Raw genomic sequence first — 56,881 nt, 5'->3', positions numbered from 1 at the left:
CCGGCATCCAGTGCTGCACCAACGTGTGCCTGGACGGCAAGTGCGGTGGCTCCCAGTGCCTCGACATCGGCGGCTCCTGCTCCGTCAACGAGCAGTGCTGCACCAAGACGTGCACCAACGGCACGTGCGCCCCGATTCCGAGCGACACCACCTCCGCGTGCAAGGTGGTGGGCCAGGGCTGCGGCGTGGATGGTGATTGCTGCTCCAAGAATTGCCAGGCCGGCATCTGCGCCCGTTCCTACTCCTGCCAGGCGTATGGCGACATCTGCACCACCAACGCGGAGTGCTGTGGCAACGCGTGCTCGGCGACCGCCGGGGGCGTGGGCCGGTGCCAGATGATCACCGGCGGTGGCGGTGGCGGCTGCATCCAGGACGGCAACCCGTGCAGCGGCGGCTCCGGCTGCTGCTCTCGCACCTGCGTGGACCTGGGCTACGGCGCCACGGTCTGCCAGCCGGTGGGAGGTTGCAAACTCACCGGAAACTTCTGCACGCAGGACAGCGACTGCTGCGGCGGTGGCAAGCTGCCCGATGGCGGCGTGATCAACCCCAACGGGACCGTGAAGTGTGTGTCCGGCCGTTGCGACAACGGGCAGTCCTGCAACGGCGTGGGCAACATCTGCGGTGCTGGCACGCTGCCGGACGGTGGCTCCGTGGACATCAACGCGTCCCAGAACTGCTGTGACGGCAAGAAGGAGGTGTGCCGGGTGGACTCGGCCGGCGTGCCGCGGTGCTTCGGCGGCGGTACCGGGCCGAGCGGCGACTGCCCCACTGGCTACACGGGTGAAGCGCCCTGCTGCATCGCGCAGAGCAACACCTGCCAGTTCTCCGAGCAGTGCTGCGATGGCGCCCTGTGCCTCCCGGCGGGGGATGGAACTGGCCGGCTGTCCTGCCAGAAGCCGACGTGCGCCCCGGTGGGCACGCCCTGTGACACCGCGGGTGTGACGTGCTGCGCGGGTACCGAGTGTCTGGCGACCTCCGAGCTGACCCGGGCGTGCCAGGTGCGCGATACCTCGCCTCCCACGGATGGTGGAACCCCTCCGGACGCGGGCACGGGCGGTACGTGCCAGGCCAACGGCACCACGTGCTCCTCCGGGTCGCAGTGCTGCTCGAGCATCTGCGCGTCCGGCAAGTGCGAGGCGCCCGCGGCGTGCCAGCCCCAGAACGGGGCGTGCACCTCCGGCTCGGACTGCTGCTCCGGCCTGCGCTGCGACGTCCCGCTGGGCTCCCCTACCGGCACCTGCCAGTCGGGGGCCACCTGCTCGTCCAGCGGCCAGGCATGCACGGGGAGCGGCTCGTGCTGCGCTGGCCTGGCCTGTCGCACCTCGGGCGGGGCGTCGTGTGATGGGACGTCGGCCTGCGTCTGCCAGATCGTCATCAACTAACTTGGCCAGGGAGTCGACGCGGAGCGCGGGACAGGTTTTGATACGGGTGCTTTGAGTTCCCCCAGTCCCAGCTCCGCGTCGCAGCCCGCTCGTTCGTCCCCGCCCGCCCAGCCCGCGGGCGTGGCCGCGCGCACGGATCCCGAATCTCCGGGGGTCGTCGCGCGCCACCGCCCCCACCGCATCATCGCGGTGGGAGGCGGCAAGGGTGGCATCGGCAAGTCGCTCGTCTCCGCCAACCTCGGTGTCGCGCTGGCCACGCGAGGCCAACGCGTGCTGCTGGTGGATGCGGACCTGGGCGGCGCCAACCTCCACACCTGTCTGGGCGTGGCCCAACCCACGGCCACCCTGTCGGACTTCATGCTGCGCCCCAAGGCCCGGCTGGAGGACGTCATCGTGCCCACCGGCGTGGCCAACCTGTCGCTGATCGCCGGCGCGCTGGACGTGCTGGACGCCGCCAACATCAAGTACGCCCAGAAGCAGCGGCTGCTGCGCAGCCTGCAGACCCAGTCGGTGGACTACCTCATCATCGACCTGGGCGCCGGCTCCAGCTTCAACACGCTCGACTTCTTCATCATCGCGGACCACGGCGTGCTGGTGCTGCTGCCCGAGCCGACCTCGGTGGAGAACGCCTACCGCTTCATCAAGGCCGCCTTCTACCGGAGGCTCCAGCAGGTGGAGTCGCAGTACGGCATCGAGCGCCTGGTGGAGAAGGCCCTGTCCACCCGCGAGGGAGCCGCGCGCACGCCTCATCAAATCATCCAGCACGTGCGGCAGCAGAACGCCGCGCTCGCCGAGCGGCTGGAGAAGGAGCTGGCCGCCTTCCGCGTGAAGCTGGTGCTCAACCAGGCGCGTTCCGACGGGGACCTGAACGTGGGCGCCGCGGTGGTCTCCGCGTGGAAGAAGTTCTTCGGCCTGGAGATGGATGACCTGGGGGCCATCCGCTACGACGACGAGGCCTGGCGCGCGGTGCGCAAGCGCCGGCCCATCGTCCTGGAGAAGCCCGAGTCTCCCGCCGCCATGGGTATCCAGCGCATCGCCGATCGCCTGTTGGCGCTCGACGGGGTGACGGAGTGATGTCCGCCATGAAGCACTTCGAGCAACAGTCCTATTACGAGCTCCTGGAGGTGGCAGTCACCGCCTCGGAAGATCAGATCCTCGACGCCTACGCGCGCGCGATGGAGACGTACTCACCCGACTCCATCGCCGTGTACACGCTGGCGGATCCGGAGCAGCTCGAGGCCCTGCGCGAACGGCTCACCCAGGCCATGGAAGTGCTCTGCGCGCTGGAGCGGCGCATCGAGTACGACCGGAAGATCGGCGTGACGCGTTCGCCCGAGGAGCTGGCCCGTCTGCGCGCCGAGTCCCTCAAGCGCGCGGCGGAGACCGCTACCGACACCGCACCGGCCAACGGGGCAGGGGAGGCGCCGGTCACGCAGGCCGCCGCCCCGGCGGAGCCCGTGGCCGAGGTGAAGCCGGAGGTCCAGGCCCGTCCCGCCACCGAGGAAGAGGAGCTGCCCGAGGCGGAGGTGGTGAGCGGGGAGGTGGTGGCCGAGGCGGAGCCGGTGGTCGCGTCCGAGCCCGTGGCCGAAGTGGAGCCGGTGGCCGCGTCCGAGCCCGTGGCCGAAGTGGAGCCGGTGGCCGCGTCCGAGCCGGTGGCCGCCGAGGCGAAGCCCACCATCCAGAATCCGCCCGCCGAGCCGCCCGTCGCGGTAACCCCGCCGGAGCCGAAGCCAGGGCCGGGGCCCGTTGCCGCTTCCGCCGTTCCGGAGGACGAGGTCCCCGCGGCGGATCCATCCGAGCCCACCGCCGCCCCGGCCGCGAGCACCCCACCGTCCGCCGGGCCCACTCCGGCCGCCCTCCCGCTGGTGCCCCTGGCCGCGAAGCCGGGCCACCTGCACCGGTCGCTCACGCCCGCGCCCATCTCGGGGCTCAAGCCGGCCATCCATGCCCGGCCCATGGCTTCGACGGCGCGTCACGGCTCGACCGTGCCGCCCCCGTTGCCGCCGCGCAATGGGCTCCGGGCTCCCGTGCGTCCGGAGGCCGAGTCCGCCCGTCCCGCGCCGCCTCCTTCCGCCACCCGTCCCAACGGCCAGCAGCTCGGCGAGGCCCCCGTGCTGGCGGAGGCCTCGGCCATCGCCAACGCCGAGTCGGCGCTCGCCCTCGTCTCGGCCAAGGCGCGCGACTCGCGTACCCGCCTCAAGACGGTGGTGGACATCCCCTCGGATGCCGAGTTCAACGGCGAGCTGCTGCGCCGGGTGCGCGAGAGCCGCAACCTGTCGCTCCCGATGCTCGCGGACCGCACGCGCATCTCGTCCCGCCACGTGGAGAACATCGAGGCGGACCGCTATGACATCCTGCCCGCCTCCGTCTATCTGCGCGGCATGTTGATGAGCATCGCTCGCGAGCTGGGCCTGGATCCGCTCCGGGTGTCGAAGAGCTACATGGGGCTCGTCGCATCCGGTGAGAAAAAGGCGCGCTGAGCCTTTCCGGGACGCTCAGGCGTCCCCCAGGTGTCCATGGGCTGTCTGCGAAGTTGACACCCTGGGGGGGCCTGCTTAGAAAGGTCCAGGATGACTGAAGAAGAAAAGATCAAGGCCATGCGGCTGGCCCGCGCGATTGCCTCGGATATCTCGCTCTACAACGAGCAGAAGATCATCAAGGGCATCGAGCAGGACAACCTCTTCGAGGTCCTCAAGGAGGAGCTCGAGGAGGGCCGGGAGCTCTACAAGAGCCGCGTCAGCCAGGAGATCTTCCAGAAGATGAATTTCTTCGAGCGGGCCATCAACGACATCGTGTTGCGCTCCAAGGCGCACGTGAAGTCGAAGATCTGGTGACCGCCGAGGCGCGAGAGCTCCGTGCCCCGCCCGAGTCCCGTGGCGAGCGGCTGGATCAGGTTCTCGCGCGAGCTTTTTCCGATCTGACGCGCTCGCGCATCCAGGGTCTCATCGAGGCCGGGCATGCGCGGATCGACGGCAAGTCCGCCAAGGTGGCCCAGCGGCTGCGCGGCGGCGAGCTGCTCACCCTCCAGATTCCCGCGCCCGTGGCGGCGGTGCCGGTGGCCGAGGAGCTGCCGCTCGCGGTGCTGCACGAGGATCGGGATCTCGTCGTGGTGGACAAGGCGGCGGGGATGGTGGTGCACCCGGGAGCGGGTCATGCCTCGGGGACGCTGGTGAACGCGCTGCTGCACCGGGTGAAGGATCTGGCCGGAGTGGGCGGCGAGCTGCGTCCGGGGATCGTCCACCGGTTGGACAAGGACACCACGGGCTGCCTGGTGGTGGCCAAGCACGAGTCGGCCCTGGTGGCGCTGCAGAAGTCCTTCAAGACGCGGGTGGTGGAGAAGACGTACCTGGCGCTCGTGCACGGGACGCCCAAGGCGGCCGAGGCGCGCATCGAGACGCTGTATGGCCGCCACCCGGTGCACCGCCAGCGCTTCACCGGCAAGGTGAAGGAGGGCAAGCCCGCCATCACCGAGTACCGCGTGCTCGAGGCCTTCGAGGACGCCGCGCTGGTGGAGGTGGATCTGCTCACCGGCCGGACGCATCAAATCCGCGTGCACCTGTCGGAGGCGGGCCATCCGCTGCTGTGTGACGGCGTGTACGGCGCGAGCCGCAAGGCGAAGGGGAGGGCGGCGGAGGCGGAGGAGGTGCTGGGCCGCCAGGCGCTGCACGCGTGGAAGCTGTCCTTTCCGCACCCGCGCACGGGCAAGGTGCTGCACGTGGAGGCGCCGCTGCCCGCGGACTTCACCGCCGCGCTGAAGCTGCTGCGCGCGAGTGGTGCGCCCCCGGCTCCACCCAAGGCCCGGGCCAGGAAGAAGTAGGCCCGGCCCAGGGTTCTCCTGGACGCGAGGGGCGGGGCGCGGTTATTCCCCTCCCTGTCTGGCGGGCTCATTGGGGAGCACGCCGGGCCCGGACGAGGTGCGCCGTACCCGGTCACGACAAGACGACGCCTGAGAAGGAGTGTGCGTCATGGCGTGGATCCTGCTCGTGGTGGCCGGGTTGCTCGAGGTGTGCTGGGCCATCGGACTCAAGTACACCGAGGGCTTCACCCGGCCAATCCCTACCGTGCTGACGGTGGGGGCGATCATCGCCAGCATGGTGTTGCTGGGGGTGGCGGCGAAGACCCTGCCCATCGGTACCGCCTATGCCGTCTGGGTGGGCATCGGGGCGCTGGGCGCGGCGGTGCTGGGCATCTTCCTGTTCCACGAGCCCGTCACCCCCGCGCGTGCCTTCTTCCTCGTCCTTCTGCTGACGTCCATCGTCGGCCTGAAGCTCACGAGCGGCGGGGCGTGATTACACGCCTCCGAGCGTCATCGACTGCTGGCGCCGGCTCAGCACCTTCACCGGCTGGATGGCCATGACGCGCATGAAGACCTGGAGCAGCTCCGGGTCGAACTTGTGGCGCATCTCCGTCCACATCAGCATCAGCGCCACCTCGGGGCCGTACGCGTCGCGGTAGGGCCGCCTCGACGTCAGCGCGTCGTAGGCGTCGCAGATGGCGAGGATCTTCGCGTACACCCCGAGGTTCGTCTTCGGGATGATCATCTCGATGTTGCCCCGGCCGTCGCGCACCGCCGTGCCGAAGTCCGCCTTGTGCTCGAACGTCGTCACCACGCGCAGCAGCGTCGAGCGTGTGAAGCCCTTCTCCATCAGGATGTTGCGGATGGAGATGAGCGGCGCCTTCTGGATGAGCGCCTTCTCCTCGGAGCTCAGCGCGCCCTTCTTGGTGGACAGCTCCTCGGGCAGCGTCGCCATGCCCGCGTCGTGGAAGAGCGCCGTGTAGCCCAGATCCCGCAGCTGGGCCTTGGTCAGCCCCAGCTCCATGCCGAACACGACGCTCATCAGGCACACGTTCACCTGATGGTAGACGAGGTAGTCCACCTCGCTCTTCTTCAACGTGGTCATCCCCAGGAAGTGCGTCTTCTGCTCGTAGGAGATGTCCACGAAGTCCTGGACGATCCGCAGCGCCTTCGCCGTGTTCATCGGCTTGCCGGCCTGCACCGACTCCAGGTACTTCGTCAGGAAGAACACCGCGCGCGAGTACACCGTCATCGCGTACTTCTTGCGGTCCACCTTCTGAGCATCCGGGTTGGCCAGCTCGTCCCGGTTGAGCTTCTCCTTCAGCTTGGAGAAGCGGGTGACCTTCATGTTGAGCAGCTTGCGGCCCGCCAGCCCTTCCTCGTCCACCGACGCGGACTGGTCCTTGCTGAAGATCCAGATGAAGTTCTTCAGGTCCGGCACCGTGACGAGCTTGTTCAGCGAGATGCCGCCCACGTCCTTGGCCCGCATCTCCCCCAGCAGGTAGCGCTGGTTGTCGATGGAGTTCAGGTCCACCTTCACCAGCATGTTGTTGAGGTAGAAGGAGTCCTTGACGCCCACCAGCTCCAGCCGGCCTTCCTTGGAGATGATCTGGTTGACGATGTCCTGCAGCTGGAGCAGCGGCTTCTCGAAGACCGAGTTCTCCGGGTCGTACATCTTCACCGAGCGGATCAGCATGTACAGGCCCGACACGAGCCCGCGCGCGAGCGTCTGCAGCTTCTCCGAGTAGCCGCGGCCGAACTCGCCGAGGTTCTCTTCCTGGGCCTGGGTGACTTTCAACGGGGTGTCCATCATGGCGTTCAGGCCTCCTCGGTGGTGGACGTCTCGCCGAACAGCGTCTTCTTCGTCTGGTACATGGCCTTGCGCGCGGCGTTGAGCACCTCGACGGGCTGGTTCTTGTCCTCCACCACGCCCTGCAAGGCCTTGTACGAGGGGATGGAGCACGCGCCCGCCAGCCCGGCGATGGCCAGCAGCTTGTCCTCCAGCACCTTCTTCTTGTTGAGCAGCGTGGGCTTCACGGCGATCAGCTGCAGCAGCATCGAGATGGCCCCCGGCAGGCCCGTGGAGCCCAGCGCCGTGTAGATGGCCGTGCGCTCCTCGATGCTCTTCTTCTCGAAGTCCGGGTGCTTCATCCACTTCACCAGGTCCACGTAGGCCTTGTCCCGGTCGAACTCGGGCAGCAGCCGGGCCGCCAGCATGCGCACCTGGGCGGCGGGATCGTTGAACGCCTCGAGGATGAGCTTGCGCGCCTCGGCGGTGCGGCCCCGGGCGATGATGTTCATCACCTCCAGCTTCACCGCGAGGTTCTTGTTGAGCATCACCAGGCCGAACATCTTCACCCGGTCCGGGTGGTTGCTCTTCTCCAGGACGTAGACCATGTCGCGCACGGTCTGCGGCCGATCGGACTCCAACCGCTGCACGAAGGGCTGCGGATTCTCCTGCGCGAAGCGCGCCAGCACGTCACACACCAGCAGGCGGTTCTCGGGGATTTCGATCGTCTCCAGCGCGTTGAGCATCGTGAAGATGGTGGAGGCATCCAGCACCTGCAGGTAGCGGGTGATGTCCACCGGCTGCTTGGGGCGCGTGCTCTTGAGCATCTCCGCCACGCGCATCACGCGCTGCTCCTCGCCCATCTTCAGGACGAAGTGCTCCAGCAGCGAGCCGATGCTGCTCCCGGGCGAGCGCTGCGCCATGGAGCGCATCTTCAGGACGATCTGGTTGATGGTGCCGTAGTCATCCTGGATGAGCATGGCGTCCAGCAGCTGCACGAAGACCTCCTCGAGCAGCGCCGTGTCGTCCACGCCTCCTTCGATCACCTGGAAGATGGCGCTCATCAGCTTGGGGAAGAGCCGGGCGTTCTCCTCCTCGGAGATCTCCCGCTGGAGCCGGGCCTTGAGGTCGTCCGAGGCGTAGTTGCCGGCCACCACCAGGCCGCGCATCTGCTCCACGCCGTCCAGCTTGGAGTCCAGGTCCTCCGCGTTCAAGCGGGCGAAGCGCAGGTAGTCGTCCGAGTTCGTCTTGAGGCGCGAGTAGAGGTAGCCGACCACCTTGTCGACCTCGACCTCGATCTCCTGCTCGGAGACCTCGTCCATCTTGAAGCCTTCGACGACGACGTACTCGACGTGCTCCAGGCCGGAGCGCCACAACTGGGCGAGCACGTCCTCGGCGCCGCGCTCGGGCTCGGACAGGGCGATGAGCGTGAACGTCACCAGCTCCGCGACGGTGAGGCCTGGCCGGAAGATGAGCTGGCGGATGCCGTCCCGGAAGAACTTGTAGGGCAGCGGCGTGTCCTCGGAGAAGGTGGGCTCGCCGTGCAGCATGAAGTTCTGCTGCTCCACCTTGAGGGACAGCGGGCCGTGCTTGTCCGTGTACGCGGCGAGCGCTTCCGTGGCGCGGGAGAGGAACTCGGGGAAGCGGGCCTCGTTGTGCCGGTACATGCCGATCTGCTTGATGCCCTTGAGCAGATGGAAGGTGAAGTTGCGCGCCGCCTCCAGCTTCTCCTCGACGGCCGGGTCCGTCGGGGGGGCCTGGGAGGCTTTACTGGCGGTCTGTGCCTGGGGGGCCATGACGTCCTTGGATGGGCGAGCGGGGGGGTGGGGGAAGTTCAGTCTACCCCGTTTCTTCCCGATTCGCCTCCCCGGAAAACGTCAGGAACCTGGAGGGTTTGCCCGCTGCTGTGTCCAGTAGGGGTTACTCAGCGTGTAGGGTCTGTGCACCCCTCCTCCACCAGGAGGGTGGGGCCATGGCGGAGGCGCCGGGGGGCGCCCACACTGTGGGAGCGTGGTGGCGGCGGTTTGCGGACGGGGCTTGGAGGAACACGCGGATGGGGCGTAGGAGAGAAGAGCCATGACGACCGCCGGAAACATCATGCGGAGCAGGGCTCTGCTGGTCAGCGAGAGCCTGCGCTACACCCCGGGAGACGTGCAGGGCCACCGTGTCGTCTCGATGTGGGGGGACGGTTTCATCGGGGTGGCCGCGGCGCTGAATGCCTCGGAGTACGTTGTTCTGCTGCTGCCGGGAGTCGCGCTGCTGCGCGAGCGCAAGCCGGACACGAGCGTGGGGGAGGCCCTGTTCTGCGAGGCCCAGGTGCAGCGGGGTACGGCGGTGCTCACCATCAACGTCGCGTGGCGCGAGTCGGCGGCCACGCCCCAGCAGTGGCGTGACACCTTCGCGGAAGACCTGGACCTCGAGCGGCAGTCAGCGGTGTTCCGGGACAAGCTGGAGTTCGTGGATGTGCCGGAGGCGTTCCGGCACCTGCCGGATCGCGTCGTGCGCCGCTACGTGCCGAAGTCGAACCCCGCGCGGCTGTTCCAGGACGTGTGGCTGGGCGCGTCGCGCATCAACTTCGAGCTCATGGCCTCGGTGGACAACCCGAACGAGGCGGCGCCGCGGGGACTGGATCCGCTTGTCGAGCAGGCCGAGGTCTTCGTGGATCGGGAGCTCATCCGCTCCTGGCCGGGCGTCGAGGCGGGGCCGATGAAGGCGCCGTGAAGCGAGCGCGGGAAGGAGGCCCGTGGGGGGTTACTCCTCCTCGCGCTTCCTGCCACGGCTCAGCCGTTCTTCGCCCGCCTGTCTTTCCCGTGCGAGATCGTCAACCAGGGTGAACGGGTAGATGGCCCGGTGGTTCACGTTCTTCCAATGAGCGGCCACATGGTGCTTGCCGCCGATGGTGATGAAGGCGTGCCTTGGCGGTTCGGAGAGGGCCGTGAGCCAGGCCTCGGCCTGCTCACGCGTGTCGAATGAGGCCACCACGGGAGGAAGACCTTTTTCCAGGCGGAGTTCGAGGAACTCGGCCACGACCGGAGTGGGAACGAAGGGCCAATCCCTGTCTTCGCGAGTTGCAAATACCACGTGGTATTCATTACCAATCAACACCCTGGCCTTGTAGGGCGGAACGGGCTGCTGCTCCAACCAGCGCTCTGCTTCCTCGAGTGTCTCGAACGAGGCGATGACGGGAGGAAGCGTACTGCTTCGCCAGTAGGCCAGGTAGTCCTCGAGCCCCTCGTGCTGGCCAGAAGCCTCGATGAAGATGAGTGCGTCACTGGCGCCCCTCAGTGTTTCCTTCTCTTCGGCTGATTGCGCCTGGGTCCGCAGTTGCTCAAGGTAATGAACCACGTCGGCGAAGGAGAGTGATCGCACATGACCTGGCTGCAGGTTCTTTCGGAAATCCTCGAACCGGTACAGTTGTCCACTGGTGGAGAGAAACGACGATGCACCGCCAGCGATTTCCAGGAGCTTCCTTTCCTCGTTGGAGCGGCTGTTGCGCCGGTATTCGAGGAGCAGGAGAACCGCGTCGCCAAGGGGGTTGTCGGAGCTCACTGAAATACCTCCGCGAGGTGGGGAGCGGCGGGAGCATTGGGCGACGTCAGGAGAAAGGCGGGTGCCAGTATCAGGATTCCCCCGCTGCTCATGACGACGTAGAAGACCACGCCCGTGATGATGACCGTGGCACCCACTGCGATTTCTTCCTTGTGGCGCTTCAGCCAATCGACAGCTTCGCCAGTAGCTCGAAACTCCAGGACCTCTGCTGCCTGCCGCTTGAGTCTTCTACGGCAGTTGTCGCTCTCCTTGCGACACTCATCCGTGCAATACGCCTTCAGGGCGGCTCGAGTACTTCTGTAACTGGCAATGTAGTGCTCGGCATGAGGTGGAAGAGGGCTTTCATTGCACCTCGCCATGCAATGCTCCCATACTTCAAAGCAGGCACTGTCAATCAGGTCGTCATTCTTGGGAGCACTCGTCCGCTTGATGACGCTGCCAATACCTACCGTTTCAGACTGGTACTGATACTGCTTCAGATCAAAGTCCCCGAGCGGCCTCCAGTCGTGCGTCACCCGCCCGTCTGGCGTCTCCTGGAGAACGAGCACGAACCTGCCCAGGTCGTGTGGCCCGGTGGGACTCCGGGCCGTCGTCACAGGCTTCGTCACGGTGCAGGAGACGAGGAGAAGACCGAGGCTCGACGCCGCGAGTTTCCGAAGGAACGCGCTGATGCTCATGTCGCACGCATGTAGGGCAAGGACTGATTCATGTCCAAGGGAAACGGGTGAAGGTCCGTGCCCCTCATGCGGTGTGCGCTACTTCGCGGGCCGGGCCTGCGCACCGCTCTCGCCCTTGAGACCCGTGAGGAGCAGCAGGACGGTGAGGACGGCGAAGAAGCCGAGGCCCCACAGGTTGGACTCCTGCAGGAAGCGCGAGAACGGTGTGTCGCCGAGCATTCCGGGAATGTCGATGGCGCGCGTCCAGGCTCCGTCGCTGGCGATCTCCAGGAAGGCGATGAGCACGCCCGCGATGGCCCCTCCAGCGATGTAGCCCGAGGAGAGCAGGGTGCCGGGGGAGAACTCGGCCTCGGCGGCGGTGCCTCCGCGCACCTTGTCCACCGCGTAGCGCACCATGCCGCCCACGAAGATGGGCGCACTGCTGGAGATGGGCAGATACACGCCCACCGCGAACGGCAACGACGACACGCCGCACAGCTCCAGCATCAGCGCGATGAAGACGCCCACCAGCACCAGGTCCCACGGCAGCTTCTGCGTGAGGATGCCATCGATGATGAGCGCGAAGAGCTGCGCCTTGGGCGCGGGGTAGCGCGTGAGCGGAACGCCCTCATAGTTGGTGATGCGGCCGCCGATGCCCGGGTCCACCACGTAGTGGATGGCTCCCGCCTCATCCACCAGGTACGTGCCCGTGGGCACCGGCGTCTCCGCGCCCCGCACGTAGCCCACGCGCCAGGTGCGCTCGGGGCCCGGCGTCACCGTGCCGAGCTCCGACACCTTCACCGTCTGTCCCGATGCCAGCCGCACCTCCGTGGCCGCCACCCGCTCCACCGGCTGCGCGGTCCAGCTCCGCAGCTCGGGTGCGCCGCCCGGTCCCTGCGCCACCTCGAGGCCCTGCTTCCACAAGGGGCCCTTCAGCTCGGCCAGTTTCACTCCCCTCGCCGCCAGCGCCTGCTCCGACACGCCCCACGGATACGTGTGCTGCGTGCGCGTCTCGTCGCCCACCACGCTCACCGTCTGGCCCGGGTGCGTCTCGGGGATGATGGTGGTGGCGCCCCGGTTGAGCACCACCAGCACCAGTCCGATGAGCAGCGAGCTGGTGAGCACGCCCACGAAGAGGGCGATTTGCTGCCGCCGCGGCGTTCCGCCCACCAGGTAGGCCGTCTTCAGGTCCTGCGCCGTGGTGCCTCCGTTGGAGGCCGCGATGCCCACGATGGCCGCCGTGGTGAGCGCCATGAAGCGGTCCTCGGCACTCGTCCATCCCAGCAGCAGGTACACGAGGCACGTCAGCAGCAGCGTGGCCACCACCATGCCGGAGATGGGGTTGGACGAGGAGCCGATCTCTCCCGTGATTCGCGCGCTCACCGTCACGAAGAAGAAGCCGCACACCACGATGAGCAGCGCCGACACGAGGTTGACCTGCAGCGGTGGCGCCAGCCAGATGGCCAGGACGAGCAGCGCGCTGCCCGCCAGCACCACGGTGATGGGCAGGTCCTGCTCGGTGCGCAGCAGCACGGGCCCCGCCTCCTTGCGCCGCGAGGCCAGGAAGGTGTCCAGTCCGCGCCGGAAGGCGTTGAGGATGGTGGGCAGCGAGCGGATGAGGCTGACGAGCCCTCCGGTGGCCACCGCGCCCGCGCCGATGTACAGCACGTATGCGTCCCGTATCGTGTCCGGGTCCATGTCCCGGATGAGCGTGCCGTCCGGCCGCAGCAACGGTTGCTCGAGCCCGCTGCCGAAGAAGGTGATGAGCGGAATCAGGATGAGGTAGCTGAGCACGCCCCCCGCGAAGGTGATGGACGCCACCTTGGGTCCGATGATGTAGCCCACGCCGAGCAGCTCCGGGCTCACCTCCATGGACACGGAGCCGCCCGCGTAGCCCGCCCTCTGCGCCACCCCGGCCGCCGTCGTCTTCACCCAGCTCAGCGCCGTGCCCACCACCTCCTTGAAGAGGTGCAGGCCCGCGTAGGCGAACTTGTAGAGCCCTCCCACCCCGAAGCCGAGCACCACCGTGCGGGCGTTCGTCCCGCCCTCCTCGCCCACCACGAGCACGTCCGCCGCGGCGGTGCCCTCGGGGTAGGTGAGCTTTCCGTGCTCGTGGACGATGAGGCCCTCGCGCAGCGGAATCATCATCAGCACGCCCAGCACGCCGCCCAGCGATGCCACCAGGAAGGCATGCATGAGATCGATGTCGTAGCCCAGCAACAGCAGCGCGGGCAGTGCCGCGGCGATCCCGAAGGCGAGCGACTCGCCGGCCGAGCCCACCGTCTGGACGATGGTGTTCTCCAGGATGTTGGAGCGGCCGAACGCCCGGAAGATGGCGATGGACAGCACCGCTATCGGAATGGATGCCGACACCGTCAGGCCCACCTTCACCGCCAGGTACACCGACGAGGCCCCGAAGACGATGCCCAGCACCGAGCCGAGCGCCAGTCCGCGCAGGGTCAGTTCCGGCCGCGACTCGTTGGCCGGCACGTAGGGGGTGTGCGCCAGGGGCGTGGCCGCCTGGGCGACAGGGACGCGATCCTCGGAGATCGGCGGTTGGCCGTGGGACAAAGGGGGCGCTCCTCGCTGCGAGGGAAGCGGCCCTTCTAGCAGACGGGCGAGCCCGTGGATCGCCGCTCGCTCCGCATATGCGGCCTGATGTGCGGCCCTGGAAACACGAAGGCGCCCCCACCGCGAACGGTGGAGACGCCCCGGGTGCTTGCCCCTCGGGGCTCCGCTGGCACTACTGCATGGACGCGGCGGTGTCTGGATCCACCTCGGCCATCAGCGCGGCCAGCTCGGCCTTGAGCTTGTCCTTGGCGCGGATCTCCAACTGGCGGGCGCGCTCGCGCGAGAAGCCGAAGTGCTCGCCCAGCTCCTTGAGCGTCATGGGGCGCTCGTTCATCACGCGCTGCTCGATGATGAAGCGCTCGCGCGGATCCAGCCGCATCAGCGCCGTGCGCACCCGGGCGTTGATGAGGCCCGCCTCCTCCTTGTCCGCGAACTCATCGTCCTGCGGCGCGCTCGCGCTCACCACGAAGTCCACGTGGCTGTTGCCCCCGTCCTCGCCCATCGGCGCGTCCAGCGACAAGTCCCGCCCGCCCATGCGCTGCTCCATCTCGCGCACCTCGCCGGGCTTCACGTGCAGCCGCTTGGCGATCTCATCCACGTTCACCACCGAGCCGTCCGCGTCGCCCAGCTTCTCCAGCTCGCGGCGCGTGCGCGCCAGGCTGAAGAACAGCTTGCGCTGGGCCTGCGTGGTCCCGAGCTTCACCAGCGACCAGCTCTTGAGGATGTAGTTCTGGATGTACGCGCGGATCCACCACACCGCGTAGGAGATGAGGCGGATGCCCTTGTCCGGATCGAACTTCTGCACCGCCTTCATCAGGCCGATGTTCCCCTCCTGGATGAGGTCGGACATCTTGATGCCGTAGGAGCGGTACTCGTAGGCCACCTTCACCACGAAGCGCAGGTTGGAGGTCACCAGCCGGTGGCCCGCGGCGAGGTCGCCCTTGATGAAGCGGCGGGCCAGGGCCTGCTCCTCTTCTACCGAGAGCAGGGCGTACTGGTTGATCTCCGAGAGGTACATGGCCAGCGAGCCCGAGTTGGACGACTGCTCAGTAGAGAGCTGCATGGTTTCTCCCGAGTGACCCCGTATCGGGGCCGGTGAGAAGTAGTTTGGAACCGCGTGACAACCCGATGCAGGGTGGCTAGAGCAACGTGTGTGCCATGGCCTCACGCGGGAATTCGCCAGTCGCAACGCATACTTGGCCGATGCGAGCGCCCGACGGTGGACGGAAGCCCGTAAGCGTTACAGCGCCGGGCTTGGCCCACCGATCAATAGGGGCAGTAAAGAATGCGCCTCGATTCTCAAATGGCCTCCAGGACCCCCGTCCGCAATTGAACTGTGGGGCAGGCGAGACGGGGGCCTGTCATCGCCCCCTTCGTCCCAACGGGTAATAAGGAGGCCCCTTGCCGCTGGCCGGAGAAGTCCTCGTGCCCCGCCGGAGAGCAGGCGGAGGGACGGGCGCTCTCCGCCTCAGGACGCCCGGGCGCGCGGGGTCTGCTGCTGCTGCTTGTGCACCTCGACGCTGTGCTTCAGCTCCTTGAGGAGCCGGGCCGACTCGCCGGGTTGCAGAGGACGCTGGCCGAAGCGGGCCTCCAGGTAGCGGCGTGTGAGCGGCGACACCGCCGGGGCCAGCGGGTGCGCGTCCCGGGTGAGCCGCGCCGACACGTCCTCGAGCGTCTCGCCATCGCCCGCGCGCACGCCCGCCGCCGCGAGCTGGCGCTCCACCGAGTCCACGAAGCGTGTGGCCTCGAGCACCGGGGCCCGGGCCTTGCGCCGCGACAGGTACCTCCACGTCCAGTACACGGCCGCGCCGGCCATCGCCGCCGTCAGCCAGGCCCGCAGCGGTGGCAGCTGGGTGCGCTCCTTGCCCGGCTCGTTGCGCGGCGGACGCGACATGTCCCGCAGGAAGTTCATCTGGTCGCGGAACGAGTAGTCGACGACGGACGAACGCCACATGCCCTCGATGGCCTCGTAGAGCGAGATGAGCGACTCCAGCAGCTCCAGCGACTGGTTGGCGCGGAACGCGGGAGGCGTGGCGTCCACCGTGACGAAGCCGCGCCCGGGCACCAACACGTGCGTCCACGCGTGGGCATCTCCGGCGCGCACGAGGTACTCGTCTCCCACGCGCTCGCCGCCGAAGAAGCCCGTGGCGAGCCGGGCCTCGAAGCCCTGGGTGCGCAGCATCAGCGTGAGCGCCGTGGCGAAGTGCTCGCAGTGGCCCGCCTTGCGCACGAAGAGGAACTCCATCAGCGGATCCGCCACGTCCCCGCCCAGCTCCAGCGTGTACGTGTACTCGCGCTGCAGCCAGTTGGAGAGCTTCTGGGCCGCGGCCAGCGGATCCGTCTCGTTGCCCACCACCTGGTGCGCCAGCTCCTCGATGCGCGGATCGATGTTCTCGGGCAGGGACAGGAGCTGGTCCAGCTCCTTCTGGGCCAGCTTGCCCGGATCCGTGTCCGTGCCCGGTGGCACGCTGTACACCTCGTACGAGTACCCGAGCGCCTCCTCCACGAAGCGCAGCTCGTCGCCACCCAGCTCCTGCAGTTGCGTGCGCCGGTCGCCGGTGGGCGTGTGCATGAGGGCGTTGCCCAGCTTGGAGGGCGTCTCCATGGCGATCAGCGTGCGGGCGCCATAGGCGGGCAGCAATTCGATTCGCTGGTACACCTGCTTCTCCGCGCCCGGGCGCAGCGTCACGCGCGTGCGGCGGCGCTTGCTGGGCGCGCCGATCGTCGACCACTCCTGGCCGTTGAAGGTGTCGTAGGTGCGGCCCAGCCAGTAGGCATCGAGCCGCTGGGAGCCGGGATCCGGCGTCAGCTTCGCCCGCAGCACCACGCGGGGGTTGCTCTTGAGGGTGCCCGAGCCGCCCAGGCGCACGGTGTCGGAGAAGCCGCTGGTGGCCGGGCCGAGTCCGGGAGCCGCCCGGCGCACGCCCACGTTCCAGTTGAGGCGCGGGAAGAGGACGAAGAAGGCCACCGCGCCGGCCATGGCGACGAGCACCCCCTTGGACAGCGGGCGCAGCACGTGGCGCACGGGCACCGGTTCGCCCGGGGGCACCGCGGCTTCCACCACCGCGAGTCCCAGCGACAGGCTCGCCAGCACGGCGAAGGCCAGCAGACACACGGCGAAGAGCAATTCACCGGAGAGCGCCGCGCCGCCGGCGATCATCAACAGGCCGGCCAGCAGCACCTGTCCGTCCGTGGTGGGGCTGGTCTCCGACAGCAGCCGTTGCGAGGCGACGAGGCCCGCGAAGGAGCAGGCGGCCACCACGAGATCCATCTGCCCCGCGGCCACGGCCAGGTAGAGCGCGCCCGCCAGGGGCACCAGGAGGATCGCCGTCAGCCGGGGCGCGCGGGCGAAGGGATGGAAGCCCATCAGCGACACGAGCACCGCCACGATCACCAGCGCGAGCGCCCACACGGGCACCTGGCCGGACACGGCCATGGAGGAGAAGGCCGCCGCGGTGCCCAGGTCTCTCAGGATGAGGCGCAGCCGGTTGGGCCGGGTCGTCATGCCGCTTCCTCCCGTTGCTCCTCGAAGCCCAGCCACGCCAGGGCACGGAGGATGGCGCGCTCCTGTCCACTGCCCGCGCCCGGACGCAGCCGCTGCTGGGGCAGCTCCAGCCCCACCTCGTGGCCGGCCTCGAGCAGCCGGTGGGCCTGCTCCGCCACCTCCTCGCAGCGCCGCTCCAGCGCGTCACCCGTCAGCCCGGCCTGCACGCCGAGGATGTACGTGCGGCGCTCCTCGCGCTCGCGCTCCACCTTGAGCAGCTTGCCCACCGAGGCGCTCTTCAACCAGTGCACGCGCCGGGCGTCCTCGTGCTCGCCCAGCTCGCGCAGGCCCGCGATGTCTCCGGTGCCGTCCAGCCGGTGGGGGTTGTTGGCCTCGCCCACGTGTCCCACGGCCGCCTCGCCCGGATCCGCGCAGGCGAAGCCCCGCCGCGGGTAGACGAGCAGGGTGCCCTCCAACGCGAAGACGCGCGTCTTGGCGAACAGGCCCAGGGGCCACGTGGTGGTGATGCGCACGCCCGTCAGCTTCACCGGGCCCCGGCGGGGCGCGGTGAGATCGGCGCGCACCACGTGCTCGGCGCCCGCTGGCAGGTAGCCCACACCGCCCTCGCCGGCGAGGGGCGAGTCCACCTCGGACAGGGTGAGGGCGAAGGCGTGCCCCTGGCGGCGGGTGATGCCCCAGCGGAAGGCGAAGGGCTCTCCCGCGAAGGCTCCCTCCGTGCCGACGCGCCGCACCGTCAGATCCTTGATGCAGCGCTCGGACAGCACGCCGGAGAGGATGATGACGCTCAGCAACAACCCCAGCACGAGGTAGAGGAGGTTGTTGCCGGTGTTGAGGGCGCCCAGGCCCACGCCGAACGTCACCACGAGGTAGGTGCGTCCCACGCTCGTCACCTTGAGGGTGCGAGGCGGGCGGAGGGCGGCCTTGATGCGGCGCCAGAGGGAGGGAGGCGGGGTGCTCACCGGGGCGCGACGACCTTCCGGGCGACCTCTTCGATGAGGTGGGTCGCCTCGTCACGGGTGTAGGCGCCCTGGTTGGCGCTGCGCAGCAGGAGCCGGTGGGCCAGACACGGCGCGAGCACCGCCCGCACGTCGCCGGGGGTGACGAAGTCTCGCGACTCCCAGAGGGCATGGGCCCGGGCGGCCATGCCCAGCGCGAGCACCGCGCGGGTGGAGGCGCCGCGCTCGATGTCGCCGTGGGCGCGCGTGGCCTGGGCCAGCCGCACGATGTACTCGGCCACGGTGTCGTCCAGACGCTGGGCGGCCACCTGGGCGCGCAGCTCCGTCAGCTCCTCGGGCGAGGTCACCGCCTTCAGTGCCTCCACGGGCGAGGAGGCATCGCGCGTGGTGAGCAGGCGTGCTTCCACCTCGGGGGACGGGTGGCCCAGCGACAGGCGCATGAGGAAACGATCGAGCTGCGAGTCCGGCAGCGGGTAGGTGCCGGAGAAATCCACCGGGTTCTGCGTGGCCACGACGGTGAAGGGGCGGGGCAGGGCGTGGGTGGCGCCGTCGAGCGACACCTGGCCCTGGGCCATGGCCTCGAGCAGGGCGGACTGGGTGCGAGGCGGGGCGCGGTTGAGCTCGTCGGCGAGGACGAGCTGGCGGAAGAGGGGACCGGGCCGGAAGGAGAAGGTGGCCGTCTGGGCGTGGAAGACCTGGGCGCCGAGGATGTCGGCCGGCATGAGGTCCGCGGTGAACTGGACGCGGGAGAAGGAGAGGTCGAAGGAGCGGGCGAGGGCCTCCACCAGCGTCGTCTTGCCGACTCCGGGGACGTCTTCGAGGAGCAGGTGCCCACCGGCGACCACGCAGGTGACGGCGAGGCGGACCTCCTTGTCCTTGCCCTGGACCGCCAGGGAGAGGTTGGCGGCCACACGCTCCAGGGCGGCCCGCGCCGTGGCGGGGGAGGGAAGGGGATTGATGGCTCTGGCAGGGGAGTTCATCGCGGCCCGCACTCTACTCCAGCGGTGCCAATGCTGAACCCCTGGGGTGGAGGCAGGCTGTGCTCGCCAACCCGTACTCCGGGTAAAACGGGCTCGAGTGGGATTCGGCGCTTGGGCGAGCACATGGCATGTGTTCTGCTCTGGCGCCGTATGCTCATGCGTAGCCAGTCCCAATATCCCGAATTCCGTGTCATCGCTCTGCTCGCGATGGCCTGGTTGGCGGGATGTGCCGCGACAGACACGGGTGTGCGGGCGGGTCAGACGGAGCAGCCCGAAGACCTCACGAGCTACTTCCTCATCATCAGGGACGCCCGCGGTGGTCATGCGGAGCATGCCTGGGTGAAGAAGGCGGAGTTCGATGGGTCAGCGTTCGCCAGCCTGGCCGCGAGCACATCCTCGTCTGGTGGTTGCGCGCGCTCGCGCGATTGCGATCAAGAGCACCATGACTGTTACCAGGGGTGCAAGAAGCGCAAGCCGCCCTATCCTTACAAGCGGAATAGCCCCGAGCACATCGACCTTTGCAACAAGACGTGCCTGGGCAGCTACATGGAGTGCTTGAAGGCGACCGGCCAGCATCCCGTGGGGTTCATGGGAATGAATGACGCCATTGACTGGCTGAAACGCCACCGGAAGGAGGTTCTCGCGGGAACCGTCATCGTCGCGGCCGGAGTCGCTCTTGTCGTGGTCTCATCGGGGGCGGGGGTCGTGGTGCTGGCCCCGCTCGTGGTCGCCATTTGATGGACGGGGACCCCACATGAGCATGGATCCTCCGAGCACGTCGAAGGCGTTCGATTTCGAGAAGACCCTCGAGGAACTCGAGCAGTTGGCGGACGAGCAGGCCCAGCAACCCGCCCGGGTCGATGCCATCGAGTCCGCGGCCCTGGCGCTGCACTTCATCCATGAGCTGGGCAGGCTGGACGATTTCCGGGAGCACCTCCGGAATTTCCGTACGGGCCAGAGACCTTCGGTCGGCGCCGCTCCGTCCTTTGACAGCATGTCCGAGGCCATGGACTGGCTGCGCGCGCAGCGGGAGCCCCGGTATGGCGCCCGGGTCAACGTGGTGGGGGTCCCTCATGTGGTGATGCGGGAGCGCGCGGACCGATGGTTCCTGATTCCCGCTCCACGCACTCCGCCCGAGGCTCCAGAGGGCCCGTAATCCCAAGCCCTCTCGCCACAACGAAAAGGAAATCGCCGCTCCCCCCATGTCGGGCGAGCGGCGATTCAGAACCCCTGGGCACCGCCTTCCCCGTGGGAAGTCCTCAGGCGAGGACTTCTTCCGGCGTGTAGTAGGCTCGCGGAGGCGCGATCGTCCCGGTGCTCAGGCCGAAGTAGCGGAACATCCGCTCATGGTGGCCCGCCAGCCCCCGGAACCGCACCTTGCGCTCGGCCAGCGGACGGGTCAGCACCGCCATCGCCGAGTCACGGAACTCCTTCAGGTGCGTGAAGTCCACCACCACGTCCCGCGCCCCCAGCTCCTCCAGGGAGCTGCGCAGCGCCATCGCAGTGCGACCATCCAGCGTGCCCGCGAGCCGCAGGGTCAACTGCCCCGCGAGTTCTTCCCGTTGAATCTCAAGCCCCGCTACCATGGTTCGTCTCTCTCCGTCATGCCGCGTGCGTCCACTCGGAACCGGGCGTGTCGCGGTGCCCGGTCCGGGGTGGACCCATCCACCCCGGCGCTCGTCTCTGGCGGCGTACAGTGCTTCCGTTTTCCCGGGAAAGGCAGTCACATCCCTGAAAAAACCGCCGCACTGTCGGAGACCAGTCGAGCTGACTGTTCTCCACCCATCACCCCGGTCCGCCAGATGTTTGCTTCTGCGCTTCCCTCAGGGAGATCTCGCGCGCCTGCTGGGCCTTCAGGCGGCGGAACTCCTTCATCACCTTGGCCGGATAGCCCGCCATGAAGCGCTCGCGCTTGTCCTTCTTGGCGAGGATCTTCTTCGCCAGCCCCGGCCCCGCGTTGTACGCCACCAGCGCCCGCTCCGGAGAGCCGAAGCGCTCGATGAGATCGGCCAGATAGGCCGTGCCCAGCTCCACGTTCAGCTCCGAATCGAACAGATTGGTGTGGCGCTGCAGCTTGAAGCCCGCCCGGTCCGCCAGGTAGTTGCCCGTGTCCGGCATCACCTGCATCAGACCCATGGCTCCCACGTGCGACACCGCGTAGTTGTTGAAGGAGCTCTCGCAGCGGATGACCGCCACCACCAGCATGGGGTCCACCTTGTTGCGCCTGGCCTCGCGGACGATCGCCGTGGCCAGCCGCCGCTGCTGGCGCTCGGGCAGCCGTGAGGCCTGCACCGCCGCCACCACCCCCAACGCCTCCGCCTCCGTATAGAGCGCCGCCTCCTCCTCGAGCCGCGCCACATGGGCCTCCTGCGCCGCCAGCTTCGCGCGCAGCTCCGCCACCTCTGGACTGCTCTCCCCTGGGAAGTAGGGCTGGAAGGCCCCCGCCTCCATCCCCACCAGCATCCCCGCCGTCACCATCGCCACCGTCCACCCTCTCATGACACTCCCTCCCCACGCGCTCCGAACGGGCCCCGCGTCCGTGTGGCAGATGACCGCGGCACAAAGCACCCCGCGTGCCATCCGGCAAACGCCTGGAATCACGAGGACGACGTGGGAGGTGGGAAGTGGGGGACCGGAAAAAATGTCCGATCTGGGAACGCCTTTGCCCACCGTGAGACTGTCGAAAGGAGGGGTTGCCGCAACCGGCCAGGCGTCCCAGTTTTGCGCACGGTTCCGAGACCATCGGGAGAGGAGTGGGCGGCGTGTACTGGACGATGAGTGCGATCCTGTTCGTGCTGTGGGTGCTCGGGCTGATCAGCGGCTCGACCGAGGGCAGGTGGATTCACCTTCTATTGATTTTCTCCATGGTGACGTTGATCCTCGCGTTGGCGCGGCGGGGCAGGGGAGCCCTGGCATGAGGCGGGCTCCAGCCATCATCGATCTGGAGCTGCCGCGGGACGCGAGCGGCTTCGTGCGGCGCGAGTGTCCCCAGTGCCAGCGGGACTTCAAGACGCGGCCCTGCCGCCACGATGCGAGCATCCTCCAGCGCCGGCTCGCCTCGCTCTTCCCCTTCGAGAACGCTCACGAGAGCTTCGACGAGGTGCCGGACTGGTGGTGCCTCTATTGTGGCCACCGGGCTCCGGGGGACGAGTGGCTCACCCCGAGCCAGCAGGCGCATGTGGAGGCCGTGGCGCGCGCCTGGGCCAACCACGTGCGTTACGAGCAGCTGGCCTACGTGTCGCGCACCCTGTCGCTCAACCCGCGGCCCACCTTCGTCAGCGTGGAGCCCGAGGCCCTGCCCGGACCCATGGCTCCGGACACGGATGACCTGCGGATCATCCCCCTGGTGTGCTGCGGCGAGGAGGTGAAGGCCCTCTGGGACTGGGAGGGTCCGCTCTTCTGTCCGCGCTGCGGCTCCCGGCACGGGGGCTTGAGTGGCCGGCAGCAGATCCACCTGGAATTCATCCAGGAGTAGACGGAAGCCCGCCCCCGGGGGCAGTCTCCGGGGCCGATGAGGCGGACGGCCCGGCTGGCGCTCTCGCTCGTTCTCCTGGTGGTGGCCGGGAGCGCGAGCGCCCACGATGCGGACATCCTCTATGCGCAGCTCTGGCGCCCCGTGGCGGGGGGGCCGGAGGTGCATGAGCGCATCACCCTCACGGCGGGCTCGCTCGCCCTGCTCATCCCCGCGGACGCGGACGGGGACGGCGTGCTCACCCAGGCGGACCTGGACGCTCGGGCGCCGGCACTGGCCGTGGGCATCTGGGACGCCATGCCGCTGAGCGCCGGGGGCCAGCCCTGCACCCGTGGCGCCACCACCGCCCGGTTGCGTGTGTCCTACGTGGAGCTCGGCGCCACCTTCCAGTGCGCGCCCGGCGAGCTCCGCCAGCGCTTCTCCCTGCTGTCCGTGCTGCCGTCCAACTACAAGGTGGTGCTCGGCAGCTACATCCAGGGCGAGCAGGGACAGCGCTTCGCGGATGCCTCCCAACCCACACTCGTCGTGTCTGAATCCGGAGTGTCCGGGCCCGGACAGCCGGAGCGCGAGCGCGTCTCGGGGCTGCTCGACTGGGTGGGCCTGGGCCTGGTCCACATCTTCGGGGGAATCGATCACCTGGCCTTCCTGCTGGCCCTGCTGCTGGTGGGAGGCGGCTTCCGGCGGGTGCTGCTGCTGGTGACGGCCTTCACCCTGGCCCATTCCCTCACCCTGGGGGCCACCGCGCTGGGCTTCATCCTCCTGGACGACGCGCGCACGCGCTGGGTCGAGGCCGCCATCGCCCTCTCCATCATCTGGGTGGCCCTGGAGAACCTGGTGCTGCGCGAGCACCGCCACCGGGCCCTGCTGACGTTCCTCTTCGGACTGATCCACGGCTTCGGCTTCGCCAGCGTGCTGGGGAGCTACGGCCTGGGTGACTCGGTGGTGACGGGCCTGTTCGGCTTCAACCTCGGCGTGGAGCTGGGGCAGGCCGCCGTGGTCGCCCTGCTGTTTCCCCTCGTCCGGCTCGTGCAGCGCCGGCCCGGGGTGCACCAGCGGACAGTGCGTGCTCTGTCGCTCCTCATCCTCGCGGCCGGCGGATATTGGTTCATGGAGCGTGCCTGGGGCCCGATCGGTTGAATCCGCGCGAGTCCATCCCTAGTTTGCTCGCGGGATTGGGGGCAGCACCTGGGGAGGGCCGATGGGCGCAAGGCATACCCGCTTGGCCGCAGCACTGGCCGCGGCATGGGAGTCCGAAGTGGTTTCGGCGCGTCGTATGACGATGTTGGCCGAGCGACTCGGCGATAGCCGCGGGCGGGCGCGGCTGATGGTTCTCGCCGCTTTTTGCAGGGCACACGCCTCGCGGCTGCTGGCCCGGCTGGCGGCGCTCGGTCGCGGGCCACTGCCGGTACCGCCCGAGGAGATCACCCTCGACGAGGACACGGTGATGGAGCTGCGCCGGGAGGGGGCCTTCGCCCGTGCCTCGGCCGCCCGCTACGAGTCCACCGCCGAACTGGCCCGCCAGCACGCGGACCTGTCCAGCGCCTGGGTCTGCGAGCTCAACCGCACCGAGGAGCAGGACCGGGCCCGGGAGCTCTTCGCCCTGGCCGAGGGCGCCGCCCAGGCCGCCGCCGAGGCCAACCTCTCCTCGGCCGCCGCCGCTCCGGCCGATAGCTGACAGCTCGCTGGCCTTGGGCGTAAAACACGCCCATGGCCAAGGTGGAGAGCTACAACGATCTGATTTTCCAGCTCGGTGATCTCGCGAGAGATCGCCTGGCGGGCAAGCCCAACTGTCCGCGGACCATGGACCGTGTCTACCGCGCCGAGGCGGCGCTGGTGGCCCGCCGGGACGAGCTTGCCGCGCTCGAGCAGCAGCTGAACGAGGAGGACGCGGCCTGGCAGGACTACCTCGCCCAGTACGAGGACAAGCGGGCGGCCGAGTTCGAGATCGTCAAGAAGTGGAAGAAGGCGGTGGACGCCGTGGAGGGGCAGACGAAGACCCTCCGCAAGACGCTGTCCAACCGCCGCGCGGATCTCCGCTACGCCCAGGACGCGCTCAAGAAGCTGGAGAAGAAGCACGCCGACCTGGAGCTCGTCACCACCGACGAGTCCAGGCTGGGTGCCTCGCGCGACAACATCAAGAAGAACCGCATCACGATGATGCGCCTGGCGCGCGACGTGGAAGACCTGGAGAAGCAGGTCGAGCTGGCGCTCACCCCCAGGCCCGGTCAGCCCGGTGCGCCCGGCATCCTGGCGCACAAGCGCAGGCTGGACATGGAAGACGAGATGACCGCCCACAAGGAGCAGGTCGACCAGGTGATGGCGGAGATCGACCAGGCGATCGCCGAGAAGGAGACCGAGGTCCAGGCCGCGGAGGATTATCTGGACCAGGCGTTGTTCCTCCTCGGCGAGGACGTGTACGCCCAGCGCATCCAGGACGCGCAGCTCGCACCGTTCTACCCCCGGCTGGATCGCGCGCAGTGAAGCCCCTCCCTCCCGCCGTGCTTGACGGTAGGGGGCGAGCTGCTACATTGCGCCGCTTCCTGGCGTCCGGGGAACTGAAGTCGGACGCAAACTGCTGAAATCATTGATGTTTCCGCGCGATTGGCGCGGGTTGTGAGGACGACGTGAAGGGTTTGATTGGTAAGAAGATTGGAATGACCCAGGTGTTCAACGACGAGGGCAACCTCGTTCCGGTGACGGTGGTCGACGTCAACACCTGCCAGGTCGTGGGCAAGCGGACGCCGGAGAAGGACAAGTACTCGGCCGTGACGCTGGGCTTTGGCGAGGTTCGCGAGAAGAACCTGAGCAAGGCCGAGGTGGGCTTCTTCAAGAAGAACGGCGCGCAGCTGCGCCGTCACGTGAAGGAGTTCCGCGTCTCCACCGAGGAGGCCGCCGGCTTCAACGTGGGCGACGCCGTGAAGGCGGACCTGTTCACCAAGGGCCAGCTGGTGGACGTCACCGGCGTCACCAAGGGCCGCGGCTTCCAGGGCGTCATGAAGCGCTGGAAGTTCAAGGGCTCGCAGACGGCCACGCGCGGCACGCACGAGTACCGCCGTCACCCGGGCGCCATCGGCCAGCGTAAGACGCCCGGCCGTGTGTACCCCAACAAGAAGCTGCCCGGTCACTACGGCGTGGATCAGGTCACCACCCAGAACCTGGCCGTGGTGGACGTGGACGTGGAGAAGGGCCTGCTGCTCATCAAGGGCACCATCGCCGGCCACAACGACGGCATCGTCATCGTGCGCCCGAGCATCAAGGTGGCGCTGCGCGAGCAGCACAAGGCGGCTCGCTCGAAGTAAGCTGTCTCCCCTGCGTGTGCCCCCTCCCTCACCCGGGGGAGGGCCGGACCATCGTCCTACCGAGACTCCAGGCACCGCCGCAGGTTCATCGACGCCCCGCACCGGCTACCCTCCGGGCGGGGCGTTCGTGTTTCCGGACTCCGGAAACGTTGGCCAGCGTGCGCTGGCATGCCGTGTGTAGACGAAAGCACACCCCGAGTGAGCCTGGTCTCTTGCTCCTGGGTGATCGCGTGCCCACATGTCTGCGCCACACGGTCATGAATGCACGCAACCTTCCCCGTTTCGTTTCGCTGGCCCTGGTGCTGACGGCGCTGTCCGCCTCCGCCCAGGAGCAGGTGCTGGACCCGGCCGCCGTGCGCCACCGGCTCTTCTCTCCGGAGCAGCGGCTGGAGGCGTCCGTCTCGGTGGGCCTGCCCGCGCGCGAGTACCTCACCGCGCACTACAACCTGAACGCCGGCCTCGCCTACAACTTCTTCAACACGCTCGCCCTCGAGGCCCGCGCCGGCTACGCGCTCAGCCGCCACACGGGCCTGGCGCGCTCCATCTCCGAGAGCTTCCTCGCCCGTGAGGACAAGAAGATCACGGACGAGCTCGAGGACATGTGGGAGATGAATCTGCACGGCGTGGTGGGGGCCCGCTGGGCGCCCATCTACGGCAAGCTGTCGCTGCTGGCGGATGAGACGGCCCACTTCCAGGCCTACCTGTGGGCGGGTGGCGGGCTGGCCTCGCTGCGGCGCCAGTCCGTCATCCAGTGCAACCAGGTGGTGAACCGCGACCTGGGCATCTGCGACAACCGCACGGATCCGAACAACAGCCTCAGCGCGACGCAGTCCTTCTGGCGCGTGGACACGCGCATGGCGCCGGTGGCCACCGGGGCGGTGGGCTTCCGCTTCTTCCTGTCCAACGGGCACGCGCTGCGCTTCGAGCTGCGCGACTGGGTCTTCACGGACGAGTACCGCGTGAACGTGGAGCGCGAGCTCTGGGAGCGGGGCGAGGAGAGTGGCACGCCCGCGCCCAACCCGGGCCTGACGCATCTGGTGCAGTTCGATATCGGCTACTCCTTCATCTTCTGAGGCTGACGTCCCGCATGCGACCGACCGCGTTCCTCGCCGTTCTCCTGTCCGCCACGCTGGCGACCGCGCAGGAGGAGACCCCGGCGCCGCCCTCGGAGACGGCGCCCATCCCCGTGAAGCCGGAGCTCGAGCCCCCGGAGACCGACGTCTCCGCACCGGCCGTGCCCGAGCCCCTGGACACCCAGGCGCCCGTGGCTCCCTCGGACGCGCCGCTGGCCACGGCCGGGGAGCCCGAGCTGCAGCCGGTGTCGGATCCGAATGCGCAGCGCCTGGTGAACGGGGCGCCGCTGCACAACCCGAACGTGGCCGTCCACGTGGTGCAGAAGAAGCGCTTCGCGGACGAGGGCCGGCACGAGTTCACGCTCTACCCGGTGGTGGCGCAGGTGAATGGCCGCTTCACCGACCACGCCGGCAGCGCGCTGCACTACACCTACCACCTGCAGGAGAACTTCGGCCTGCAGGTCTCCAGCACGTACAACTGGTACTCCAACGAGAGCCTCTTCAACCTGGAGCTCATCGACAAGGTGCGCGAGCAGGCGCAGGCGGCCTCGGCGCTGCTGCTGGTGTGGGGCGCGCAGGCGGGCGTGGAGGTGACGCCGCTGTACGGCAAGTTCGCCTTCTACGACAACCACCTGCTGCAGTTCAGCCTGGTGCTCAACGGCGGCGCGGGCATCGGCTCCACGCGCGTGCTCGTCCGCCCCGAGGTCTCCAATCAGGTGGATGGCGAGTCCTTCACGGTGCCGGCGCGCTTCGGTGACACGGGCACGAAGTTCCTCGGCTCGGTGGGCGGCGGCTTCCGCGTGCAGTTCGGCGACTCCATGGCGCTGCGCCTGGAGGTGAGGGATCTCATCTACACCGCCCGCGTGGACCGGGTGGACGGCTGCAACCTCCAGGACTTCCAGAAGCTGGAGGACGCACGCGGCTCCGGCCAGAGCTTCTCGCAGCTGGGCCTGACGGGCAGCTGCCAGTTCCAGAAGTTCGACGGGGTGGACCCGAAGACACGCAAGAACTACCGCGAGGACATCGTCCTGGGGAAGGACCTGGTCAGCAACCCGTCCTCGGACGTGCTCAACAACCTCAGCTTCTACGGCGGTTTCTCCATCCTCTTCTGAGACACGCGCCATGCACCGACTGATTCTCGCCACCTTCCTGGTCCTCGCGCCGCTGGCCTCCGCGCAGGACATGAACGCATACAACCAGGCGCTCGCGAGCTTCAACGCGGGCAAGCTGGACGCCGCGGCCCCGCTCTTCTTCGAGCTGTCCGCCAACGCGGGGGACTCCGACATCCGCGCCCGGTCCGAGTACTACCTGGCGCAGACGTACGCCCGGAAGAAGCTGCCCATCAGCGCGCTCGTCGCCTACGCGGCCATCGTCAACGCCGGCCCCCAGCACCCGTCCTATTTCCAGGCGCTCGAGGGGCTGGTGGACGTGCAGCAGCAGCTCAACGAGCAGAACCTCGTGCCCAACATCCTCGACAAGGCCTACACGCCCATGGTGCAGGACAAGTGGGTGAGGTTGCCGCGCGAGGTGCTGGCGCGCGTGCAGTACCAGGTGGCCACCATCCGCCAGCGCCGCGGCCGCTTCGAGGAGGCCCGCGCGCTGCTCGAGGCCGTGCCGTCCGACAGCCGCGTCTACGCCCGTGCCCGTTACCTGCTGGGCGTGGTGCTGGCGGATCCACACTTCCCGGGCCGTCCCGCCGAGGCGGACGCGCTGGATGCCGCCGCCCTGGCCGCCTTCAAGGGCGCGCTGGACGCCAAGGGTCCGCAGCTCGCCCATGACGAGGTGAAGCAGCTCGCCCTGCTGGGCATCGGCCGCCTGCACTACGGCCGCCACGAGTACCCGCAGGCCGTTGCCTCCTACGAGGACGTGCCGCGCTACGCCCGCTTCTGGGATCAGGCCCTCTTCGAGAACGGCTTCGCCCGCTTCCAGAACGAGGACTTCGGCGGGGCGCTCGGCAGCCTCCAGGCGCTGCACGCCCCGCAGTTCGAGGGCGCCTTCCAGCCCGAGTCGTGGATCCTCAAGGCGACCGTCTACTACTACAGCTGCCTCTTCGACGAGGTGAAGACCACGCTGACGGCCTACGAGCAGCTCTACGAGCCCATGGCGAAGCAGCTCGAGCCGTTCTCCGGCGAGGACGTGGATCTGCTGAGCGCCTACAACCTGGTGGCGGCGGAGAACCGGCGGTTGCCGCGCCCCATCTACCTGTGGATCCGCGGCAACGAGCGCATCCAGGACGTGATGCGGATGATCGAGCAGGTGGACGCCGAGAAGCGCGAGGTGGCCGCCCAGGGCAACTGGCAGGGCACGGGCATGGTGCCGGAGATCACCTCCTCGCTGGAGGAGGTGCGCGGCACGCTGATGCAGATTGGCGGACGTTTCGCCAAGAGCCGCCTGCAGGAGGCCGCGCGGAACCTGCGCACCTTCGCGGACCAGGCGGAGATCATCCGCGTGCAGACGGCGCTCGACGAGAAGGACCTGCTGCTGGCGGGCGTGGATCAGAAGGCAGTCCTGAAGTCCCAGTCCATCTACCGGCCGAAGATGCCCGGGGCCGCGTGGAACTACTGGAAGTTCCAGGGCGAGTTCTGGCGCGACGAGATCGGCTACTACCAGTACACGCTGAAGCGCGGCTGTCCGGCGAAGCTCCAGCAGAAATAGATCCTCTACGGGGGTGGAGGATCCGAGGGGGCGGGCCCGGGCGCATGCGCTCGGGTTCCGCCCCTTCGTCTTTGTTCAGCCCTGAATGCTGGCGGTGCCCACCCGGGTCGGATCCCACGGATCTTCCCAGGTGGAGCACTTCTCATTCCAACTGCGCATTTCTACTTTCCCTCGTCCCTTTCGGTAGGTGGTGAGGGAGGCGATGGGGGCGGCCCGGCTTCTCGTGGAGCTGGAGGGGCGCGCTCTTTTTTTCCTCGCACCCTCCACAGGAGCTCGCATGAAGGCGGTCCTTCGTTTCGGTGCGCTGGCGGTGGGCGTGGCGCTCACCGCGGGCGGAGCAGGGGAGGCGGCACAGCGCTCGGGCAAGTCCTCCCAGGCCGCGCGCAAGCAGGTCTCGTCCAAGCAAGGCCCTTCCAAGGAGAAGGAGGTCTCCGCCAAGGGAGCCACTTCCCAGGAGAAGGAGCCCGAGCGCCAGGGTCCGGCCCGCATGGGTCCCGCGCGCATGGGTCCGGGATCGGACAACACGCCGCGCATCGCCGATGCCAGGAAGGACGGGCTGGCGGACCGCAAGCGTGACGAGGCCATCGAGGGCTTCAAGCGTCTGATCCCCAAGCTTCAGGAAGGCTCGCACCGCCGGGCGGACATGCTCTACCGCCTCGCCGAGCTCTACTGGGAGAAGTCCAAGTACCTCTACCAGCAGGAGATGAACCGCTACCTCCAGGAGGAGAAGGCCTTCGACGCGGCCACCGCCCGCGGCGAGAAGCTGGAGGCGCCCAAGCAGGATCACCGCGAGAGCGAGCGCTTCCGCGCCGAGACGATGCGCATCTACGAGGACCTGCTGGGCGGCTACGTGGACTGGCCCCAGCGCGACGAGATCCTCTTCTACCTCGGCTACAACCTCCAGGAGCTCGGCCGGCGCGATGACGCGGTGAAGCGCTACCTGCAGCTCGTCGAGGAGTTCCCCCAGTCGCAGTTCGTCCCGGACACCTACGTCCAGCTGGGCAACCACTACTTCGACAACAACAAGCTCAAGGAGGCCCGCTCCTACTACGAGAAGGCGCGCTCCTCGAAGGTGCCCAAGGTCTACGCCTATGCCGTCTACAAGCTGGCGTGGTGCGACTACAACGGCGGCGCCTACGACGAGGGCCTCGCGAAGCTGCACGAGGTGGTGGACTACGCCGGTGAGCGCGGCGAGGAGTTGGGTGACCTGAAGACCGAGTCGCTCAACGACCTCATCGTCTTCTACGTCAAGCTGGACAAGTCGAAGGAGGGCATCGCCTATTTCAAGGCCAAGGCCCCCGAGAAGCGGCAGGAGCGGCTGATCTCCAAGATGGCCGCCCAGCTCATGGAGGTGGGTCTGTACGACAGCGCCATCGAGACGTACCGCGTCCTGATCAAGGACAGGCCCATGGGCCCCGGGGCGCCCGAGTACCAGCAGTCCATCGTCCGCTCCTACGAGGGCCTGCGCCAGCGCAACCAGGTGCGCGCCGAGATGAAGCGCATGGTGGAGCTGTACCGGCCCGGCGGCGCGTGGTGGCAGACGAACACGGGCAACAAGTCCGTCCTGCGCAATGCCTTCAGCGTCACCGAGGAGGCCATGCGCGTCATGGTCACCGACTACCACCAGGAAGCGCAGAAGACGCGCCAGGTGGAGACGTACCGGCTCGCCCGCGACATCTACAAGCAGTACGTGGACACCTTCGCCACCAGCGATGAGCCCGAGTTCATCTCCGACTCCGCCTTCAACATGCGGTTCTTCTACGCGGAGATCCTCTGGGCCCTCGAGGAGTGGGAGGCCGCCGCCGCCCAGTACGACGCCGTGGTCGCCTTCAAGATTCCGGAGCGCGACTCGGCCCGCGAGGTCTCCAACGAGTCCTACCGCAAGAACGCCTCCTTCGCCGCCATCATGGCCTACGACAAGCTCGTGAAGATCGAGCGCGGCCAGCTCGCCAAGAGCGAGCTCAAGGACGGCCAGAAGGTCGACGAGAACAAGTCCAAGGGCCAGGTCGAGAAGAAGGGCCGCATCACCAAGAAGGACACGGATCAGGCCGAGGAGCCGCTCACGCGCTTCGAGGAGCGTCTGGTCGCCGCGTGCGACACGTACAACTCGCTCTACCCGGACAACCCGGATGAGATCGACCTGCGCTACCAGGCCGCCCTCATCGTCTACGACCGCCACCACTACATGGACGCGGCGAAGCGCTTCGGGGAGATCATCAACAAGTTCCCCGCCGAGCGGCGCTCGCGTGACGCGGCGGACCTGACCATGTACGTGCTCGAGTCCCGCGAGGAGTGGCTCGAGCTCAACAAGCTCTCGCGGCAGTTCCTCGCCAACGAGAAGCTGCTCAAGCCCAGCCCCGAGTTCGCCGCCCGCGTGGCCCGCGTCGTCCAGGGCTCGCAGTACAAGTGGATCCACGAGGTCGTCTACCAGAAGGAGAAGAACCCGGCGAAGGCCGCCGAGCTCTTCCTCGACTACGTGAAGGAGTTCCCCAGGTCGGAGAACGCGGACCGTGCGCTCACCTCGGCCATGGTCATCTTCCAGGAGGCCGGGCAGCTCGACCGCGGCGTGGCCGCCGGCGAGCGCGTCCTCACCGACTACGCGGGCAGCCCCTTCGAGCCGAAGATCCGCTACACGCTCGCGCGCCTCTACGAGAAGCTCGCCGAGTTCCGCAAGGCCGCCGCCATGTACGCCGCCTTCGTGGACGCCCATGACTCCGCCACCCGCGCCGCCGCGGCTCGCAAGGCGAAGCCCGTGGCCAGCAAGGGTAAGGGCGCCAAGGGCAAGGACGCGAAGAAGGAGTCCATGTCCGGTGACGCGCCGAGCGCCGGCGAGGCCCGCGCCAGCAAGGACGAGGAACGCCGCCAGCTGCTCACCGAGGCCACCGCCTGGGTGCCGGATGCGCTCTTCAACGCCGGCCTCTGGTGGGAGGGCGTGGGCGAGTCCGACAAGGCCATCTCCTCCTACCGCGCGTACATCGCCCGCTTCAAGGACCGGCCGGACGTGCCGCAGCTCGCCTACAACATCGGCCTCGTCCACGAGAAGGACGGCAAGTCCGCCGAGGCCGCCCGTGCCTTCGAGTCCTTCGCCGGGACGTACGGGCGTGACTCGCGCACCTCGGCCGCCCAGCTCTACCTGGCCCGCTACCGGCAGCTCATCGCCTACCGCAAGCTGAAGAACGCCCGCGACGCCGAGCGCGTCCAGGGCGAGCTCGTCCGCGGCTGGGCGAAGCTGTCCCAGCAGGAGAAGCAGCGGCCGGACCTCCTGGACGCCTACGGCCACGCGCGCTTCCTCGCGGTGGAGGGTGACTGGGAGCGCTACGTGGACATCCGCTTCAAGCGCGTGGCCACCATCCGGCGCGACCTCGCCGCCAAGCAGCAGTCCATCCAGAAGCTGGAGAAGGCCTACGTGGACGTGCTCGGCACCGGCTCGGGCGAGTGGGGCATCGCCGCGCTCACCCGCATCGGCCTCGCCTACGCGGACTTCGCGCGCAACATCCTCGAGTCGCCGGATCCCTCGGGGCTCGACGAGGAGCAGACGGCCATGTACCGCGCCGAGCTGGAGAACCTCGCGCTCCCGCTGGAGGACAAGGCCACCGAGGCGCTCGAGAAGGCGCTGGGCAAGGCCTACGAGCTGTCGCTCTACAACGAGTGGACCCTGGCCGCGCAGGACCAGGTGAACCGCTACCGCCCCGGTGCCTACGCCCAGGTGCGCCAGGTGCCCTTCCGCGGCAGCGAGTTCTTCGTCACCTCGGACGTGGCCAAGGAGCCAGGCCTCCCCGAGGTCAGCCAGTCCACTCCCGCCGCCCAGGAGCCCGCCGCTCCGGCTCCCTCGTCCAATGAGACCCCGGCTCCCGCGGGCAACGCGGCGCCCATTCCGCCCACCGCTTCCGGGGAGGCCCAGCCGTGAAGGTGACGCTCATGCATCCGCAGGCATCCGCAGGGAGTACGTTCATGGCGTTCCGCCGCACCCTCGCCGCCGCCACGCTGGCCCTCACGACCGCGTGCGCCACGACCTCGCAGGTGAAGCCCGTGCCGGTGGCCACCACCGAGGCCCCGGCACCCGCTGTTCCCGCTCCCGTCGCCGAGACGAAGAAGGAGCGCGACATGCGGGAGGTCTTCGCCCAGGCCGTCGCCGCCTTCGACGCGGGTGACTACGCGAAGGCCGAGGAGGGCTTCCGCGAGGTGGTGGACAAGGCGCCGCAGAGCCTCAATGCCCAGTTCAACCTGGGCGTCATCGCCGAGCGCCAGGGCCGCATCGCCGACGCGCAGGCCGCCTATGAGAAGGTCCGCTTCCTCGAGCCCGGCCACGTGCCCACGCTGCTCAACCTGGGCCGCCTGTACCGGGTGCAGGAGAAGTACGAGGACGCCATCGCCCTCTACGAGGAAGGGCTGAAGGTGAAGGGCCGCGAGCACGAGGCCTCGCTGCTCAACAACCTCACCGTGGCCTACCGGCTCGCAGGCAAGCACGAGCTGGCCGAGGCCACCGCCCGCCGCGTGCTCGCGCGCCATCCGGACGACGCCGAGGCGTACAAGAACCTCGCGCTCGTCTACTACGACCAGGGGAAGTACCGGCTCGCGGAGCTGGTGCTCGCCAACGCGCGCAAGCTCGATGAGAAGGACCCCGGCATCTACAACAACCTGGGGATGATCTACCTGAAGCTGGAGGACCGGCCCCGCGCGCTCGCGCAGTTCCAGAAGGCCGTGTCGCTCGACGAGCGCTTCGCTCCCGGCTACCTCAACCTCGGCGCCATGGCGCTGGCCTGGCGCGACTACGCCGGTGCCGAGCGCTCCTTCTCCAAGGCCGTGGAGCTGGAGCCCGGCTCGTCCGAGGCCTGGCTCTACTACGCCTATGCGCTGGACGGGCAGAAGGGCCGCGATGCCAAGAAGGGACTCGCCGCGGGCGAGGCCTTCGAGAAGGTGCTCTCGCTGCGCGCGGAGCAGCCCGAGGCCCTCTGTGGCGCGGGCTGGGCCTACGCCGTCGAGCGCGCCGGCTGGGACAAGGCCGAGGGCTTCCTCCAGCGCTGCAAGGACCTGGGCTCCACGAGCGCGCAGGACAAGCAGATGATCGACTCGAAGCTCCAGGGCATCGCGGCCATGCGCAAGACTGGCCAGCCCGAGGCCGCGCCCGAGGAGAACGCGCCCAATCCGGCCGCGGTCGGAGGCAGTGGTTCGATGCTCGACAAGGTGTCCGATGAGACGGCGCCGCGGGAGGGCGCGCCCGCCGACGCGCCCGGTGAGAGTGGTGCCGCGCCTGTCGATGGTGCGGCGGCATCGCCGGAGCAGGGCGGGCCGGCGGCCGAGCCTCCGGCCGAGGCCCCGCGGGCCGAATAACCTACCGGTCCCAGTGGGAAAATTTTTCCACTTACTGGGGCCTCACGGGGAGCGAGTGGAAACGCTTCACAGGGATTTCGCGGCATTCCACGACCCGGGACGTTGGTGCAGAGCGTGCAAGGAAGCTGGAAGGAACCTCATCCGGGACCCGCTGTCCCATCCGACGAGGAGGCCTGACATGAGACGACTGGCAGCGGCAGTGGCGGTGGTGGCGTTGTGGGCGGGGCCGGCACTCGCGGAGGACGAGCCGAAGACCCAGGTGAAGGTCATCCAGGAGGAGGACAAGGTCGTCGTCCGAAAGAAGACGACGATCGACTTCACCGACATGGCGGTGGAGGGCGAGCTCACGAAGCCCGAGGGCTCGTACGTGCTCAACCGGAAGAAGACGGACTTCCAGAGCCTCATCCGGGTTCGCGACAACTTCAATCCCGAGCTGCAGAAGTCGGTGGACAACCTCTAATGAGCGGCGTGGGCATGGCGGGTGGAAGGGAGGAGGAAGGATCCTCTATGGCGGCGGGGAAGAAGAACGGATTGAGGTTGAGGATCACCGGACCGGATGGCTCCGTGCACGAGGCCGTGTCCGAGGCCGAGAGCGTCATCGTGGGTTCGGGCGCTCAGGCGGCGGTGAAGCTGCTGGACCCTCGGGTGTCGAACCTTCACGTGATGTTGAAGGTCGAGTCCACGGGCTCGGTGACGGCCATCGACCTGGGCAGCGAGAGTGGCACGCAGGTGGGCGGTCAGCGGGTGGTGGGACCGAGGACGCTCGAATCGGGTGACGTGCTGATGCTGGGTGGCTCGCAGGTGGAGGTGCTCTTCGGCAACACGGAGCCGCCGCCTCCTCCAACGGGCGCGCAGGTGGAGGGTGGGGTGGGGCTGCAGGGCTCCGTGCTGCACCCTCGAGCCCCGGAGCCGCGCGCTCCGGAGGTGGGCAACCGGATGGTGCCGCCGGGCCTGCGCAACCGGGCGGCTCCCGAGCAGGTGGTGCGGAGCAAGCAGGCTCCGGCGGCCCGGACGGCGCGCTCGCTCGTGGCGGCGCACATCCGCGAGCCGTTGCCGCCCGAGGCCCTGCCCACCAAGGACGCCAAGGTCCTCCAGGTGCAGCTGCTCTGGGGCGATCAGATGATGTCCATCCAGCACTTCCGGGACGGAGTGCCGGTCACCATCGGCGAGGCGAAGAAGAACTTCTTCCACGTCTTCGAGTCCGAGGTGGGGACGCGTCACGTGCTGGCGGTGGGGCGCGGCGAGCTGTACGAGCTGCACGTGCCCGAGTCCTCTGGCGTCATCGTCACCCACAACGGTGACGTGCGCACCAAGGACGGCCTGCGCGCCGAGGGCAAGCTGACGGCCTCGGGCAAGGAGCACACGTACACGCTGGGCCTGCATGACCGGGCCGAGGTGTCGCTGGGCACGCTCACCTTCGTGGTGCGCTACGTGAAGCCCTCGCCGGCCGTGGCGGTGAACACGCTGGGCGAGGCGGACTTCACCTGGTTCAAGATCGCCGGCATCAGCTTCCTGGCGGCCGGGGCGTTCCTGGCGGCCATGCTGCTCACGCCTCGCTCCGAGGCTCCGTCCACCGACGACATCTTCGCGAGCCAGCAGCGGGTGGCGAAGTTCCTGGTGCAGCCGGCGAAGCAGATCGACACCAGGCGCTTCGAGCAGAAGGGCGCGGAGGAAGGCGCCAAGGCCAAGGACGAGGAAGGCAAGTTCGGCAAGGAGGAGGCGAAGAAGGCCGAGGCAGATCCCTCCAAGCCGGGCACCCACATCGTCAACAAGAACAAGCGCGAGCAGGACCGCAAGGTGGTGGGCCGGGTGGGCCTGCTGGGCGCGATGAAGGGCCTGAAGGGTGGCGCTTCCGACGTCTTCGGTCCGGGTGGCCTGGGCACGGGCATCAACAACGCGCTGGGTGGCCTCAAGAGCGGTGCGGGTCTCGGGGATGCGCAGGGCGTGGGCGGACTCGGCTCGCGGGGTTCGGGCACGGGCGGTGGCGGTACCGCGCTGGGGCTCGGTGGCCTGGGCACCAAGGGCAAGGGCCGCGGCGCGGGTGATGGCGGCGGCATCGACCTGGCGGGCCGTGGCAAGACGGTGACGAAGATCGTCCCCGGCAAGACCACGGTGATCGGCGGTCTGGACAAGGACGTGATCGCCAAGATCATCCGGAGCCACCAGAACGAGATCAAGTACTGCTACGAGACCGAGCTCAACAAGAACCCGAGCCTCGCGGGCAAGGTGGCGGTGGCCTTCACGATCGATCCGGCGGGCGGGGTGTCGGAGGCGAACGTGACGGAGACCACGCTGAACAGCTCGGCGGCGGAGAACTGCATGCTCTCGCGCATCCGCCGCTGGAAGTTCCCCGAGCCGAAGGGCGGCGGTGTGGTGGCGGTGACGTACCCGTGGCTGTTCTCGCCGGCGGGTGAGTAGCCGCACGCGCTTGCGCATCACCAATCGAGTCAAGAACCCCTCTCCCTCTGGGAGAGGGTCAGGGTGAGGGTCGTCCCGATATGAAGAAGCCGCTGTTGGCCGCCGTGCTCGCGATGCTGCCCACTACCGCTCTGGCGGCCACGCCGCCGGAAGGTGTCCCGCTGGAGGTCCGCCGCGGCTTCTTCACCGAGGCCGATATCGGCGCGTTCTTCACGCTGGGCGGGGAGAACATCTACTCGAACGCGCAGTCGTACCTGCAGCTGGGCGTGGGGTACGACCTGACGGACAAGATCTCGATGGGCGTGCACTTCGGGCTGGGCTCATCGGCGGCGAACTGCTTCGCCGGGTACATGCCAGGCACGAACGTGTGCAGCATGTCCGACAACTTCACGGTGATGTTCGCGGACGTGACGGCGGCGTACATGGTGCCGCTGGCGGACCGTCTGTATTTGATGCCGAAGGTGGCGGCGGGCCTGTCGCGGTTGGATCCGGCGCCGGTGGGAAGTGGAGACCCGGGAGCGGCGCTGACGGCGCCGAACGCGGGGCTGGGCATCGGCATCGAGTACGCGACGCCGATGGATCACTTCTCGGTGGGAGCGGACTTCCTGGCCCGCTACCTCATCGGGCCCAACATCCCCACCTTCGCCTTCTTCCCGCGGGTGAAGTACACGTTCTGAGTGGACCTCGGGCCCGCCGCCGCACGCCGCTCCTGGCTGCTCGGCGAGGAGGAGAGGGCGGACCCTCGGTACACCGTGCTTGACTCACCGTCATCGCTTCGGGAAGCATCGGGCGTTCGCAGTTCCGCCTCCCCATGCCCGAAGCGGTCGACTACTTCTCCAATCACCCGCTCAAGCTCCGGCTCCCGTGGCGCCTGTATCAAGGCCCCCTGGTGAGCACGGCGGCGCGGGTGGTGCGTGAGTCCAGCGCGGCCGAGCGATGGACGTCATCGAGCACCTGCTCCTTTGGCTGGGTGCTTGCCGCCACGGCGCGCCGGCCACACGACTCATGAGCGACGAGATCGAGATCACGCTCCGCGACTTCCAGAGCTATTACCCCTACGCCCCCACCGCAGCTATTACCCCTACGCCCCCACCGCGCTGGCCATCAAGGAGTGCGTGCGCCTGCACTTGATGCGGGATCTCAAGTGCGAGGGCCCCATCCTGGACGTCGGATGTGGAGATGGCCTGTTCGCCCGGCTCGCCTTCCAGGACGCCGAGGTGTGGGGCATCGACATCGATGGCAACGAGGGCCGGCGGGCCCAGGCCTCGCAGGCCTACTCACACGTGATACTCGCCGACATCACCCGCGCGCGGCTGCCGGAGTCGTTCTTCGGGAGCTGCATCGCCAACTGCTCGCTCGAGCACGTCCCCGACCTGGGTGCGGCGCTGCGCACCATCTACAGGTCCCTCAAGCCAGGCGGGGTCGTCTACGCCTTCCTGCCCAACCGGGACTGGGCCTCGCACATGGCCACGTCGCGGACCCTGGAGCGGCTGGGGCTGGAGTCGCTCTCGCGCACGGTGTGCGAGGCCATCGACCAGCAGTTCCGGCACGTGCACCTCGAGGACGCCGAGGGCTGGGCGCGCTGGTTCCGGGAGGCGGGCTTCGAGGTGTCTCGCGTGGACCCCATCGGCTCCACCGCCTCCACCGTCACCTTCGAGATGTTCCTCCTGCCGTCGCTGCTCGGGCTGACGACGAAGAAGCTGACCGGGCGCTGGACGCTGTTCCCCCGCCTGCGCAGCCTGGAGGCGGTGCCCGTCTTCGCGCTCGTGCGCACGCTGCTGTCGCTCCACGGGGACTCTCCGCTGACGGCGGAGTTCCTCGTCGAGGGCCGCAAGCCCCTATGAGCGGGCGCCGGCTGCGGGCGCTCGGGCCGCTGCTCGTGCCGGTGGCCGTCGCGCTCTTCGTCTTCCGAGGGCTCCTCTTCCTGGGCGAGCTGCCCTTCCGGCGCGACATGGGCCGGTTGTTCGTGCCCCTCAAGCGCGTGTTGAGCGAGTCGCTGCGCGCGGGCACGTTGCCGGAGTGGTGGCCGTGGGATGGACTGGGCATGCCGTTCATCGCCGTGCCCGTGATCAGCACGTTCCACCCGAGCACGGTGTTCTTCACGGTGCTGCCGTTCCACGCCGCCTTCGTGCTCCAGATGCTGGTGCCGGTGCCCACTGCCCTGCTGGGCACCTGGCGTCTGGGCCGTGCGCTCGGCCTGCGTCCGGTATTCGCGGCGCTGGCGGCCACCGCCTACACGCTGGGCCCCTATTTCCTCGGGGTCACCGAGTTCACCGCGACGTCCCTGGCGGCCGCGGCGCTGCCGTGGTTGTGGTGGGGCGCGCTGCGGTGCCGGACGGGTGGGCGGCTCCGCCCGGTGGTGCTCGCGCTGTCGCTCGCGTGGATGTTGCTCGCGGGGGATCCGCACCTGTCCATCATGGGCCTGATGGGCGCCGCCGTGCTGATGGTGCGGCCCACGCGGCCCCGGCAGTGGGTGCGCCCGGCCCGGTCGCTCGCGCTCGGGACGGTGCTCGCGGTGGCGCTGTCCGCGGTGCAGCTCGTGCCCTCGCTCATGCTCTTCCGCGAGTCCCCGCGCTCGAGCGGGGCGGGAATCGTCAGTCCGGACTATTGGCGGTTCGACCTGCACCAGCTCTCCGGCATGGTGGACCCCGGGGCGCTCGCGGGCCGCGACGTCATGTTCGAGATGACCTACCTGGGTCTCGGGGTGGTGGCGCTCGTGCTCGGGGGGAGCCTGGCGCGGGGAAGGCTGCGGTTTCAGTTGGTGGGCATCGCCCTGGTCTCGCTGGTGCTCGCCACGGGCTCGGCCACCCCCCTGTGGTCGCTCTTCTCGGCCATCGTCCCGTTCTGGAAGTCGTTCCAGTTCCCCGTCAAGGCCATTGGCCCCGTCATGCTGGCCCTTCCGCTGTTGGCGGCGCGGGGCGCCCAACAGGTCCTGCGGTGGGATCGCTCGCGCTTCCTCCCGGGAGCGCTATGCGCGCTGGCCGCGGGGGCCGGAACCTTCATGGGTGTATGGGGGCCCGCCTCGTGGGCCCTGTTGCTCGCCGGGGCCCTGGCGCTGGCGGCATGGCGCCGGGCGCTCGTGCCGGTGCTGTCGTACGTGGCGCTCGCGGGAGTGGCGCTGGACCTGGGACTCGCCAATGGCCGTCTGGTGCTCACCGCCCCGGTGGACTTCTACGCGCCGCCCCCGCTCGCGGAGGTGCTCCAGCGCAACGGCGTGTCGGGCGAGGGCTTCAACTACGTCTTCCTGTGGAAGCCGGCGCGGTCCCACGAGCCGGGTCCGGAACTGGACGCGGTGCAGAACGCGGCGCTCATCCCCCTGCGGGGCGCGCTGCACGGGCTGCCCACGGCCAACGTGTACCTGCAGGGCTTCTCCGCCCGGTACAACGAGCTGGTGCTGCGCAACCAGGAGCAGTGGGTGGGGAAGCTCGCGGGCGTGTTCGGCTCGCGGCTCTTCATCGCCTCGCCATCCGAGCTGAGGCCGGAGCAGCGCGAGCAGGCGTTGGGCCATGACGAGCGCGCCGATGCCATGGCGGTGCCGTTGCGGCGCTTCCTGCCGCGCGCGTATGTCACCGGGGGAGTGACCGTGCTGCCGCGTGCCCAGGTGGTGGACTACCTGGGCTCCTCGCGTTTCCGTCCCGGTGGGGAGGTGGTGTTGGAGGCCGAGGCGGAAGGGGTGGACGCGAGCCTGAAGCACGCGCCCACGGGTCCGGCCCGGCCGGTGGAGCGCATCCGCCGGGAGGGGGATGTGGTCGAGGTCGAGGTCACGCTCTCCTCACCGGGCATGCTGGTGCTCAACGAGTCGTACTTCGCGGGCGTGGAGGCGAGCGAGGAGGGCCGGCGTCTGCCGATGTATCCGGCCAACCACGCCGTGCGCGCGGTGCCCCTGTCCAAGGGGCGGCACGTGGTGCGCTTCGAGTACCGGACGCCGGGGCTCCTGGCGGGCTCCCTCACGAGCGCCGTGGCGGTGGGGGTGCTCGCCGCCACGGGAGTGCTCCAGCGCCGGTCCCGGAGGCGGGCGCAGTAGAGCTCCTGGCCCACCGGGGCCACTCATGGCCGGGCCTGAGCCTCACCGCGTCCCAACCAGAGCGAGCCCAACCCGAGTGGCACCGCGTCGAAGGGCTCGGCGCGCACGACTTCCCCGTTGCCATGCGTCGCGGTGAGGAGCCAGCCCACGGGCTCGCGCCGGAACACCTCCAGCGTCTGCGTGCGCGGCTCCACCAGCCAGGCGTGCGCCACGCCCTCCCGGTGGTAGATGGGGAGTTTGCGCGTCCGGTCGATGAGGGCCGTCGAGGGCGAGAGCACCTCGCATATCCAGTCCGGAGCGAGCGTCATGAAGGGCTCGTCTGGAGACGGCGGCTCCGGCAGGCGCTCGCGGCGCCATCCCGCGAGGTCCGGCACGAGGACATCCCGGCCGAAGTGCAGCTCCGGCTCATACACGATCCACCACCCACCGGGCCCTCCGCTCCCCAGGGAGAAGGGTGCTCCCAGCACGATGTGCAAGATCGAGGCGGTATGGACATGCCCCATGGCGGGCCTTGGCGAGGCCACCAACTCGTCCTCCAGAATCTCCCCCACCCAACCGACCGGCAGTGCCTCAATGTCCTCGTAGGTTGCCGGCTTCTTCCCCGTCCCCATCTGTCGCCTCCTGGTGGTTCGAACGCCCGCGGGACGGTGCCCCATCCCAACTCCACCAGTCTACCCGACCATCTGACATCCCAGGTAGGGACGAGAGGCGGGGGCACTTTCCCGATGCAGCGACCAGGAGTAAGCCTCAACACCCTGCGCCCTGGGGTGGCGCTCGCGCCGGGGTCAGGCTCGCACCTGCCGTGGGCAGTCCCAGGTGCTCCAGAATGGACTCCCGGAGTTGGAAATGTCGGCGTCTGAAGTCTGGTAGGGGCTTTGCTTGTCGGGATTCGTGAGGCGTCGCTACGCTTCGGCCATGTCCGCGAGCGGGGGCCGTAAGCGCAGTGTCGACGTCGTGATCCTGACCGCGATAACGCTGGAGTACCGTGCGGCGCTTCAGGTGGAAGCTGGCGCTTGGACGGGGAGTCGCTGGGAGGAAGAGAAGGGTCCCAACGGTCTTCCGGTCGCGTTCCGCACGTTTTACGGCAAGGGGAATCGGGGACTCCGTGTGGCGGTGGCACAGGCGGGGGACATGGGCGGAGTGGCGGCGACGAACGCGCTGCTTCCCCTGGTGGCGGAATACCGTCCCCGGTGCGTGGCGATGTGCGGCGTGTGCGCGGGACGCCCCGGCAAGACGAATCTCGGGGATGTGATCGCGGCGGAGCGGTTGTTCTTCCACGACACCGGTAAGCGGCTCCCCGAGGAGGTGCAGCAGGACCTCAAGACGTACAACCTCCGCGACGACTGGAAGGTGGCGCTCGAGCCCTTCGATTTCGCCGCGCGTTTCCGGGATGCGGAATGGTGGAAGAGGCGTCCCATCCCCTACGAGTGGCAGGAGAACTGGGTACTGGCGAAGCTGCACGAGGGCATCGCGGATCCGTCGATGCTTCCCGAATGTCATGAGGCCTGCCCGCAGTGGGAGAAGGTCATCGAGTCTCTCTGGACGTCCGGTCACGTCCAGGATGGCTCGCTCACCCTCACCGACGAGGGGAGGAAGCGTATCGGCAGGATTCTCATCAAGCAACGCAACCGTCTTCCCGACAGCGCTCCGTCTGGTTCGCTGGTGCCTTTCAAAGTCCATGTCGCACCGATGGGCAGTGGTAACCAGGTCGTCGAGGATGAGGAGGTCTGGAGCTTCATTTCCGAGCACATGCGCAAGATGCTGGGTTTGGAGATGGAGGCAGCGGCCATCGGCGCGCTGGCCCACGCTCAACGGGACCGGAAGCTCGACGCGCTGGTGATGAAGGGCGTGATGGACTTCGCCAACCATGGACGCGACGACCACTTCAAGGAGTTCGCCGCCCGGGCCTCGGCCGAGTGCCTGTTGGCGTTCCTCCGCGAGCGCGTCGAGGTGGAGGTGGTCCCTGGTCTTGACGACATCCTGGTGCCAGGAACCGAGGAGACACTGCCGGAGAACCCGCCTCCGTCTGCGCTCCTCAATGCGCGCTACGAGGTGGTGCCCTTCCACGAGCGAGGACGAGAGGAAATCCTCGCGGAGCTCGAGCGCTGGTGTGACGAAGGGCCGCCAGTCGCGGTGCGGTTGCTCCATGCCGAGGGTGGGGTGGGCAAGACGCGGCTCGCGATGGAATGGACACGCCGCCGGAGGGCCATGGGCTGGGCCGCTGGTTTCCTGCCGAAGGTGGTTCCCGGTGACTGGTTCGAACGGTTGTGGTCGCTCGGGCAGCCGGTGCTGGTGGTGCTCGATTACGCGGAGATCCGTTCCGAATTGCGCGAGGTGCTCCTTCGCGTTCTTCACTACTCAAAGCAGGAGGGCACAGGCGTACTCCGCCGGATGCGTCTCTTGCTCCTGGCTCGAAACAGCGGTGATTGGTGGCAGTCGCTGTGGCAGGCTGACACGTCCTTGGGGGCCTTGCTTGATGCGACGCCTCCTCGTGAACTGTCACCATTGGCCATCAAGCTGGCCGAGCGCGAGCAGGTGTTCCACGAGGCGGCGGAGAGGTTCGCTGCGAGGCGAGGCAAGGTGTACGTGAAGCGTTCTCCGCCCTCGCTCAGTGACGAACATTTCGAGCGGGTGCTCTACCTGCACATGGCTGCACTTGCATCGGTGGAGGGTCTTCCATTCGAGGTGAACACGTTGATGGACGTGAGCCTCGACCACGAAGAACGCTTCTGGGAAGTACGCGCCCAGCAGGCTGACGTGGCGTTTTCGCTACAACGGTCATTGGCTCGCCAGATGGTTGCTGCGGCCACACTTCGTGGAGGATTTGCGGAGCCTTCTGCTGCGATGGCCGTTGCCCGTCGGTTCCTCGGTCATTCCTTCTCCAAAGACGAGAGGGAACTGCTCCTGCTGCTTCAGCGGATCTATCAGCGCACGGACGAGGGGGCTTCCCTGTTCCTTCCGGCCCTGGAGCCAGACCTTTTGGGCGAAGGAATGGTTCTTCGAGTCGCTTCGCCGAAGCTTCAGGGAGAGCGTCCTCTGCCCGATTGGATTGACCGGGTGTTCCCTCCCGATGAGGACCCACAGGCCGTGCGCACGGGACTGGAAGTGCTTGGCCGTGCATCTGCCACTCAGCCTGATGTTGTTCGTCCGTGGCTCGAACAACTGCTTGCGGGTCCGCTACGGTCTCGTGCGCTCCTTGCGCTGGAAACCGCGAAGGCCATTGGACGGCGTACCGCCTTGTCGGTCATTGGAGACATACTGGCCGACCGGCTCGAGGGGGGTGGTGACGTGGAGTTGGCCCGCGAGATGGAGATAGCGGGTATTCCCACGTCCACGGTTTCACTTCGTAGAGTCGCCGAGTGGACGACTCGCAAGCTTTTGTATGCTCTACCGGCCTCAGCGGATGAGGGAGAATTCGCTGAAAGGGCACGGCTTTTCAAAGACCTGGGCATCAGGTTGCGCGAATTGGGTAAAAGGGAGGAGGCGCTGGAAGCGGCGAGAAAGGCCGTCGAGCTCAAACGGGCCCTGGCGGAGCGCAATCCAGACGCCTTCCAGCACGACCTTGCTGGAACCCTCAACAACCTGGGCACCATGTTGAGCGAACTGGGAAAAAGGGCGGAGGCGCTGGAGGCAACGAGAGAGGCTGTCGAAGTCTACCGAGCCTTGGCGGAGCGCAACCCAGACGCCTTCGGCCCCGACCTTGCCATGAGCCTGAACAATCTGGGTAACAGGTTGAGTGAACTGGGAAGAAGGGCGGAGGCGTTGGAGGCGGCGAGGGAGGCAGTCGAACTTCGTCGAGCCCAGGCGGACAGCAATCCAGACTCCTTCGGACCCGACCTTGCCATGAGCTTGAACAATCTAGGCAGCAGGTTGAGTGAACTGGGAAGAAGGGCCGAGGCGCTGGAGGCGGTGAGAGAGGCCGTCGAACTCCGTCGAGCCCAGGTGGAGCGCAACCCGGACGCATCCAGGCCCAACCTCGCCGCAAGCCTCAACAATCTGGGCGCCAGGTTGCTCGAACTGGGAAGAAGGGCGGAGGCGCTGGAGGCAACGAGAGAGGCCGTCGAAGTCTACCGAACTCTGGCCAAGCGCAACCCGGATGCCTTCCGGCCCGACCTCGCTGTAAGCCTCAACAACCTGGGCACCATGTTGAGCAGACTGGGAAGAAGAGAGGGGGCGCTGGAGGCGGCCAGGGAGGCCGTCGAGCTTCGTCGAGCCCTGGCGGAGCGCAACCCGGACGCCTTCCTGCCCAACCTTGCTGGAAGCCTCAACAACCTGGGCACTATATTGAGCGAACTTGGAAGAAGGGCGGAGGCTCTCTCCACAGTAGACGAGGCTGTCGAACTGCTTTGGCCTTTCTTCGAACGACTCCCGCTCGCCTTTGCTCAGAACATAGCGATCGTTCTTCGACATTCCCTGGCGCTTCACGAAGCTCTCCAGCGCCCGCTATCTTCCGAACTTCAAGAGCGCATCGCCACTTTCAACCGTTTCACGGAATCTTGAGGTCGTACAGATTGTCCGATGACGACGAACACAGCGACGACGAAGACGGAGCCAGTGTGATTGGCGGCAGCGCGGCAGCCGAGGCGGGAGAGCGAAGGTGGCCCGGAGCATCACCCCATCCCCCAGGGCGCTGTTGAGCATCATGGGCAGACACCGGAGACCGTCCTGCTCCTTCAGGCCCATGTCACGCGAATGGCCCAACGCGCCTGGTGTATTCCCGAGCATTCCCGGAGGAGATGAATGGACATGCGCACGCCGCCCCCGGAGGACTGCACTCAGAACCACCAGGTGGGCTTCGCCAACGTCAATGGCCAGTACCTGCTGGCGGAGAATAGCCGCTCGTTGACGTGAAGGATCTCCTGGCCGTCAATACTCCTGGAAGTAGCGCTGGAGCTGCGCCGGGTCCTTCGTCCGGGTGAGCGCCAGCTGCAGGAGCACGCGGGACTTGGCGGGGTTGAGCTTACCGGAGGCGACGAAGCCCAGCGCGTCGTCTACCTCGCTCTTGCGCGGCACGAGTCCACTCATGAGGCGCGAGCTGCGGACCAAGGCCACGCCCTGCTTGACGGCCTTGGCGAGGGCCTCCAGCGCCTGCTGGCTCATGTCGAAATGAAGCACCCGCGGACCGCACGAGGCGGGCCGCGGGTGCGAGGTACCGCACACGGGGGAGGACTGTGGGCGCTGACGGGTCGGACTCCTTGGACTGGGGGCTGTCCGGCGCCTCCATCCCACAGGCGGGGAGGACGGCGAGGCTGGCGGCGAACATCAGCTTCTTCCAACGGGGGGCATGCATCGTGGTGGATTCTCCGGGGTTCGAGGATGCTTCCGCGAACTCGGGGAATCCTTGAGCACGCCTCGTGCCAACACTCCGATGAGGGGCTCTTCAGAGGAGAACCCTCGCGGGGAAGGGTCTGGGAGGGGGAGGGCGGCTGCCGGCGACATGTCGCCGACATTCGCGAAACGTCGCGGCCCGAGGGATCTCGCACACTCCGGCTCTCGAGCGCCATGAAGATGTCAGGGGTGGGGCGGAGGGTGAAGACAGCCAACGGCTTGAGCTCCTCGCGCGCGGTCAAGAAGAATGCGGCCTCTAGCGAAGATCGGCAGGCAGCGCTGGCGAGGACAGCAACTCGCGGAACACCTCCCAGCGTCGCTCGTGCGAAGCGCCCGAGCCCGCCTTCCGCTCCACGTACTGCTTCACCATGTCACGCCCCAGGTTGTAGTTGATGACGTACGAGCGATTGTGGTCGATGAAGACCATCCGCTGGGTGGCGCGCTCGGGGGACAGCAGCCCGTAGCGCACGAGCCAGTCGCGCCCCTCCTCCCGGCTCATGGTGCCATCGAGATACCGGCGCGCGACCTCGTTGACCACGTAGGACAGCTTCTCGGTCAGCTCCTCCATCCGCACGTAGTCGGCAGCGCGCTTCGGGTCGAGCCCCGCGAGCGGGAAGAGGACGTCGCGCAGGTACGCCTCCGCATCGGGGAAGGCCAGCTCGATGCCATGGTTGGCGCTGCCCTCGGCGATGAGCGACATGGGCGAGAAGAGCGGGTACACCGAGAACTCCACCCAGCCGCGCTCGTGCACCAGGTGCTGCTCCAGCAGCGCATTGTAGACGTGGTGGCCGGGATAGCCCTCGTGCGCGGCGAGGTCGATGGCGCGCATGATGAAGAGAGGCAGGTCCGTGTTGATTTGAATCAAGCTCTTCGCGCTGCCCTTGAACCAGTTGTAACCGCCCCAAGGCTTGTTGTTGACGTACTCCAGGGTGAACGTCTCGTGGGCGGGCAACGCCACGTGCTTCAGCGTGCGGCGGCGCGACTCCTCGATGGCGGCGCGGAAGACGGCGTCCAGCTTCTCCCTGGGAATGACGAAGTCCTTCCGGAAGCGCTCCAGACGCTCGGACAGTGAACCCTGGCCGGGTACGAGCCGCTCCAGCTCGGCGAGTACCGCTTCGAACTCCGCCTCGGTGTGCCCCGGGTCTCGCGCGGCATAGAGAGCCTGGCTCTCCTCGTCGAACGTCAGCGTCTCTCCCGACAGCATCCGCACGCGCGCGCCGAGGGCCGAGAGCTGGGTCAGCAGGAAACGGCGGCGCATCGCGACGAGTTCATCCCCGGGCACCGGCACCGCTTCCACCTGCTTCACCAGCGCGGCGGTGCGCTCGCCAATCACTGGCAGGGGCAGCTTCGCGACTTCGGCCTCCTTCGCCCAGGCCTCGGGCCCGTAGTACGCGTCTACGTAGTGGGCATCATGCTGGCCCACGGCGAGGACCAGCTTCACGTACTGCTCGGCGGAGGAGTCCAGGGCGGAAGGTGTCTTCATCGGCGATTCGGTGGAGGGCTCGGAGGTGGGCGTTGCACCACGCGTGGCGCAGGCAAGGAGCGCGGAGGCGAGGACCAGAACGGACACACGTCGGAAGGTCGTTAGCATGGCGTAGCCCCAGTTGTAGCTGAGGAGAAGGAAGGGTTTCCATCCGCGTGCCCGGAGGAGTATAGGCATCTGCCGCGAGGCCTACCGTGTGGTCTAGGATGAGCACCGCTCTCTCCGAATCTTCTCGGAAGGGCGCGGTCCTGGAGGCCCCATGTCACCTCGAGCCTCGATGCGCAGCGCGCTGGCCGCGCGACTGGCGCGCCCCGTTCTTCTCCTGCTCGCTACCTTCAAGCTCGGTACTCGCCTGTCGGAGGGACGGTGGTCTGCGCCGGTGACGGGACGTCCTGCCCGTGGCACGGGGGCCCGTGCCAGGACCCGGTGTGTGGCTATTCGCACGAGATTTCCCTCACCATTCAGGCGGGGGATTACATCGTCATCTTCGGCCACCTGAACCAGCTCGCGTCCGGGGTGGAGGTCGGCGACACCGTCGTCCCCGGACAGCTCCTCGCCACCTCGGGCTCGATGAACGGGCCGCACCTGCACTTCGAGATCCGGGAGAAGAAGACGAACATCGGCTTCAACCCCTACGACTTCTTCGCGGGCGCGCAGAAGCAGGCGCTGGCCGATGCGTACGCGGCCTATGGCTACGGGCAGATTTCGACGAATGATGCTCGTGCTGGAGAATCCCGCGAAGCGCGATGGGTTGTAGCCGGGCCGCGACCCAGCGGCTCAGCGCGGCTCCAGGGCTGGAAGTCCGGGTGGGGCCCCGTGGCTCGGTGGAACTGGGGCGGGGCTTCCTCCTCTACCGATCCGCCCGGAACCGCTGCGCGAGCTTCTCTTGCTTGAAGTGGGCCGCGAGCAGCTCGATGAACACGCGAACCCGCGCGGGCAGCAGGCGCTGACTCGAGAAGTAGACGAGCAAGGGGCCGCCGTCGGCGTACCACTCCGGGAGCACGCGGACGGCCGTGCCGCGCTCCAGATCCGCCAGCACCTGCGAGGTCGGCAGCAGCGCCACGCCCATGCCGCCGCGGACCGCCGCGGCCATCGCGTCCAACTCGCTCAGCAAGATGGCCGGCTTCGGGTCGACGAGGGCCTCGGTGCCGTCGCGGTTCCGCATCGTCCAGACCCGTGGCTTGCCCGTGCGCGGCGAACGGAACGCGATCACCTGGTGATGGGCCAGCTCCTCTGGCGTCTTCGGCGTGCCGTGCTTCTTGAGGTACTCCTTGGACGACACCGCGATGATGTGGATGCGCGCCAGCTCCCGCGCTACGAGCCCCGCGCTCAGCTCCAACCCGGCGCCCACCGCGACGTCATAACCCTCGGCGATGAGATCCACCTGCCGGTTCTCGAAGTGCCACTCGGGAAGTACGCGAGGGCAGGCCTCCCGGTAGGGCTTCAAGACGGGCAGCACGTACTCGCGCCCGAACGCTGGAGCGAGGCTCAGCTTGAGCGTCCCCGTCGGTTCGAGTCTCTCGCTCGAGACGCGTGTGAGTGCCTCCTGCAGCGTGTGCAGACTTCCCGCCACGTCAGCGAACAGGTGCTCACCCGCCTCGGTCAGCTTGAGCTTGCGCGTGGTGCGGTGGAACAGGCGCACCCCCAGCGAGTCCTCGAGCCTGGCGACGCTCTTGCTCACCGCCGCGGGCGTCAGGACGAGCTTTCGCGCAGCCGAGGAGAAGCTGCCCAGCTCGGCGCTGCGTACGAAGGCTTCGATGGCTGAAAGGGGTTCCACGCACTTGCTACCAGAGGGCATTCAACCACGGGTTGAAGCGGGTTCGTCTGACCATCTTCAACTTCGGGTTGAAGGTGATTGTCGCAATCTGTTCCTACCGGAGGAAATGGCGAATGCACATACTCTTCTCATCAACGCGACACGAATCCCGCGGCACAGGAGAGAGAGAAAGCCATGGAGACCACCGGCAAGAACAATTCCCCCGACACCATCGTCCTCATTCACGGCCTGTGGGTGACGCCCCGTAGCTGGGAGAACTGGGTGAAGTTCTACGAAGCCCGTGGGTACAAGGTGCTGGCGCCCACCTACCCGGGGATGGAGGGTGAAGTGGACGGCCTGCGCAAGGACTCCTCGCCGATTGCCGAGCTGAGCGTGCAGAAGGTGGTGGACCACTACGCGAGCATCATCGAGGCGCTCCCCTCCAAGCCCATCCTCATCGGCCACTCGTTCGGCGGCACGGTGGTGCAGCTCCTGCTCGACCGGGGATTGGGTGCAGCGGGGGTGGTGATTGATTCGGCGCCGGTGAAGGGGGTGCTGCGGGTGCCGCTGACTCAAGTGCGTTCGACGTTCCCCGTGCTCAAGAATCCGGCGAACGTGAAGCGCGCGGTGCCGTTCACCCACGAAGAGTTCCACTACGCCTTCACCAACACGCTGAGCGAGGAGGAGAGCCGGGAGGCGTATGAGCGCTACGCTGTCGCCGCGCCGGGCCGAATCCTCTTCGAAGGCGCGACCATCAACTTGAACCCGAACACCGCCGCGAAGGTGGACTTCCACAAGGAAGACCGAGCGCCCCTCTTCTTCATCGCCGGAGAGCACGACCACATCATGCCCGCGGCACTCAACCGCGATAACGCCAGGAAGTACCGGAGCGGCATCGTCGCCTTCCGCGAGTTCGCTGGCCGCGACCACTTCATCGTCGGGGAGAAGGGCTGGGAAGAGGTCGCCACCGCTGCGCTCGAGTGGGCGCGGAATCCGCAGCCGGTCCCGATGCAGTAGCGCCGTGTTCCAGGGATGCCACCCTCACCCTCGATGCGCGCTACTCGTGGCGGCGGCGACGGCGCAGCGCGAAGATGATGCCCCTGGCCACCCACATGCTGACAGCCTGGCCAGGGCCGGCTCCGCAGTTGCAGCCTGTGGGAGCGCCAGTGTCGACGCCCTCACCGGGCGGCGGTGGCGGTGGTGGTGGTAGCGGTGGTGTTCCGCTCGCCACGGGCAAGGTGACCGTGCTTGGGTGCGCCGGATCCGTGTAGAGGGTGAGCGTCGTCATCACGGGGGCGGCGATGAGGACAACGGCTCGGCGACGTTTGGATTCACTTCGTAGTGCGGCGAGTTCGTCCCGCTGATCGCCACGCGGAGGCTGTGACCCGCCTTCACCCGCACGGCAACCGGACCCAGGTCGAGCTCGAACGGGACGGGTGCTCCTGGCGTGAGCGGCGTGAGCATGGACGGATCGGCGACGAAGCGCCCGCGGCGCACACCGTCGGTGAGCAGGAGCGACTTGCCATTCGGCGCGACCTGCGTCAGGCGCACGACGACGTCGACATCCGTCGTGGCGCTCGCCGCGTAGATCCGGGCCTTGGGGTTGCCGATGAGCTCGTAGTCGGAAGTTCCCGGCGCGGTGGTGATCGTCAGCACGTCGCCGCGCGCATCGAGCGCCGACTGATCGCGAGGACCGTCCGCCACGGAGAGGTTCGCCCCGCCCACGGTCGGAACCGGGTTTGAAGGATCGACGGTCAACGTCGTGACGTCTTGCGCGGCGGTGAGATACCAAGGCGTCAGGATGCTCTCCGGAGGCGGCCAGAGCGTGCCCTGTCGCCACTCTCCGGTCGCAGCCGCACCGTCGTCGCCAATCTGCGTGACGAAGTAGCGCAGCGACAGCCAGTTGGGAGTTCCCTGCCCTTTGAGGCAATGGTTGAAGAATGCGAGGTTGTCGTCCGTCGGTGCGGCCACGTTCGCGTAGGCGAGCTCACCGATTGGAGTCTGCGCGTCGCCGTGCGTCCAGGGGCCGAGCACCAACGTGTGACCGGAGCCCGGCGCCGAGTCCGTCACGTAGTGCGAGAATGCCGCTGTTTGCTGCAGCGCGAAGATGTCGAAGAAACCCGAGGTCATGTACACGCGAGCGCGAATCCGGCTGCGCTCGGCCGCATCGATGATCACCGGGTCCCAGTAGGTGCTCTTTGCTTCGTGGGCGCGCCAGGCGGCGAGCGTCGTCGGCGTCGGAAAGCCGTTGAGCCAAGACGTCGTCAGCTCGGCGCGCCAGGCGCCGCCTGGCATGAGCGAGTCGTACAGATTGTCGGAAGCGTTCTGTACGTGGGCACAGCGCAGCGAGTCCGGCGCATCTGGGAGCGCCAGGAGCTGCACGATGCCCTCGGCGGAGGCGCCGAAAGAGCCGATGTTGCCGTCGCACCAGTCTTGTTGCTCGATCCAGCGCATCGTCGCCGGACCAGACAAAGAGGAGGCCAAGCACGATGGCTCGCATGGCACACCCTACCATGGGAGCCAGTGTGATTGGCGGCAGCGCGGCAGCCGAGGCGGGAGATGGAAGGTGGCCCGGAGCATCACCCCATCCCCCAGGGCGCTGTGCACTCTGGGTGGAGGCGTCCTCTCCTTCTGCGGCTCCTTCCTGGCCGCTGCCTCGAGCGCCTGGCCGCTGCCTCGAGCGCCACGCTCGCCTGCCACGCGCCTGCTGCTTGGGGGAGCACTTGTATATGCCCCCATCCCTTGAGGGATGCTGGTGGACGTCAGGAGCAGACCATGCGCCGGTCATCCTTCATGCAGCCTCCCTCCCACTTCCATTCCACCCTCGCACGCCGGACCCTCATCCAGATGGCGGTGCGCATCGGCGTGGTCATCGCCCTGACCACGCTCGTCAGCTACCTCCACATCCTGCGCACCATGCGCGACGAGAGCCTGGAACATCTGGCACGGCACGTCGAAGAGCGCGTCCAACGGGAGCAGGCCATCTTCGTCCTCTCGGAGGAGACCCACGCCCTCATCAAGAAGGCCTTCGAAGAACGGCTCCAGGCCACGAGCCAGGAGGATCCCACTGCCCGCTTCCACGGCATGTTCGAGCGCCGGGCCGATGGGACGATTCGCACTCGTCCCCAGGGCTTCGATGGAACGCGGGTGCCAGGCGTGTGGATCACTCCGGGCGTGAAGGTGGATACCGGATTCCAACGCCGGGTGCTGGCCGCGTATGACGTGATGGCCCAATACGGACCCGCCTACCGCACCCGCCACATCAACACCTTCATCGTCCTGACGGAGGGGGTGAACGTGCTGTACTGGCCGGAGGTCCCCAACTGGACCCAGGACGTCGGGGCCGACTACCCGCTGCTCTCCTTCGAGTACTTCACCCTCACCCGGCCCCAGGAGAATCCCCTGCGGCAGGTGACCTGGACCCGCAGCTACAAGGATGACACCTCCGGAAAATGGCTGCTCTCCGCCGTCACCCCGGTGGACCAGGACGGCCAGCATGTGGCGACGCTCGGCAACGACGTGCTCGTCGATGAGCTGCTGTCGCGCACCCTCATCGACCACCTGCCCGGCGCGCACAACCTCATCTTCCGCGATGATGGCCAGCTCGTCGCCCATCCCGAGATCAAGCTGGACAGCCTGACGGGCGGCTACGACATCCTGGCCCCCCCAAAGCCGGAGGGCTCGCAGCCGGGGCGCCCCACCGCGGAGCAGCAGGCCCATCTGCGGAGCATCTTCGAGGCGGTGAAGCGCCGCGAGCCCGGGCAGACCGTGGTGGAGCTGCCCGAGTACGACGAGTACATCGCCGTGGCACAGCTGCGGGGCCCGGGGTGGAACTTCGTCACGGTGCTGCCCGAGAGCGTGGTGACCTCGAAAGCCATCGAGGCCGCGCGCTATGTGCTGGTGTTCGGCCTCGTGTCGCTGCTCGTGGAGCTGCTCATCATGTTCTGGGTGCTCAGGGAGCAGCTCTCCCGCCCGCTCCAGGCCTTCACCCAGGCCACGGCCCAGGTGACGGCCGGCGACTTCGGAGTCTCCCTGGAGACCTCACGCCAGGACGAGCTGGGACAGCTGGCCCGCTCCTTCGAGCGGATGGCCCAGGAGGTGCGGCAGCGAGAGGAAGCCCTGCGGCAGGCCAACGAGGGCCTGGAGCAACGTGTGGAGGAGCGCACCCGGGAGCTGAAGGAGGTCCACCAGCAGCTCCTGCAGACGGCCCGGCAGGCGGGCATGGCGGAGATCGCCACCAACGTGCTGCACAACGTGGGCAATGTCCTCAACAGCGTCTACACCGCGGCCCAGCTCGCCCGGGAGCGCATGCTCGGGATGAAGCTCGAGCACGTGGGCCGGGTGGCGCACCTGCTCCAGGAGCACCAGGGCGAGCTCAACACCTTCGTCACCCAGGACGACCGCGGGCGGAACCTCCTTCCCTTCCTGGACAAGCTGGGGAAGAACCTGTTGGACGATCGAGGGGGCATGCTCGAGCTGCTCGGTGACATCGGCCGGTATACCGAGCACATCGGCGACATCGTCAAGGTGCAACAAAACCACGCCCGGATGCCGCGGCTCCAGGAGGCGGTCAGCCTGACGGAGTTGGTGGAGGACGCCCTGCGCATCAACGAGGCCGGTCTCTCCCGCCATCAGGTCAAGGTGGAGCGGCAACTGGCCCCCATCCCCCCCGTGCTCACCGACAAGCACAAGGTCCTGATGATCCTCGTCAACCTGTTCAGCAACGCCAAATACGCCATGGATGCGATACCGCCGGAGGAGCGGCGGCTGACCGTGAAGCTGGAGCACTCCGCCGCCGACCGCGTCCGCATCGAGGTGCGAGACACCGGGGTGGGAATCGCACCGGAGCAGCTCACGCGCATCTTCCAGTACGGCTTCACCACGCGTCAGAGTGGCCACGGCTTTGGCCTGCACTCCAGTGCGGTGGCCGCCCAGGAGATGGGCGGCTCGCTGACGGTCCACAGCGAGGGAGCAGGGCACGGGGCCACCTTCATCCTGGAGCTGCCCCTGCACTCCACCGGGTTGATGCACGCCTCGTAGCCGCGCTCGCCCCCCTCCGTCAGAAGAGGAAGTCGGTGGTGAATTTCCCGATGCGCTCCGAGTCCCGGCCAAAGAGACTCAACTGCTGGCCGAAGTTGGAATCGACGACGAAGCGCACGACCTCCTCGTCGTTGTCGAACACCATCACCGGAATGACCGGGCCAAACTGCTCCTCGTGGGCCAGACGCATCTCACCCGTCACCGGGTACACCACGGCGGGAGCGTAGAATGACTGGCCTCGCAGCGGCCACACCTCGCCAGGGCACACGCTACCGCCAGGCTCCCACGAAACTCCGCCAGGCCCGCTCTGGGAGTGCCAGGCGGCGGGTTCGATTCCCGCCGCTTCCACTAGAAGTTACCCGCCGCTCCGAGCCGCGCCCCCCTCCTGGCAGGGGGGCGCGGCTTGCTTTTGGGGTGTTGACGCGCAAGCTGGTTGATGGGCATCACGCCGGTGGTGGTGCACCACGGCGGGTGATGGGAAGGCGACGAGCCGCCACCCGGGAGAGGAGCGGCCCGCCGCATGCAAGGCATCAGGAGGAGGAGACCTGGCGGTCGAGGACGCTCCGGGCGATGTCGGAGTCGACGAGCTTGCGCTTGCGTCGAGCGGCCTCACGCAGACAGAGGGAGGCGAGGCGATCCAGCTCGCGATGAGCCCCCTGGCTGGCCTCGTGCAGCAAGGCGACGGCATCGAGCGGGAAGAGCTCGCGGTCGCAGCCGGCAAGGTGACATTCCCGTAAGCTTGTATCGCTTACTCGGAATCCTCTCCCGATTCGTCTTCCTCCACCTCTTCCCCCTCAAGAGGTGCGCTCATGAACGTAAACCTCCCAGGCAATCGAACGACCATGAAACCCTTGCCAGCGATTCTGACGCGCTCTGCGTCCTCGGCCTTCCCGCTGGCAAGCCATTTGTCTGCGTCTCCCCGTGTTTCGAACTCATGAGAGACTTTGAGTTTGAACGAGGGATCGAAAATATCTCTGTAGAACCTGCGGAAATCATCCTCTTTCCTGATGTGGCGGGGGTAGATCAATGCAATCTGTGCGAGTTCGATTGCATCCCTTTCTGGTGAGCCCTCCGGGTGCTGCTGGATGATTGAGTTAAGAGTGCTGAGGATTGCGTCTGTGTCGAAATCTGGAATGTAGGGCATGGTGGCGCCGAGCCTTTCGCTTTCTGGTGGGGTTAGATAGGGGCGAGAAAGAGCGCGCCACCAACTATGACAATAATAAAGCCTGCTCCGGCCACGACCACATTGGTTCCGGGCGGCGCCTCGGCTGCGTGTTCTTTGAGCCAGTCGAGTGCAGCGTCGATGTTTGGGAACGCCATTTTCTTGCTGTGTGATTCTTGCCGCTCAAGTTCCTCTTGCTTGTCCACGCACTCATTGAATTCTTTGCGGCATTTCGTGGTGCAGTATTCGCGGTGTACGGCGGAGTGTTTCTTGATGCTCCAAACCGGCGGCTTGCGCCTCCAACACGTGTCGTAGCACTGTATTTGCAGTTCGTTGCAGTAAGCCTCTGCGCCAGAGCCGCCGATTCCGCGCACATCTTCTTGAAAGTTGATGCTGCTTGCGTCCTCGGCGATTAGGTACATCTTTCGCTCGGGCACTTGCGTGTGGGCGCATCCGAGGTTTGCCATAGCCACGGCAGTTAGCAGCGCCATCAACCGCGTTAGACCTGGTGGGTGCATTGCCTTTCCCTCTGTGCTTCGTTGCGTTGCCTACCTGCATTCCCGTTCAACCTCCAACCTCGGCTGAGTGGACGAGTCGGATGGCGGCAGAGCGCTTCCCGGTGCTGCCCGGTTTGTCGAGATCCGAAGTTTTGAGGG

The 56,881-nt window shown here is 67.7% G+C and carries 50 protein-coding genes, 1 tRNA gene and 1 riboswitch (1 of these 52 cut by a window edge); of the genes, 31 read left to right on the top strand and 20 right to left on the bottom strand.

Annotation, left to right across the window (positions count from 1 at the left end; genetic code table 11):
* The 6 genes from Q664_RS15840 to sugE all read left to right on the top strand — a co-directional run.
* Positions 1–1,382, top strand: the 3' portion of a protein-coding gene (locus Q664_RS15840; protein WP_052518181.1) for a hypothetical protein. Its footprint begins 331 nt before the window's first position; 1,382 of the gene's 1,713 nt are visible here — the last part of the coding sequence; the start codon falls outside the window, past its left edge; it ends in the stop codon at positions 1,380–1,382.
* Between the two features lie 120 nt (positions 1,383–1,502).
* Entirely contained in the window at positions 1,503–2,456 is a 954-nt protein-coding gene (locus tag Q664_RS15835) for a P-loop NTPase (RefSeq protein ID WP_043395405.1), read from the top strand.
* Positions 2,456–3,862 carry a helix-turn-helix domain-containing protein gene (locus Q664_RS15830; protein ID WP_052518179.1) on the top strand — a complete coding sequence of 469 codons (1,407 nt, stop codon included), beginning with the start codon at positions 2,456–2,458 and terminating at the stop codon, positions 3,860–3,862. Before Q664_RS15835 ends, Q664_RS15830 begins: the two co-directional genes overlap by 1 nt.
* Positions 3,863–3,952: 90 nt before the next feature.
* Positions 3,953–4,216, top strand: a complete 264-nt coding sequence (locus tag Q664_RS15825) for a hypothetical protein (protein WP_043395375.1) — start codon at positions 3,953–3,955, stop codon at positions 4,214–4,216.
* Positions 4,210–5,199 carry an RluA family pseudouridine synthase gene (locus Q664_RS15820; RefSeq protein ID WP_043395374.1) on the top strand — a complete coding sequence of 330 codons (990 nt, stop codon included), beginning with the start codon at positions 4,210–4,212 and terminating at the stop codon, positions 5,197–5,199. The genes Q664_RS15825 and Q664_RS15820 overlap by 7 nt, the downstream gene beginning before the upstream one ends.
* A gap of 72 nt (positions 5,200–5,271) precedes the next feature.
* Positions 5,272–5,331, top strand: a riboswitch (guanidine-III (ykkC-III) riboswitch).
* Positions 5,332–5,347: 16 nt separating this feature from the next.
* Positions 5,348–5,671 (top strand): quaternary ammonium compound efflux SMR transporter SugE, encoded by a 324-nt coding sequence (gene sugE / locus Q664_RS15815; RefSeq protein WP_043395373.1) that lies wholly within the window; start codon positions 5,348–5,350, stop codon positions 5,669–5,671.
* Here the strand turns inward: sugE and Q664_RS15810 are convergent, their stop codons facing one another.
* A complete protein-coding gene (locus Q664_RS15810) occupies positions 5,672–6,988 on the bottom strand; it encodes an HD-GYP domain-containing protein (protein WP_043395401.1) in 1,317 nt (438 codons plus the stop codon).
* Positions 6,989–6,996: 8 nt separating this feature from the next.
* Positions 6,997–8,763: a HEAT repeat domain-containing protein gene (locus tag Q664_RS15805; protein ID WP_043395372.1), complete on the bottom strand. Its 1,767-nt coding sequence runs from the start codon at positions 8,761–8,763 to the stop codon at positions 6,997–6,999.
* A 280-nt stretch (positions 8,764–9,043) separates the two neighbouring features.
* Here Q664_RS15805 and Q664_RS15800 point away from each other — a divergent pair, with 280 nt between their 5' ends.
* Complete coding sequence (locus tag Q664_RS15800; protein WP_043395371.1) at positions 9,044–9,688, top strand: hypothetical protein; 645 nt, start codon at positions 9,044–9,046, stop codon at positions 9,686–9,688.
* 30 nt (positions 9,689–9,718) lie between these two features.
* Here the strand turns inward: Q664_RS15800 and Q664_RS15795 are convergent, their stop codons facing one another.
* The 7 genes from Q664_RS15795 to Q664_RS15765 all read right to left on the bottom strand — a co-directional run bounded on the left by Q664_RS15795 (position 9,719) and on the right by Q664_RS15765 (position 19,184).
* Positions 9,719–10,516 carry a hypothetical protein gene (locus Q664_RS15795; protein WP_052518177.1) on the bottom strand — a complete coding sequence of 266 codons (798 nt, stop codon included), beginning with the start codon at positions 10,514–10,516 and terminating at the stop codon, positions 9,719–9,721.
* Positions 10,513–11,193 (bottom strand): hypothetical protein, encoded by a 681-nt coding sequence (locus tag Q664_RS60880; RefSeq protein WP_235216716.1) that lies wholly within the window; start codon positions 11,191–11,193, stop codon positions 10,513–10,515. The genes Q664_RS15795 and Q664_RS60880 overlap by 4 nt, the downstream gene beginning before the upstream one ends.
* A gap of 78 nt (positions 11,194–11,271) precedes the next feature.
* Complete coding sequence (locus Q664_RS15785; RefSeq protein WP_043395370.1) at positions 11,272–13,743, bottom strand: OPT family oligopeptide transporter; 2,472 nt, start codon at positions 13,741–13,743, stop codon at positions 11,272–11,274.
* A gap of 172 nt (positions 13,744–13,915) precedes the next feature.
* Entirely contained in the window at positions 13,916–14,806 is an 891-nt protein-coding gene (locus Q664_RS15780; protein ID WP_043395369.1) for an RNA polymerase factor sigma-32, read from the bottom strand.
* Positions 14,807–15,211: 405 nt separating this feature from the next.
* A complete protein-coding gene (locus Q664_RS15775; RefSeq protein WP_152622124.1) occupies positions 15,212–17,248 on the bottom strand; it encodes a transglutaminase TgpA family protein in 2,037 nt (678 codons plus the stop codon).
* A complete protein-coding gene (locus tag Q664_RS15770) occupies positions 17,245–18,207 on the bottom strand; it encodes a DUF58 domain-containing protein (RefSeq protein WP_043395366.1) in 963 nt (320 codons plus the stop codon). Before Q664_RS15770 ends, Q664_RS15775 begins: the two co-directional genes overlap by 4 nt.
* Positions 18,204–19,184 carry an AAA family ATPase gene (locus Q664_RS15765; protein WP_043395364.1) on the bottom strand — a complete coding sequence of 327 codons (981 nt, stop codon included), beginning with the start codon at positions 19,182–19,184 and terminating at the stop codon, positions 18,204–18,206. Before Q664_RS15765 ends, Q664_RS15770 begins: the two co-directional genes overlap by 4 nt.
* A 156-nt stretch (positions 19,185–19,340) precedes the next feature.
* On the opposite strand from Q664_RS15765, the gene Q664_RS56350 reads away from it, so the two are divergent.
* Both Q664_RS56350 and Q664_RS15755 read left to right on the top strand, forming a co-directional pair.
* A complete protein-coding gene (locus Q664_RS56350; RefSeq protein ID WP_160174417.1) occupies positions 19,341–19,922 on the top strand; it encodes a hypothetical protein in 582 nt (193 codons plus the stop codon).
* Positions 19,923–19,938: 16 nt separating this feature from the next.
* Positions 19,939–20,340: a hypothetical protein gene (locus tag Q664_RS15755; RefSeq protein ID WP_043395359.1), complete on the top strand. Its 402-nt coding sequence runs from the start codon at positions 19,939–19,941 to the stop codon at positions 20,338–20,340.
* Between the two features lie 103 nt (positions 20,341–20,443).
* Here the strand turns inward: Q664_RS15755 and Q664_RS15750 are convergent, their stop codons facing one another.
* A complete protein-coding gene (locus Q664_RS15750) occupies positions 20,444–20,770 on the bottom strand; it encodes an STAS domain-containing protein (protein ID WP_043395357.1) in 327 nt (108 codons plus the stop codon).
* Between the two features lie 199 nt (positions 20,771–20,969).
* Positions 20,970–21,683 carry a lytic transglycosylase domain-containing protein gene (locus Q664_RS15745; RefSeq protein WP_043395355.1) on the bottom strand — a complete coding sequence of 238 codons (714 nt, stop codon included), beginning with the start codon at positions 21,681–21,683 and terminating at the stop codon, positions 20,970–20,972.
* A 263-nt stretch (positions 21,684–21,946) separates the two neighbouring features.
* Between Q664_RS15745 and Q664_RS57740 the strand changes: the two genes are divergently transcribed.
* From Q664_RS57740 to Q664_RS15665, 17 genes are all read left to right on the top strand, one after another.
* The gene (locus Q664_RS57740) at positions 21,947–22,102 is read left to right on the top strand and encodes a lmo0937 family membrane protein (protein WP_143195608.1); all 156 of its coding nucleotides are present in this window, start codon (positions 21,947–21,949) and stop codon (positions 22,100–22,102) included.
* Complete coding sequence (locus Q664_RS15740; RefSeq protein ID WP_043395353.1) at positions 22,099–22,659, top strand: hypothetical protein; 561 nt, start codon at positions 22,099–22,101, stop codon at positions 22,657–22,659. The genes Q664_RS57740 and Q664_RS15740 overlap by 4 nt, the downstream gene beginning before the upstream one ends.
* 36 nt (positions 22,660–22,695) lie before the next feature.
* Positions 22,696–23,793: a HupE/UreJ family protein gene (locus tag Q664_RS15735; protein ID WP_043395351.1), complete on the top strand. Its 1,098-nt coding sequence runs from the start codon at positions 22,696–22,698 to the stop codon at positions 23,791–23,793.
* A 136-nt stretch (positions 23,794–23,929) separates the two neighbouring features.
* On the top strand, positions 23,930–24,331 hold the full coding sequence (locus Q664_RS15730; RefSeq protein ID WP_235216715.1) for a hypothetical protein: 402 nt from the start codon (positions 23,930–23,932) through the stop codon (positions 24,329–24,331).
* A 32-nt stretch (positions 24,332–24,363) separates the two neighbouring features.
* Positions 24,364–25,137, top strand: coding sequence for a hypothetical protein (locus Q664_RS15725; protein ID WP_043395347.1), 774 nt, complete (start codon positions 24,364–24,366; stop codon positions 25,135–25,137).
* A gap of 143 nt (positions 25,138–25,280) precedes the next feature.
* Positions 25,281–25,955 carry a 50S ribosomal protein L3 gene (gene rplC / locus Q664_RS15720; protein ID WP_043395345.1) on the top strand — a complete coding sequence of 225 codons (675 nt, stop codon included), beginning with the start codon at positions 25,281–25,283 and terminating at the stop codon, positions 25,953–25,955.
* Between the two features lie 257 nt (positions 25,956–26,212).
* Positions 26,213–27,028: an outer membrane beta-barrel domain-containing protein gene (locus Q664_RS15715; protein ID WP_043395395.1), complete on the top strand. Its 816-nt coding sequence runs from the start codon at positions 26,213–26,215 to the stop codon at positions 27,026–27,028.
* Positions 27,029–27,042: 14 nt separating this feature from the next.
* Positions 27,043–28,140 carry an outer membrane beta-barrel domain-containing protein gene (locus tag Q664_RS15710; protein ID WP_043395343.1) on the top strand — a complete coding sequence of 366 codons (1,098 nt, stop codon included), beginning with the start codon at positions 27,043–27,045 and terminating at the stop codon, positions 28,138–28,140.
* A 10-nt stretch (positions 28,141–28,150) separates the two neighbouring features.
* Complete coding sequence (locus Q664_RS15705; protein ID WP_043395341.1) at positions 28,151–29,683, top strand: tetratricopeptide repeat protein; 1,533 nt, start codon at positions 28,151–28,153, stop codon at positions 29,681–29,683.
* Between the two features lie 277 nt (positions 29,684–29,960).
* Positions 29,961–33,590 carry a tetratricopeptide repeat protein gene (locus Q664_RS15700; RefSeq protein ID WP_043395339.1) on the top strand — a complete coding sequence of 1,210 codons (3,630 nt, stop codon included), beginning with the start codon at positions 29,961–29,963 and terminating at the stop codon, positions 33,588–33,590.
* Positions 33,591–33,634: 44 nt separating this feature from the next.
* On the top strand, positions 33,635–35,014 hold the full coding sequence (locus Q664_RS15695; RefSeq protein ID WP_235216714.1) for a tetratricopeptide repeat protein: 1,380 nt from the start codon (positions 33,635–33,637) through the stop codon (positions 35,012–35,014).
* 178 nt (positions 35,015–35,192) lie between these two features.
* Positions 35,193–35,474 (top strand): hypothetical protein, encoded by a 282-nt coding sequence (locus Q664_RS15690; protein ID WP_043395337.1) that lies wholly within the window; start codon positions 35,193–35,195, stop codon positions 35,472–35,474.
* A gap of 47 nt (positions 35,475–35,521) precedes the next feature.
* Positions 35,522–37,432, top strand: a complete 1,911-nt coding sequence (locus tag Q664_RS15685) for an AgmX/PglI C-terminal domain-containing protein (protein ID WP_043395335.1) — start codon at positions 35,522–35,524, stop codon at positions 37,430–37,432.
* A gap of 80 nt (positions 37,433–37,512) precedes the next feature.
* Positions 37,513–38,109, top strand: a complete 597-nt coding sequence (cglE, locus tag Q664_RS15680; RefSeq protein WP_043395333.1) for an adventurous gliding motility protein CglE — start codon at positions 37,513–37,515, stop codon at positions 38,107–38,109.
* Positions 38,110–38,243: 134 nt separating this feature from the next.
* Positions 38,244–38,441, top strand: coding sequence for a hypothetical protein (locus Q664_RS15675; RefSeq protein ID WP_043395331.1), 198 nt, complete (start codon positions 38,244–38,246; stop codon positions 38,439–38,441).
* A 106-nt stretch (positions 38,442–38,547) separates the two neighbouring features.
* Complete coding sequence (locus Q664_RS15670) at positions 38,548–39,276, top strand: class I SAM-dependent methyltransferase (RefSeq protein ID WP_152622123.1); 729 nt, start codon at positions 38,548–38,550, stop codon at positions 39,274–39,276.
* Positions 39,273–41,456 carry a glycosyltransferase family protein gene (locus tag Q664_RS15665; RefSeq protein WP_043395326.1) on the top strand — a complete coding sequence of 728 codons (2,184 nt, stop codon included), beginning with the start codon at positions 39,273–39,275 and terminating at the stop codon, positions 41,454–41,456. Before Q664_RS15670 ends, Q664_RS15665 begins: the two co-directional genes overlap by 4 nt.
* 23 nt (positions 41,457–41,479) lie before the next feature.
* Here the strand turns inward: Q664_RS15665 and Q664_RS15660 are convergent, their stop codons facing one another.
* Positions 41,480–42,067 carry a Uma2 family endonuclease gene (locus tag Q664_RS15660; RefSeq protein WP_043395323.1) on the bottom strand — a complete coding sequence of 196 codons (588 nt, stop codon included), beginning with the start codon at positions 42,065–42,067 and terminating at the stop codon, positions 41,480–41,482.
* A gap of 343 nt (positions 42,068–42,410) precedes the next feature.
* Here Q664_RS15660 and Q664_RS15655 point away from each other — a divergent pair, with 343 nt between their 5' ends.
* Positions 42,411–45,956 (top strand): tetratricopeptide repeat protein, encoded by a 3,546-nt coding sequence (locus Q664_RS15655; RefSeq protein ID WP_235216713.1) that lies wholly within the window; start codon positions 42,411–42,413, stop codon positions 45,954–45,956.
* Between the two features lie 366 nt (positions 45,957–46,322).
* Here the strand turns inward: Q664_RS15655 and Q664_RS15650 are convergent, their stop codons facing one another.
* A complete protein-coding gene (locus Q664_RS15650; protein WP_152622122.1) occupies positions 46,323–46,556 on the bottom strand; it encodes an L-asparaginase family protein in 234 nt (77 codons plus the stop codon).
* Positions 46,557–47,040: 484 nt separating this feature from the next.
* Positions 47,041–48,267, bottom strand: coding sequence for a hypothetical protein (locus Q664_RS15645; RefSeq protein WP_052518172.1), 1,227 nt, complete (start codon positions 48,265–48,267; stop codon positions 47,041–47,043).
* Between the two features lie 366 nt (positions 48,268–48,633).
* Between Q664_RS15645 and Q664_RS54845 the strand changes: the two genes are divergently transcribed.
* On the top strand, positions 48,634–49,161 hold the full coding sequence (locus Q664_RS54845; RefSeq protein ID WP_075207443.1) for a M23 family metallopeptidase: 528 nt from the start codon (positions 48,634–48,636) through the stop codon (positions 49,159–49,161).
* Here Q664_RS54845 and Q664_RS15640 read toward each other — a convergent pair.
* Positions 49,118–50,044 carry a LysR family transcriptional regulator gene (locus Q664_RS15640; RefSeq protein WP_043395319.1) on the bottom strand — a complete coding sequence of 309 codons (927 nt, stop codon included), beginning with the start codon at positions 50,042–50,044 and terminating at the stop codon, positions 49,118–49,120. The two genes, Q664_RS54845 and Q664_RS15640, sit on opposite strands and share 44 nt — an antisense overlap.
* Positions 50,045–50,218: 174 nt before the next feature.
* On the opposite strand from Q664_RS15640, the gene Q664_RS15635 reads away from it, so the two are divergent.
* On the top strand, positions 50,219–51,040 hold the full coding sequence (locus tag Q664_RS15635) for an alpha/beta hydrolase (protein ID WP_043395317.1): 822 nt from the start codon (positions 50,219–50,221) through the stop codon (positions 51,038–51,040).
* Between the two features lie 270 nt (positions 51,041–51,310).
* Here the strand turns inward: Q664_RS15635 and Q664_RS15630 are convergent, their stop codons facing one another.
* Positions 51,311–52,528 (bottom strand): CocE/NonD family hydrolase, encoded by a 1,218-nt coding sequence (locus Q664_RS15630; RefSeq protein ID WP_268811398.1) that lies wholly within the window; start codon positions 52,526–52,528, stop codon positions 51,311–51,313.
* Between the two features lie 342 nt (positions 52,529–52,870).
* Here Q664_RS15630 and Q664_RS15625 point away from each other — a divergent pair, with 342 nt between their 5' ends.
* On the top strand, positions 52,871–55,063 hold the full coding sequence (locus Q664_RS15625) for an ATP-binding protein (protein ID WP_043395387.1): 2,193 nt from the start codon (positions 52,871–52,873) through the stop codon (positions 55,061–55,063).
* Positions 55,064–55,082: 19 nt separating this feature from the next.
* Here the strand turns inward: Q664_RS15625 and Q664_RS15620 are convergent, their stop codons facing one another.
* The gene (locus tag Q664_RS15620; RefSeq protein WP_043395312.1) at positions 55,083–55,316 is read right to left on the bottom strand and encodes an aldehyde dehydrogenase family protein; all 234 of its coding nucleotides are present in this window, start codon (positions 55,314–55,316) and stop codon (positions 55,083–55,085) included.
* Between Q664_RS15620 and Q664_RS57730 the strand changes: the two genes are divergently transcribed.
* Positions 55,281–55,411: transfer RNA gene (locus Q664_RS57730), tRNA-OTHER, on the top strand. The genes Q664_RS15620 and Q664_RS57730 overlap by 36 nt on opposite strands.
* Before the next feature lie 182 nt (positions 55,412–55,593).
* Here Q664_RS57730 and Q664_RS59075 read toward each other — a convergent pair.
* The 3 genes from Q664_RS59075 to Q664_RS54840 all read right to left on the bottom strand — a co-directional run bounded on the left by Q664_RS59075 (position 55,594) and on the right by Q664_RS54840 (position 56,647).
* Positions 55,594–55,740 carry a hypothetical protein gene (locus Q664_RS59075; RefSeq protein ID WP_160174416.1) on the bottom strand — a complete coding sequence of 49 codons (147 nt, stop codon included), beginning with the start codon at positions 55,738–55,740 and terminating at the stop codon, positions 55,594–55,596.
* 71 nt (positions 55,741–55,811) lie between these two features.
* Positions 55,812–56,207, bottom strand: coding sequence for a hypothetical protein (locus Q664_RS15615; RefSeq protein WP_043395308.1), 396 nt, complete (start codon positions 56,205–56,207; stop codon positions 55,812–55,814).
* A gap of 32 nt (positions 56,208–56,239) precedes the next feature.
* Complete coding sequence (locus Q664_RS54840) at positions 56,240–56,647, bottom strand: hypothetical protein (RefSeq protein WP_235216712.1); 408 nt, start codon at positions 56,645–56,647, stop codon at positions 56,240–56,242.
* Between the last annotated feature and the right edge of the window lie 234 nt (positions 56,648–56,881).

Origin of the sequence: Archangium violaceum Cb vi76 (genome assembly GCF_000733295.1) — a bacterium.
GTDB classification, from domain to species: domain Bacteria; phylum Myxococcota; class Myxococcia; order Myxococcales; family Myxococcaceae; genus Archangium; species Archangium violaceum.
This window is presented reverse-complemented; position numbering and strand designations above follow the sequence as displayed.

Bases quoted from the DNA above. Each gene is read 5' to 3' on its own strand.
- Q664_RS15725 (WP_043395347.1), top strand. From the start codon at position 24,364: ATGGCCAAGGTGGAGAGCTACAACGATCTGATTTTCCAGCTCGGTGAT.
- Q664_RS15810 (WP_043395401.1), bottom strand. From the start codon at position 6,988: ATGGACACCCCGTTGAAAGTCACCCAGGCCCAGGAAGAGAACCTCGGC.
- Q664_RS15750 (WP_043395357.1), bottom strand. From the start codon at position 20,770: ATGGTAGCGGGGCTTGAGATTCAACGGGAAGAACTCGCGGGGCAGTTG.
- Q664_RS15700 (WP_043395339.1), top strand. From the start codon at position 29,961: ATGAAGGCGGTCCTTCGTTTCGGTGCGCTGGCGGTGGGCGTGGCGCTC.
- Q664_RS60880 (WP_235216716.1), bottom strand. From the start codon at position 11,193: ATGAGCATCAGCGCGTTCCTTCGGAAACTCGCGGCGTCGAGCCTCGGT.
- Q664_RS15645 (WP_052518172.1), bottom strand. From the start codon at position 48,267: ATGAAGACACCTTCCGCCCTGGACTCCTCCGCCGAGCAGTACGTGAAG.
- Q664_RS15775 (WP_152622124.1), bottom strand. From the start codon at position 17,248: ATGACGACCCGGCCCAACCGGCTGCGCCTCATCCTGAGAGACCTGGGC.
- Q664_RS56350 (WP_160174417.1), top strand. From the start codon at position 19,341: ATGCGTAGCCAGTCCCAATATCCCGAATTCCGTGTCATCGCTCTGCTC.
- Q664_RS54840 (WP_235216712.1), bottom strand. From the start codon at position 56,647: ATGTACCTAATCGCCGAGGACGCAAGCAGCATCAACTTTCAAGAAGAT.
- Q664_RS15765 (WP_043395364.1), bottom strand. From the start codon at position 19,184: ATGAACTCCCCTGCCAGAGCCATCAATCCCCTTCCCTCCCCCGCCACG.
- Q664_RS15635 (WP_043395317.1), top strand. From the start codon at position 50,219: ATGGAGACCACCGGCAAGAACAATTCCCCCGACACCATCGTCCTCATT.
- Q664_RS15615 (WP_043395308.1), bottom strand. From the start codon at position 56,207: ATGCCCTACATTCCAGATTTCGACACAGACGCAATCCTCAGCACTCTT.
- Q664_RS15825 (WP_043395375.1), top strand. From the start codon at position 3,953: ATGACTGAAGAAGAAAAGATCAAGGCCATGCGGCTGGCCCGCGCGATT.
- Q664_RS15685 (WP_043395335.1), top strand. From the start codon at position 35,522: ATGGCGGCGGGGAAGAAGAACGGATTGAGGTTGAGGATCACCGGACCG.
- Q664_RS15805 (WP_043395372.1), bottom strand. From the start codon at position 8,763: ATGGCCCCCCAGGCACAGACCGCCAGTAAAGCCTCCCAGGCCCCCCCG.
- Q664_RS15710 (WP_043395343.1), top strand. From the start codon at position 27,043: ATGCGACCGACCGCGTTCCTCGCCGTTCTCCTGTCCGCCACGCTGGCG.
- Q664_RS15830 (WP_052518179.1), top strand. From the start codon at position 2,456: ATGTCCGCCATGAAGCACTTCGAGCAACAGTCCTATTACGAGCTCCTG.
- Q664_RS15800 (WP_043395371.1), top strand. From the start codon at position 9,044: ATGACGACCGCCGGAAACATCATGCGGAGCAGGGCTCTGCTGGTCAGC.
- Q664_RS15730 (WP_235216715.1), top strand. From the start codon at position 23,930: ATGACGATGTTGGCCGAGCGACTCGGCGATAGCCGCGGGCGGGCGCGG.
- Q664_RS15735 (WP_043395351.1), top strand. From the start codon at position 22,696: ATGAGGCGGACGGCCCGGCTGGCGCTCTCGCTCGTTCTCCTGGTGGTG.
- cglE (WP_043395333.1), top strand. From the start codon at position 37,513: ATGAAGAAGCCGCTGTTGGCCGCCGTGCTCGCGATGCTGCCCACTACC.
- Q664_RS15665 (WP_043395326.1), top strand. From the start codon at position 39,273: ATGAGCGGGCGCCGGCTGCGGGCGCTCGGGCCGCTGCTCGTGCCGGTG.
- Q664_RS15715 (WP_043395395.1), top strand. From the start codon at position 26,213: ATGAATGCACGCAACCTTCCCCGTTTCGTTTCGCTGGCCCTGGTGCTG.
- sugE (WP_043395373.1), top strand. From the start codon at position 5,348: ATGGCGTGGATCCTGCTCGTGGTGGCCGGGTTGCTCGAGGTGTGCTGG.
- Q664_RS15625 (WP_043395387.1), top strand. From the start codon at position 52,871: ATGGCGGTGCGCATCGGCGTGGTCATCGCCCTGACCACGCTCGTCAGC.
- Q664_RS15650 (WP_152622122.1), bottom strand. From the start codon at position 46,556: ATGAGCCAGCAGGCGCTGGAGGCCCTCGCCAAGGCCGTCAAGCAGGGC.
- Q664_RS15690 (WP_043395337.1), top strand. From the start codon at position 35,193: ATGAGACGACTGGCAGCGGCAGTGGCGGTGGTGGCGTTGTGGGCGGGG.
- Q664_RS15780 (WP_043395369.1), bottom strand. From the start codon at position 14,806: ATGCAGCTCTCTACTGAGCAGTCGTCCAACTCGGGCTCGCTGGCCATG.
- Q664_RS15705 (WP_043395341.1), top strand. From the start codon at position 28,151: ATGCACCGACTGATTCTCGCCACCTTCCTGGTCCTCGCGCCGCTGGCC.
- Q664_RS15695 (WP_235216714.1), top strand. From the start codon at position 33,635: ATGGCGTTCCGCCGCACCCTCGCCGCCGCCACGCTGGCCCTCACGACC.
- Q664_RS15675 (WP_043395331.1), top strand. From the start codon at position 38,244: ATGCCCGAAGCGGTCGACTACTTCTCCAATCACCCGCTCAAGCTCCGG.
- Q664_RS15745 (WP_043395355.1), bottom strand. From the start codon at position 21,683: ATGAGAGGGTGGACGGTGGCGATGGTGACGGCGGGGATGCTGGTGGGG.
- Q664_RS15740 (WP_043395353.1), top strand. From the start codon at position 22,099: ATGAGGCGGGCTCCAGCCATCATCGATCTGGAGCTGCCGCGGGACGCG.
- Q664_RS15660 (WP_043395323.1), bottom strand. From the start codon at position 42,067: ATGGGGACGGGGAAGAAGCCGGCAACCTACGAGGACATTGAGGCACTG.
- Q664_RS15755 (WP_043395359.1), top strand. From the start codon at position 19,939: ATGAGCATGGATCCTCCGAGCACGTCGAAGGCGTTCGATTTCGAGAAG.